This is a genomic window from Bacillus sp. SSR7, from assembly GCF_055902415.1.
Map to the genome: position 1 here is coordinate 1 of NZ_JBVVXV010000008.1, position 57671 is coordinate 57671.

Sequence of the window (57671 nt, forward strand, 5' to 3'; positions counted from 1 at the left end):
TAAAAATTGACGTTTCACGTTGTTTGTTTCGTTCAGTTTTCAAAGAACTACTTAGTCGCTCATTTGCGACTTCCTTATGTTAACATCTTCGTTTTTCGATGTCAACTAAGTTTTTTAATTTATTTTTTGTCGTTTTCTGCGTTTCCGCATCAGCGACGGTTATTAATATATCATGCAGTACATACATGGTCAATACTTTTCACAAAAAAATTTCACATCCCGTTAAAACTTTAAAAACACGTTTCAAAAATCCATATAGTTTCTCTTCATTCTTTACCCTAATCCACATTTCATATCTTATCACTTTATCACGCTTCTTAACGAATGAAAATTCTAAATTTTATGTTATTATTGTTATTATAGGAGAGTGGTGAGAATGAGCATTAAGTATTCAAACAAAATTAATAAAATCCGGACCTTTGCATTAAGTTTAGTATTTATCGGCCTCTTCATTGCATACTTAGGAGTCTTTTTCCGTGAAAACATTATTATTATGACAACATTTATGATGGTTGGCTTCTTAGCCGTAATCGCTAGTACTGTCGTTTACTTTTGGATTGGTATGTTATCTACTAAAACTGTACAAATTATTTGTCCAAGCTGCGATAAACCTACAAAAATGCTCGGTCGTGTCGACGCATGTATGCATTGCAACCAACCTTTAACAATGGATCGAAATCTAGAAGGAAAAGAATTTGATGAAAAATATAATAAGAAGAGCTATAAGTCATAAGTATATACGGAGACAATACATCCTTACAAAACTAAACATGAAAAGGTGATTTCTTAACCAAGAAATCACCTTTTGTATTTATCTTTAATTAAATTAGGTTGTGTACTGAACATTTTAAACCCTTCTGAACCTAATGTAATTACCCTATATAATAAAGAAAGAGGCTGACGTAAAGCCGTCAGCCTCTTTCTTTATTATATATTACGCCTTATGACACTCTGGACAAACGCCATAAATTTCTAAGCGATGACTATTAATAACGAAGCCTGTCGTTTTCGCAGCTTCCTCTTCAAGCTGTTCCAAGCCTCCATAAGGAAAATCAACAATCTTACCACATTTTTCGCAAATCACATGATAATGTTGACTTGTAACATAATCAAATCTACTTGAAGCGTCTCCATAAGTTAATTCCTTTACAAGTCCAACCTCTTTAAATACACGTAGGTTATTATAAACAGTTGCAACACTCATATTTGGAAACTTACCTTCTAATGCTTTATAAATGTCATCCGCTGTTGGGTGCGTCATAGATTCCACAAGGTACTCTAAAATAGCATGACGCTGTGGAGTAATGCGTACACCCGTATTTTTCAGCATTTCTAGCGCTTCTTTTAATTCTTCTTTGACCACCGTCATGCACCCCGATTCTATACGGATTATTATTTTATAATTCTTATAAAGAGTTTACTCCTTTTCTTATAAATCGTCAATATTTCTACTATAAGTATGTGTTTTATTTTTGTATATAGCCTTATTCTTATGTATCTTTACCCATTTTTTATACATTTACATAGAAAAAAGTGCGACATAATCGCACTTGGAATACTATCATCTGAGGAGGTATGCCCTACACTTCACTTTATGTAAGACAATAAAATATGTATAGACACTCGCCTTACTTCTATATATTTTATCTCCACAATGGATTTACTTTATATAAGAAAGAACATCTTCAATATGTCCCTTCACTTTCACTTTACGCCACTCTTTTACAAGCTCACCGTCTTTATTAATAAGGAATGTAGAACGCTCAATTCCCATGTACTCTTTCCCAAAGTTCTTTTTCAACTTCCAAACATCATACAATTCCGCTACCTTATGATCTTCATCCACTAAAAGTACAAATGGAAGTTCATGCTTCTCAATGAACTTCAGATGTCTGTTCGCTGAATCAGGGCTTACGCCAAGAATAACTGTATCCTTCTCTTGAAATAATCCATATGCATCTCGAAAATCACATGCTTCAGTTGTACACCCTGGAGTCATATCTTTCGGATAAAAATATAGAACTACATTTTTACCACGAAAATCAGCTAAGCGAACTTGTTCCCCGTTACTTCCCTCTAATGTAAATTCTGGAGCCATTTCTCCTACTGTGATCATTGTTATCACTCCTACTCTTTTTTTTTACTATAACAAATGCTTCCTTATTTTTCATTGTCTATTACGGACCTCATTACAAAAGCAAACGGTAATGTATATCCAATTAGCGCTTCTCCAATCGCAATCCATCGCCCAATTCCAATCGGAGATATGTCACCATATCCAACAGACAATAAAGTAACTGCGCTAAAATATAAACAAATTTCAACCAGTTGAAAAGAGTGAGCATTTAAACTTTCTCCATCCTCTTTCAAAACTGCAAAACCCATTTCCTCTAATACAACGTAACTTAATCCAAATGCAATCAATACTGTTGTATAAATCAAAAATAATGTAGCTAAATTATACAGCGAAAAAAAACGCGTTGAATCCGAATAGGAACTCCATAATAATTGGACACTCCTCAAAATAGCAATTGCTGCAATTAATAGAATAAATCCCCATAACATGTCCTCCACCTCATTTTATATGTATGAGACAGCCATTAGATTTATCCCTTAGAAACAAACAAGCTTTTATAATTAATTCCCTGCACCACGGTACCTTTTTACCCCTTGATTCCAAAGAGTAATTGCAATCGTAAAACAGATAACACCAACGAACGGTGTTGCAAACGCATAGCTATTCCACTCTGTTTTTCTTAAAAAGTATGCTGCTGGATACACTCCGACAAACGCAAATGGTAATACAAACGTTAAAATGAAACGAATCACACGGTTATAAATATTAACTGGATAGCGACCATAGTTACCTATGTTATACATTAGCGGCATAATTGAACTTTTCGCATCCGACCAAAAACCAAGACTCGCAAGCGTAACAAATATACCTCCGTATACAAGGGCGCCCCCTCCTACCATCAACAAGAACAAGAAGATATCGTACCAGTAAAAAGATAATTGCAACTCCACAGCTGCATACCCCATTACAATCATTCCTGTAATGGCCCCAATTAAAGACTCAAGTTCCATTCTTTCTAATATAATTTGAAACAAGCTATGAATTGGTCTCGTTAATATACGATCCATTTCTCCTTTAATGATGTAACGATCATTAAAGTCCCATATATTAAAGAAAGCTGAGAAAATGGCAAACGGCACTAAAAAGAAACCATAAATAAAGATGACTTCTTCTCTACTCCAGCCTTTTAATGCTTGTGTATGTCCAAACACAACAAGAATAAAAATTAAATTAACAGCCTGTAGTGATAAGTCAGAAAGTAATCCAACGATAAAATCGCCCCGATACTCCAATTTTGTTTTTATATATTGGCTTGCATATTGCAAAAATAGTTTTATATATATCATCTCATCATCCCCCTTGTACAATTAGACGTTTTCTCGCCGTTCTCCACATGAGTACAATTGGAATAATAAGTACAATTGCCCAAATTACTTGGAATAATAATGCCTCATACAATTTACTTCCTTGTATACCTTCTGAAAAAATCATACTCGGAATATAACTAATGGCCTGAAATGGTAAAAACACCATTGCCTTTTGGGCCCATAACGGATAAAAACTAATCGGTAATAATAGACCAGAAAATAAATCAATAACAACACGTTTTGCATACATAATTCCGCTATTATTAAATAAGAAGAATGTGAGCATTCCCGTCATTAAATTAATTTGTGTATTAATAATAAAACTAAATATTAAAGATAAGAAGAAATATAACCACGTTTGAAAGTTCGTTGTAATTTGCAATGAAAATAATAAGGTAACGATGACCATACCCGGAATTGAAAAGAAGGCAAAGCGAAATATTCCTTCACCAAGACCTTGCATCACTTTCATCCCTAAATAGTTATATGGACGTATCAGTTCTACCGCTACACGTCCTTCTTGAATCTCCATCGCAATTTCCCTGTCTATATTATTAAAATAAAAGGCACGTGCCATCCACGCAATTGCGATATACGTAGTCATTTGCGAAATAGATAAACTTTCAATATTCTCTTTTCCGCTATAAATTGCTTGCCATAAAAAATAATATGCGCCGATATTAATTGTATAAATTAAAATCCCGCTATAGTAGTTTGTACGATACGCAAGCATCATTAAAAAGCGAATTCGAATCATTTCAATGTACTTACCCATGTTTCATACCTTCTTCATAAATGTTACGAATAATTTCCTCTGTAGACACTTCGTTAATTTTTAAATCTTTAATTTGAAAGGCCTGTACCACTTTAGAAATAAGCATTGAAATAATAACTTCTTCATTCGGTATTTTGGCAATCCACGCGTTTTCCTCTTTCGCTTTCGACCAAACGACATGACTATCTGGCATAACCATTGATAAAGCCTGATAGGAAACTGGTGCAATAAACTGAAAATGTATTTCCTTCTCTGCTCCCCACTGGGTACGAAGATTATTTAAAGAACCGTCATACATAATATTTCCTTCATCGAGCATGATAACGCGCTCACATAATGCTTCAATATCAGTAATATCATGGGTTGTTAATAAAATTGTTGTTTTATAACGTTCATTCATTTCTTTTAAAAATTCACGTATTTTCAATTTCACAAGTACATCTAGTCCAATTGTTGGTTCATCTAAAAATAATAACGGTGGATTATGAATTAATGCTGCCGCTAATTCACAACGCATTCTTTGACCTAAAGATAGCTTTCGAACTGGCTTATCTAATAAAGGACCAATATCTAACGTTTCGATCACGTGCTCCATATGTTCTTTATACTGAGCGTCTGATACACCGTACACTTTTTTTAATAAACGAAACGATTCTTGTACCGCAATATCCCACCAAAGCTGTGAGCGTTGACCGAAAACAACACCAATCGTTCTTACAAATTCTTCCCTCTGCTTATGCGGGTTCATCCCATTTACTAAAATGTCTCCTGATGTCGGAGTCAAAATCCCCGTAAGCATTTTAATTGTCGTTGATTTACCAGCACCATTCTCACCGATATATCCAACCATTTCACCTTGTTTCACAGTAAAAGATACATCATTTACTGCTGGTACTATTTTATAATTACGATTTAATAAATCGCGAAATGCACCCTTTAAACCTGGACGACTTGAATAGGCTGTAAATTCTTTACGTAACCCTTGTACCTCAATTACCGATTTCATAATCGGACCCCCTTCCTAAATGTCACAACGAATAGTTTACCCAACTGCCTTCCCTATCACAAACAATACGTCTTTTCGAAAAACATGTTAGAATAATACATAGATTTTTGTAAGGAGATGAATGGTAGTGAAATTCACAAAATCAGAAGCATTACATAAAGAAGCTTTAGAACATATCGTTGGCGGTGTTAATAGTCCTTCTCGTTCTTTTAAAGCAGTTGGAGGCGGCGCTCCTGTTGCTATGGAACGTGGAAAAGGTGCTTATTTCTGGGATGTAGACGGAAATAAATATATCGATTATTTAGCAGCATACGGTCCTATTATTACTGGACATGCTCACCCGCACATTACAAAAGCAATTACAACAGCTGCTGAAAATGGTGTACTTTACGGAACTCCAACAGCGCTAGAAGTAAAATTTGCAAAAATGTTAAAAGAAGCAATGCCTGCATTAGATAAAGTCCGCTTCGTAAACTCTGGTACTGAAGCTGTAATGACAACAATTCGTGTCGCTCGCGCTTACACAGGCCGCACAAAAATTATGAAATTCGCTGGTTGTTACCACGGTCATTCTGATTTAGTACTTGTAGCGGCTGGATCTGGTCCTTCTACACTAGGAACTCCTGACTCAGCCGGTGTACCACAAAGTATCGCTCAAGAAGTTATTACCGTTCCATTTAATAATGTAGAAACTTTAAAAGAAGCATTAGATAAATGGGGACATGAAGTAGCAGCTATCCTTGTAGAACCGATTGTTGGAAACTTCGGTATTGTAGAGCCAAAACCTGGATTCCTTGAGAAAGTGAATGAACTTGTTCACGAAGCTGGTGCACTAGTAATTTATGATGAAGTTATTACTGCTTTCCGCTTCATGTACGGTGGTGCTCAAGACTTACTTGGCGTAACACCAGACTTAACGGCGCTTGGTAAAGTTATTGGCGGCGGACTTCCAATCGGTGCTTACGGTGGTAAGAAAGAAATTATGGAACAAGTCGCTCCGCTTGGACCTGCATATCAAGCTGGTACAATGGCAGGAAATCCTGCTTCTATGGCATCTGGTATTGCTTGTCTAGAAGTTCTTCAACAAGAAGGGCTTTATGAAAAATTAGATGAACTTGGTGCAATGCTTGAAAAAGGAATTTTAGAGCAGGCTGAAAAACATAATATCGATATTACATTAAACCGCCTAAAAGGTGCTTTAACTGTATACTTCACAACGAATACAATTGAAGATTACGATGCAGCACAAGATACAGACGGAGAAATGTTCGGTAAATTCTTCAAGCTTATGCTTCAAGAAGGAGTTAACTTAGCACCTTCTAAATATGAGGCATGGTTCTTAACGACAGAACATACAAAAGAAGATATTGAATATACAATTGAAGCTGTAGGTAGAGCATTTGCTGCTTTAGCAAACAATAAATAATCCCGTCATTAAAAGGAAAAAAGAAAGCACACCTTTCTTTTTTCCTTTTTTCTATTTCATAAATTCCTTATCAATAGTATAATTATTCATAATTATCTGTTTAATTTTCTTTTATATCCTTACTATCTTTGTATACAAGGCTGCTCACGCCTTAAATAGTAAGATTATTCAAACTTTCATAAGAGGGGGGATTGACGGATGCTCAATAAAACAAATACATGGACACCGTCTTTATTTCGAGATTACAAAAATGCAGAACATGATGCGTGTGGAATCGTTTCCGTTATGGAGAAACAAAAAATTCCTACAAAAGAAAATATTGACCTTTGCATACAATCGCTCGTCAAAATGAATCATAGAGCTGGTTTCATTAATGGCGAAGGTGATGGAATCGGCATTCACATTGATATACCAAAAGCACTTTGGAATGAAAAATTAAAAAGTAGCGGATATAATCCAACGATCGTGGATCATCCCCACTTTATCGTTGGACATTTTTTTCTAAATAAAAACGAAAATATAGTTAATTTAAAAAATCATATTCGTACACAATTAAACAACGAAAACTTTGCAATTCTTTTCGAAAGTGATGATGTAATAAACTCCGATGCACTCGGTCCACTTGGTAAACAAGAAGAACCTTTATTTTGGCAAGTTGCTCTTATCGCAGAAAATGAAGTTGCAAATATTGAGCAAACATTATTTACAGTAACGATAAAAATAGAAGAAAATGAAGCGATTCATGTTGCTTCCTTAAGTCGTGATCACGTTGTATATAAAGTTCTAGGTGCTGGGGATACACTTGTTGCCTATTACAATGATTTACAACACCCACTTATTGCTTCAACTATGACACTAGGACACAATCGCTATTCTACTAATACATTATCTAACTTCTTTCGTGTACAACCATTTAGTATCCTCGGACATAATGGTGAAATTAACACAATTGCAAAATTACGCGATCAAGCTGAAATGATTCACGTTCCACTTACTGCTGGGGGCAGTGACTCCCAAGATTTAAACCGCACCTTAGAAACTCTACTTGTTCAATACAACTACAGTTTATTTGAAGCAATGGATATACTATTCCCGCCAATTATTAATGAAATTAAACTTTATGAACCACATTTACAAGATTTATATACGTATATACGTGAAGCATGGGGCCATTTTGCACAAGGTCCAGCTGGCATTATTTCACGTTATAAAGATGAAGCTGTTTTCAGCGTGGATTCTCTTGGGCTACGACCAGTATGGAAAGTAGAGACAGAAAGCTCTTATATTTTCTCTTCTGAACCTGGAGTTGTATCACCAACTGAATATGTAGCAGAACCAAAACCACTCGCTCCAGGGGAAAAAGTCGGACTAAAGTGGAATGAACAAGATGAGCTTGTTCTTTATGAATATGACAAATACCAAGCTCAAGTATATGACCGTTTTAAAAAACGAGTGGATACTAAAGATTATCATTTAAACTTATCTACCCCTGAAACGAAAGAAATCCAAGGATTATGTGATTCTATGCAAGTTGAAACGAAACAATACGTTGCTTTCGGATGGGATCGTGAACATATTCAGCTTCTTGAACAGATGGCAACAAAAGGCGTTGAGCCAATTCGCTCACTCGGGCATGACTCACCACTCGCTGCACTCGATACTGATAGACGAAATATCGCTGATTTCATTAAGGAAAGTGTAGCTGTTGTTACAAATCCAGCAATTGATCGCGATCGAGAGGTCGAACACTTCTCCACACGAACGATACTTGGAGAGCGACCAAGTTTATTAAGCGGTGCTAAACAACCATTTGTAGTTGAGATGCTTTCCCCGATTATTTTAGAAGGAAGTGTAGCACAATCTATTGCAGAAGAATTACACACAGTTACGTACGAGCAACTTATACAACTATTCAATACTCATAGCTCTATCGCTACAATCTCTGCTACATTCAGTCAGGCAGAAACTTTACAATGCGCCTTAAGTCGAATTAGTTCCGAAGCGATAACAGCTGTGAACGATGGGGCTTCCCTACTATTAATAGACGATGCCAACGCTCATCTAAATGAACGGTTATGGATTGATCCCCATTTAGTTACTGCGAAAGTACATCAAGTATTAAGCGAAAATAAATTACGCCGAAACTGTTCGCTCGTTATACGTTCGGGTGCCCTTCGCTCCTTACATGATATCGTCACACTGTATGGATTAGGAGCAGATAGTATTAATCCATATTTATTATTTGCAACCGTAAATGATGGGACAAAAACACCAATTACGAATTTATACAATGCTCTTAATAAAGGACTGGAAAAAGTCATTTCAACAATTGGAATTCATGAATTGCGTGGTTACGGTCGCCTCTATTCTTCTATCGGGTTACATGAAGAAATCACAAATATATTGCAAATCACGAATTTCTTAGGTTCAAATGATTTAGCTTTTTCTCTTGAATCACTTGCTGAAGATGCACAAATGCGAGCGAACGATTATAACAATCCTAAAGTTAGAATGCGAAAATCTTTTCATATATTCCCGCGAATTTGGAAAGCAATTGGCGATGTTGCAAAAGGAAACTCTTATGATGATTACCGTGAAAAATTAAGTGAATTAGAAGAAAATAACCCAATCGCAATTAGACATCTTGTTCAAACGAAAGAAACAAAACATGTCATTCCGGCTGAAGAAGTGTCCATCAGTATTCAAAATCATGATTTACCATTTATTATTAGTTCCATGTCATTCGGTTCTCAAAATGAAATTGCCTTTCGTGCATATGCAGAAGCAGCCGACCAGCTAAATATGATTAGTTTGAACGGTGAAGGCGGCGAAATTAAAGATATGATTGGAAAATATCCACATACACGTGGACAACAAATTGCGTCCGGACGATTTGGCGTAAACGCCGAACTACTCAATTCATCAAACTTAATTGAAATAAAAATTGGGCAAGGCGCAAAGCCTGGTGAAGGTGGACATTTGCCAGGTTCAAAAGTAACAGCCAAAATCGCTGAAGCACGTAATGCGACAATTGGATCAGATTTAATTTCACCTTCTAACAACCATGATATTTATTCCATTGAAGATTTAGCTCAAATGATTACAGAAATTAAAACGGCTAATCAACTTGCGAAAGTAGCTGTAAAAGTCCCTGTCGTCCCTAACATTGGAACAATTGCTGTTGGTATCGCAAAAGCTGGTGCTAATTTTATTAACATTAGCGGATTTGATGGTGGTACAGGGGCTGCACGTATCCACGCATTGCAACATGTAGGGCTTCCTGTAGAAATTGGTGTGAAAGCCGCTCACAATGCTTTATTAGAAGCAAATATGAGACATAAAGTAGAAATTTGGGCTGATGGTGGTATTCGAAGTGTGAATGACGCCTTGAAAATTATGCTCCTTGGAGCAAACCGCATTGGATTTGGTACATTATCCATGATTGCAATTGGCTGTACAACTTGCCGCGGATGTCATCTAGATACTTGCCACGTTGGAATCGCAACACAGATTGAATCTGAAGCTCAAGCGAAAGAACACGGATTACGCCGCTTCGTCCCGCGTGAATTAGAAAGCGCCGTGGCTGGATTATTACATTTATTCACTACTTTTGGCGAAGAACTAAAACGATTAACAGGAAATCTCGGCTATACAAATTTACAAGAAATTGTCGGGCGTTCCGATTTATTAGAACAAGTTCGAGGCAAAAATTTATTAAACTTATGTAATTTACTACAAACGATAGAACATCCATCTGGTACAAAAACAGAACACGTACTAGAAAAACAATTTGAAACAATTCATTCTCCTCATTCAAAAGAATTAGTAGGCGTTGGCGTAGAGCAACGCGTTATGGGTGGTCTAGAATCTTGTTATCGCGTTCGTAGTAAATTATATGAAGACACGAAGCTTGAACCACTTACATTAAAGTATACGAATGGCTCGATTCCTGGAAATGGATTAGGTGCTTACAATAGTGAGAACTTATTTATACACGTAAACGGCGGCGCACAAGATGGTATTGGTAAAACCTCCTTTGGTGGTGGTATTTATATAACGAAAGCAAAAGGAAAAGACGGTCTATATTATAACGGTTCTGTCGGAAAAGGTTTTGGATACGGTGCACAAAAAGGGGCGCTATACGTTCAAGGTAACGCTGATGCTCGCGCTGGCATTCGCCTCTCTGGAGCAGACATGATAATTGGCGGACGCATGACAAAGCCACTCCGTGAAAAAGAGCAAGGGAATATAGGAGCATACTCTAATATTAAAGGTTTCGCTTTTGAATATATGACAAATGGGCGCGCTCTTGTTTTAGGGGATCCTGGTCCATGGATTTGCGCTGGTATGACTGGCGGGGTTGTTTATTTACGCCATGATTCAAGCTTAGGTTTAACAGAACAGGCATTAAAAAGAAGAATCGCAAAAGGAGCAAATGTTACATTACAACCAATTAGTAAAAATGGTGTGCAAGATGTGACCGAGTTATTACTAGATTATATCCGTGTATTAAATGAACATGAGCAATACGAGGAAGTTGCTTTATTGACACCGTTATTCGATGATATGCAGCAACAGTTTTTTGAAATCATCCCGAAAAAAGAGCAGGCTGATCCATCTATCTCAACAGAGTGATATGCCTAATTTTCATCTTCAAGAAAAAAATTGACGAAGTACACTTCTCATAGTAATCTATAGTAACAATTTGAAACCTGCTGAAATTCAGCAGGTTTTTTTACTAAAAATTGATGTTTAAAAAGAATTAGGAAAAAGTATAAAATGAATCTTAATTTCTTATTAACGTCACTAAAATATCACTTGCTAACATATTGTAATGAATGTATAGTATCATGTTGTACATTCATTATGACAAGAGAAAGGATCTTATTAAGGGTATGAAACTTGGTGCTCGCATTTTAAAAACGGGTATTGCCATCACATTAGCTTTATTTGCTTGTATTTTACTTAACTTACCGAGTCCAGTATTTGCGGGAATCTCAGCTATCTTCGCTGTTCAACCGTCTGTATACCGTTCGTATTTAACTGCACTTGAACAAATTCAAGCAAACGTCATTGGTGCGGTATTCGCTATCGCATTTGCTACCGCTTTTGGACATAATCCTTTTATTATTGGATTAACATGTATATTAGTAATTGCTCTTACATTGCAATTACGATTAGAAAACACAATATCAATTGCTTTAGTAACAGTTATCGCTATTATGGAGTATCAAGGTGAAGATTTCTTTAGTTTTGCCTTACTTCGATTTGCGACGATTATGGTTGGAATTATTGCGGCTTCACTTGTAAATTTAGTGTTTATGCCGCCAAAATACGAAACAAAGTTATATCATCGCATCGTTGATAATACAGAAGAAATTGTAAAATGGATTCGAATGAATAGCAGGCAAGCTTCTGATTTTACAACATTAAAAACTGATATTGATCGTATGAAAGAAAAAATGATCAAACTAAACCATTACTATTTGCTGTATAAAGAAGAAAGAAGCTATACGAAAAAAGTAAAGTTCGCAAAAATTCGTAAGCTTGTTTTATTCAGACAAATGTTAGCGACGACAAGTCGTGCTTTAAGTACGTTAAAATCATTACATCGTACTGAAAACGAACTGCGCTATATGCCAGAAGAATTCCAGGAATCTATTCAGAACGAACTTGATTCATTAACACATTATCATGAACAAGTTTTATTAAAATTTATTGGTAAAGCAAAAAAACAACAGTCCGTTGAAATGCTTGATGAAGTTGAAACAGGTAAACAGGAATTAATTGATATCTTTATGGAATATCAAAACAAGGATGATGAAGAGGCATATAAAACATGGCTACATCTCTTCCCTCTTATTTCTGCTATTATTAACTATAGTGAAGAAGTAGAGCATTTAGATTTACTTGTGGATAGCTTCTACACATACCATAAACCAGAAGCAGAACTCAAAATCGACGATAAAAAAGAAGACGAATAAAAAACAGCTCCTTTTACGCTAAAGGAGCTGTTTCTGTTATATGTTGAAGTTGATATAAATTGTGGTAATATCCTCTTTTTTTCATTAATTCTTCATGAGATCCTGTTTCTTTAATTTCACCATCTTCAATGTAAATAATCGTATCCACATGCGTAATCGTCGCCAATCGATGTGCAATTATGATCGTCGTTCGATCAGCAGCTAACGTCTGAAGCGCCTCTTGAATATATCTTTCATTTTCTAAATCCAAAGCGGAAGTCGCTTCATCTAATATAAGTAACGATGGATTCTTTAAAAACACGCGTGCAATCGCTACACGTTGCCTTTGCCCACCAGATAACTTCACACCGCGTTCCCCGACGACAGTATCATAACCATCAGGTAACTCAATAATAAAATCATGAATTTGCGCAGCTTTGGCAGCTGCAATTACTTCTTCCTCTGTAGCTTTCGGATTCCCATATAAAATATTTGCCCCGATTGTATCGCTAAATAACAAATTATCTTGCAGTACAATTCCAATATGACTACGTAAATTTCTCATATCATACTTTCTAACATCTATCCCATCTACATAAACTGCGCCTGAAGAGACATCATAGAAACGCGGGATTAAACTAGCAAGAGATGACTTCCCTCCCCCACTCGCTCCTACAAGTGCTACCTTCTCTCCTGGCAATATAGTTAACGAAAGGTTATGTAATACCTCTTTTTCATCCGAGTTGTAACGAAAAGATACATTATCAAATATCACTTCACCATTTAATTTTTTCGTTTGTACCGCACCTGGTACATTCACAATATCGTATTTTTCGTCTAACAGTTCAAACACCCGATCCATCGATGCGAAAGACTGTGTTAATGTCGTAGAGGAATTAACAAGGCGGCGAAGTGGACTATACAAACTATCCATATATCCAACAAAGGCAACCATAGTTCCTAATGTTAACTGCCCCTGAATCACTTCATACGCTGCAAAACCGATCACGAGTAACGGCCCTAAATCTGTTAACGTATTTACTGCCGAAAATGTTCTCGCCGTCCAACTCGTATGCGTTAACGCTTTCGTCAAAAATTCATTATTTCTTTTTTCAAATTGCTTCCCTTCATACTCTTCTAATGCAAAGCTACGTGTCACTTGCATCCCTTGAATACGTTCATGTAAATACCCTTGCATCGTTGCTAACGCTTGTGAACGCTCTTTCGTCAATTTTCGAAGACGCCCGAAAAAATATTTCACTGCCACTACATAAATAGGTAAAATTAATAGCGCAACAAATGTCAATTTTATATTCATAGAAAACATAACAATAATAGCGATAGCAATTGTTGCTGTATCTAACCAAACATTCATCAAACCAGTAATTACAAAATCCTTCGTTTGTTCTACATCATGAATGACACGTGAAATAATCTCCCCTGTTTTTGTATTCGAATAATAACGTAAACTCAACTTTTGTAAATGACCAAAAATATGTTTTCGCAAATCATATAGTATTGTATTTGCGATACGCTGCGCAAAATATTGACGATAATATTCAATCGGCGGTCTTAACACTGCAAAAATAAAAAAAGCAATCCCAATCGCTGTTACTAGTTGGGACGTCTTATCTTGAAGTGACCCTCCGCCCTGAATGACATCATCAATAATATACTTTAATAACCACGGCATAATGAGCGGGATGCCGAATTTAACTAGACCAATCATAATCGTAATAGCAATAAGCCATCGATATGGTTTAACAAATTGCAAATATCTTTTTATACCTTGCACATAATCCCCCCTCTAATAGGACAAACCTGCGGGGAAATCCCCTGCAGGTTTGTTTTAATTTCTGTACATTAAATATCTCTCATACCACATATCTACAAAGTCTGGTGCGAATGGCCCTTTTCTTTGATGAATCCATTGTGTTAATTGTGCTACATTTCGTTTTAAAATCGTATCAATCACAGGTGGATATTGCATAATTTGACTATGTTTTTCATATTCATCTTCATCTAAAAGCGTATATGTCATATCTGGATACACTTTAATATCTAAATCATAATCAATATACTTTAACGCTTCAGAATCATATGCAAAAGGTGAGCTTAAATTACAATAATAATATACGCCCTCTTCCCTTAACATTCCAATCACATTAAACCAGTAGTTTGCATGAAAATAACAAATTGCTGGTTCACGAGTAATCCATGTTCGGCCATCTGATTCTGTCACTACTGTACGATCATTTGCTCCGATCACAAGACTTTGTGTCCCTTTTAAAATCGTTGTCTCTTCCCACATTCTATGAATGGAGCCATTATGTTTATAACTATGTATTTGTACTTTTTCTCCTTCTTTGGGAAATCCCATATATGCTCCCTTCCTTCAACTGCAAATGCCCTTTAAACTGCATTCACTTTTTTTCTATTATAACTTTTTTGTCGAAATTTTAAAACTAAAGCGATAAGACTCTATGTTTCACACTGAATACCATATCCATAGTCTTTCATAGGGGACAGGGCCAAACGAGGAAAGGAGAAGAAAGTGAAACTTTAATCAGTGGGGGCTTTCTTCATCCCCCACCTAACGCCTTTGCTTTCGCTGAATTTTGAGGCGGGGGTCTTACTGCCCATTAAAGTGGGATAAAAAAAGGCCTTCCTCATTTCCATGTACAGAAGGACCTTTCACCTGAAGGCAACAATATATCTTATCCTAAATTTGAAATCATTTTTTCAGTTTCAAAAGATTGAATCACACTATTTGTTTGCTCTTCAAATTTCTCATGTAATAACTTAAGTGCTAATTCTGTTCTATATATTTCTTGGCGAATAAAATGTAATTCCTTTTTATCGCACGTATCCTTTTCGCTCATTTCAATTTGCTGATACTTCTCTAGGTGAGCTTGTAACTTCAACAACTCATCCATCGTTTCCAATTGCTCTCCTACCAACTTATCAAAATCGTTCATTACTTACCCCCTCTTGGATTTATTTATCAGTTATTATTTCCTCATTACATATTTCTAATCTTTAACTTCCTTCTCCTTTGACTACATTTGTTGACTTATTAGAAGTTATGTCGTTCGTTTTATTTTCATTACCATGACCAAGGCACAAAGAAAACACTTCTCCCGAATTAGAGAAGTGTTTTTCTTTCATTACTGATTTGAACTAGAAGATTGTGATTGTTTTGCAGCTGATTGTGCATTTTGTTTTTTCACAGCATGCACGTCTGTTTCAGTTGCAAATTCAGTACCATAACTAGCGTTTGCACTTTGTGCACCAGAAGCTTGTGCTTTCTTTGCTTCTGATTGTGCGTTTGCTTGTTTTACTGCTTGCACATCTGTTTCAGTTGAAAACTCTGTACCATAACTAGCATTTGTACTTTGAATGCTAGCACCAGAAGTTGCTTTGTTATAACCTTGTTGTTTTTTACTCATCTTTCTCACCTCCACAATCAATAATGTAACCAATTCAACTAAAAGCTATCCGTAATTTTCTTTTAAAAAATTACGCATATATCTCTTATCACTCATTCAAACTATAGAAAATGGAGGTGGAAATATGTATATAGGACGCGATATGACTGAATTAACGATGGTTTCAAAAAGTGAATGGAAAGAAGACGAATTAGCTTATTTTCATCATTCATTACAACAAATTCTGCCGTATTTAAACGCAGAAGGTCAAAGTATTTACAAAGAAATTGTAATAGAAATTGAATCAAGAGGTGGCTTACAAGAAGGTGACGCTAGTTGGACTCATGGAACAAGAATTTCTTACGATTAAAAAAAGTGTTCCCAATCTGGGAACACTTTTTTTATTTATTGTATTGTAATTTTCTCAACGCAACTCTCATAAATCGTACGATGCGATTTTGAAAAAGGTAACTGCTCAAATGCTTCTTTCGATACAAATTTCAATGTATCTGTTTCAACAATATCACCAGTTACTTTTCCGTAAAATACGAATATATCCCAAGTGCGATGTGTAAACGTGTGTTGTACATTCATTGCATATTCTTCAATAGAAATCGAAAGCTCAAATTTTTCTTTCATATAATCTGTAAGCTGTTCCTTCTGATTACGAATTCCTTCGCCAAGTTCAATATTCGGAAACTCCCACATATTAGCTAATAAACCGGTACTTGAACGTTTATTAATGACGTAACGACCATCTTCCGTTTGAAGTACTCCTGCAACAATCGGTACCATCGTAGGAGCTTTCGCTTTACTTTTTACTGGTAGTTCCTTTTGAACACCTTCTGCATATCCCCTGCAATGCTCACGTACAGGACAAAGTAAGCACGCTGGATTTTTAGGAATACAAATCAGTGCTCCTAATTCCATCAAACCTTGATTAAAATAAGATGGATTTTCAGCCGAAATAATTTCACGCACAATCTCTTCAAACACTTTTCTCGTTTTTGGTTTTGCAATGTCATCCCATACTGATAAAATGCGAGACAATACACGCATTACATTTCCGTCAACTGCCGGCTCTGGTATACCATAGGCGATACTTAAAATAGCACCTTTTGTATAGGGGCCGACTCCTTTTAATTTTTCAATTTTCTTTACATCACTTGGTACTATCCCGCCATATACTTCTTTTACTTCTTTTACGGCCGCATGTAAATTTCTTGCTCTAGAATAATACCCTAAACCTTCCCATGCTTTTAACACTTCTTCATCATCAGCATTTGCCAAAGCTTCTAGAGTAGGAAACTTCCCCATAAAATTCGCGTAATATGGTTTTACAGCCTCCACTCTAGTTTGCTGCAACATAATTTCCGAAACCCAAACACGGTATGGATCTTTATTTTTACGCCACGGTAAGTCGCGTTGCTCTTTTTCAAACCAACCAATTAAATCATTTTGAAACTGCTCTATGTTAAAATTATTTAATATTTCAAGTGTCAAACTTGATCCCCCTCATTTTTTTGCATATAAGTACTATTATAAAGATTTTAGGAAAAAATTTAAGTAAGATGACATAGGAAATAGAAGGCAAAGGACTTGAGGTATCGAATAAAAAGAGTTACATTAATAAAAAACGGAGGTGGATTTCTATGGACACAGCCACTCACCTTGTTATGGGCGTTACTCTAGGCAGCTTGGCCACGTTAGATCCAGCCATAGCACAAAGTGATATTGGGCCACAAGCAGTTATGCTCGCTACAATTGCTGGTTCCAATATTCCTGATATCGATACAGTTTTAAAATTACGTAATAACGCTAAATATATAAGAAATCATCGCGGGATTACTCATTCCATTCCTGCAGTGATTCTTTGGTCATTCCTTATAAGTGGCATCTCTTTCGCCTTCTTTTCAGACGCTCCATATTTGCATCTACTACTTTGGTCATTTATTGCCGTCTTTCTTCATGTCTTTGTAGATATTTTCAATGCCTACGGTACACAGGCATTACGACCCTTCACAAAAAAATGGGTAGCGCTAGGTATCATTAATACATTCGATACCGTCATTTTCTTCATCCATATACTCGCAATTGCTTGTATGCTCGTAGGTTCTCATAAAGGGTATACTGCCTTAGCAGCGTATATATTGATGATCGTTTACTATATCGGACGGATTATGATGCATAGAAATATAAGAAGCGTTGTACAAAAACGTTTCAAACATGTTGAGAAGATAATTATTTCTCCTTCTTATCGATTTTATCATTATCATTTAGCAATCGTTACAACCAATTATTACTACGTTGCTAGATGGCATCGCGGTAACATCATGGTATATGATAAATTCGACCGGGTACCGTTCCCAGATAATGCTATTATGCGCGCTGCTAAACAAGATGAAAACATCTCAGCATTTTTATCTTTCTCCCCTGTATATCGCTGGGACATTTTCGATTATGATCATTATTATGAAGTTCGATTCATTGATTTGCGATATCGTAGTAAAGACTATTATCCATTCGTTGCAATCGTTCAACTCGATCATAATTTAAATATTATTAGTTCCTATACAGGATGGATCTTTAGTGAAGAAAAACTTCGAAAAAAACTGGAGTTACTTCCACATTAAAAAAAGCGACTTAAGTCGCTTTTTTTAATGTTTCAAATGATCTTCTTGATTGATTAAATGGCTATATTTCGGATTATTTGTACGCATTTCATGAAGGCGTACTCCATGATTATTAATCCATGATCGCACCACTTGTTCAGTCATTTCTTCTCCTTGATAACGACCTGATTTCGCATAAGTTGTTTGAAAATCTTCCCACAGTAATTCAACCCACGCACGAGCTTGTGCGTAAGAAAGTTTGTCATTTTTGTCTAATAGTTCTTTCGTTAATGCTTCATAAATATCATTCATGTTCTAATCTCCTTTACCTAATTATCCCTTCATTTCTAAAGGATAGTTTCTTCTATTTTGCACATTCTATAATTGATACTTCTTCAAGAGGTATCAACTGATGATGAGGAGGGCGTTCGCAATGGGTAAACAAGCCGAATTTTGGTCTGAGTCAAAAAACAACAGCAAAATCGACGGTCAACCGAAAGCGAAATCACGCTTCGCTTCGAAACGACCTAACGGCACAATTAACACGCACCCACAAGAACGTATGCGTGCTGCAAATCAGCAGGAAGAGTAGTACAAAGTAATTTAACTTCCTACACGAGGTGATAAAGATGAGCTACCGTGATCGCTTAGATAGTCGTTCTGAATTATTTAACCATACGTGGACTCGTCCGAAACATGCAAAAGCGCAAGTTAACGGACAGACGCAACAAACCCAGTCTCTCATTATATTGGCGAATGAATGTAAAAAACGCCAATTTTAGAATCTCCTATCTCCTGTAACGCCTACCAAAGATGAAAACCAGAGAGATATTCGCTCTCTGGTTTTTATTTTTCTTGTAATAAAGAAATCGGGATTCCGATCTCTTCATTATCATTTTGCTTATGTCCCCAAGCAAATACCCCATTGAAATACGTAATTTCAAATAATATACCAGGTTCTTCTACTAATTCATACGTTTCACCAATATGGAATTTGTTTATGTCAGTCATATAAGCGCGAGCCATTGCTATCTTTCGCATTAATACATCGAACTCATTTACAATTCCAAGTTGCTCAGCTTTTATTGCTTGCTCTTTCAAAAGGCCAATTTCTTCCCTTAGCTCATGTGGTGTCATTTCACTATAGCGCTTTGGCATATTCATCTTATTTCCCCTCATCCCTCTTCGCGTTTCATCTGCAAAAATATCTCTATCTCATCAATAGAGAATCCCTTGCGATATAACGCTTGTTTCATCTTATTTTCGAATGTCCATCCATCATACTTCTTATATTTCTCATAATATTTATTCCCATGATAGTGTAACGCTTCTTGTTGCTGTTCGTCATCTTTCTCGTCTTTCAATTCTTCCAAACAAATTTGAATCACATCTCTAGAATATCCTTTACGAACGAGCATTTCGTCTAACTTTAGCTTCATTTGTAAAAAGGAGTGCTTTTGATAAGATTTTTTCTTCTTTTCTATAAGAATTAAAGCATTCTCAATTTGCTTTTCCTTCGGATATTCTTGTAAACTATGCGTAATAATTAGATCCTGAACACCTTTATTTAACAGCTCTCTTTTAATAACCGTTGGACCTTTTCGATTCACATTACTTTGCGTTCTCGTATATAAAATAGCATACTCTTTATCATTAATATATCGGTCATGTAATAATTTCGAAACGACTTCAGAGATGATGGCTTGCCCCACTTCTTTTTTTCGTAAAAAATCTTCTATTTCTAGTTTCGTTCTCATTTGATAGGATAAATAGGAGATTGCTTGTAAATATGCTTTTTGTACCTCTTCATTGTACAAAATATTTCCTAACGCTATTTCATCAATTTCTAAGCCCTTTTGTAATCCATGTTTTATTAAGATTACCTCATTCACACTAAATCCGTATTCTTCACCTTGACCTTTATCGATATAAATATTAAACCGTTCTTTCGATCGTTTTTGCACTTCTATTTTTGTAATGACAGCCATACTCTCACCTCTCTATTATTTTAACGTATTATCCGAAAGAAGTCTCCTTCCTAGGGCGTGTGAAAGACGATAGTCTAGCGGTAGGTGGGGGATGAATTTCGGTTTGGCGTAGCCAAACATTTGGTTTTCTGATTTTTTTTGCCTCTGATATAATCATTCTTATAAGAGGTAAAGTTTGGTATAACAATGAAAGTAGATAATAATGTAATGTTCAGGTTGTGTGATCACCGTCATAGCTTATGGGAAATGAAGCGAAAACTGAGGTGAATGGAAATGCTAAAGCAGAATAAGGCGTACAAATTTCGTCTGTATCCTACAGAAGAACAAGCTCATCTCATACGTAAAACGTTCGGATGTGTACGCTTTGTGTATAATAAAATGCTGGCTGAGCGGAAAGAAATATACGAAACATATAAAGAGAACAAGGAAGAGCTGAAGAAACAAAAATCCCCTACTCCTGCGAAATACAAAGTGGAGTATGAATGGCTTAAAGAGGTCGATTCCTTAGCATTGGCTAACGCGCAATTAAACTTGCAAACTGCGTATAAGAACTTTTTTAGTGGTCAAAGTGATTTTCCTACATTCAAAAGTAGAAAGAGTAGAAAATCTTATACAACGAATCGCGTAAACGGAAATATTATGTTATTTCATGGTTATATCAAATTACCGAAATTGAAAATGGTGAAACTGAAGCAACATAGGGAGATACCGCCAAATCATATCATCAAATCTTGTACGATTTCGATGACACCTACCGGTAAATACTATGTGTCTATCTTGACTGAATATGAAAAAGAGATTGTACAAAAAGAAGTACAAAGTGTAGTTGGATTAGACTTTGCAATGGCTGAATTATATGTGAGTAGCGAAGGCACAACGAGTATTAGCCAGACGTGTGAAAGATTCGGTACGCTGGAATAAACAACGCATTCGTGTAGCGAAGCTGCATGAAAAGGTTGCAAATCAACGTAAGAATTTCCTTCATCACAAGTCTAAAGAATTGGCTACTCATTTTGACGTTGTAGCAATCGAAGATTTACATATGAAAGGAATGTCACGAGCACTTCGCTTTGGTAAGAGTGTAGCTGATAACGGCTGGGGGATGTTCACGATATTTTTAGCATATAAGCTACAAGAACAAGGAAAACAGCTTGTGAAAATAGATAAATGGTTTCCTTCTACAAAGATGTGTAGTCGTTGTGGAAACAAAAAAGAAATGTCACTATCTGAACGTACGTATGCGTGTTCGTGTGGACTAACAATCAGTCGTGACTATAACGCAGCTATCAATATCAAAAAGGAAGCGATGCGGTTATTCGCATTGATATAAACCGTAAAAAATAACCTTTGGAACAAGGGAGTTAGCTCGGCTGTCTTAAGACAAATTCGCTAGCTATCAAAAGTAGCGATGAACCGAGAAGCCCCCACTCGGGGTAAGCTCGTAGGAGATACTAAGTGGTGGGTAGTTCACCATAGTCAAGGAACGTTTTTGCTTTTCAAGAATATATATAATGAGGAGGAAATAATTGTGAAAATCGCAATTTCTGGTGGTACCGGCTTTATCGGTAAATACCTTTCTACTTTTTTTATTCAAAAAGGATATACTGTTTACATTCTCTCACGAAAAAAAACTGCTGAAACTTCCGATCCTAACCTTCAGTATGTACAATGGACACCAGATTTACAAACCTTCCCCCTCTCTTCTATTGATGTAGTTATTAATCTAGCTGGAGAGTCTATTAATAGTAGATGGACAAAGAAACAAAAGAAAGTCATTTTAAACAGTAGAATTCAAACAACAAAAGGACTCATTAAACAATTGCAGGCACTCCCTACAAAACCACACACATTTATTAACGCAAGTGCAATTGGATACTATGGAACGTCTGAAACCGAGTCTTTTACAGAACAGCATGTGACTCCTGGAAATGACTTTTTAGCAAATACAGTATATTCATGGGAACAAGAAGCATCTAAAGCACGTGCTCTCGGAATACGGACAATCTACGCAAGATTCGGAGTCGTATTAGGGCCAGACGGAGGAGCTCTTCCAAAGATGCTACTTCCCTATCAATTTTATATCGGAGGTACAGTCGGGTCTGGAAACCAATGGTTATCATGGATTCATATAGATGATGTCGTTCGCATGATTGATTTCATCATACACAAAGAAGAAATTGATGGACCTCTTAACATTACAGCTCCTGATCCTATAAGAATGAAGGAATTTGGAGAAATCATTGCAACTATAATAAAAAAACCTCATTGGTTACCTGTCCCTTCATTTATGCTTCATGCTTTATTAGGCGAGATGAGCATACTTGTACTAGAAGGGCAACATGTATTACCTAGTAAAGCAATTGAGCATGGGTATCAATACACATTTCCGTCAATAGACCATGCATTACAAAATATACTTTCGCATACAATGTAGTACTTCTAAAACACAGTTTTACAGAGGGCCCTTTCAAAACTTTTATTTTCTAGCATCCGGAGCATTATTACACAAATAATCTTTCAGTTACTTTCCCTTACATTCCATTAACATTATAAAGTAACAGAAATGAGGTACCTATGAAAATATTGCTCAAACAAGCCATTGTCTATCCTATTACATCCCAAAAATTTCAAGGGGATGTACTCGTTATAGGAGAAAAAATTGCTGAGGTCAAGCCTTCCATTCAACCTACTCAAGATATGACAGTTATAGACGCACGTGCTCTTCATCTCTTACCTGGATTTATTGATGTCCATACCCATCTTGGTCTCTATGATGAAGGTACTGGTTGGGCTGGCAATGATGCAAATGAAACATCTGAAGTTTCAACACCACATATCCGTTCTTTGGACGGAATTCACCCTTTTGATATTGCATTTCAAGATGCGGTACAAAATGGAATCACAACTGTTCACGTTATGCCAGGAAGTCAAAACATTATCGGTGGTACTACTTGTGTAATAAAAACAGCTGGAACTTGTATTGATCATATGATTATTCAAGAACCTGCTGGCTTAAAGATTGCCTTTGGAGAAAATCCTAAAAAGGTCCATAGTAATGGCACAAAAGAGTCCATTACGCGTATGGGAATTATGGGATTACTTCGGGAATCATTCTATGAAGCACAACACTACGGGCATGAAGCTGATTTTCGAATGCTTCCTATCTTAAAAGCATTACGCCGTGAAATACCCGTACGTATCCACGCTCACAGAGCAGATGATATTAGTTCTGCTCTACGCTTTGCAACAGAGTTCAATCTTGATTTACGTATTGAACATTGTACAGAAGGACACTTTATTGTTGAAGAACTTTCAAAACACAATTTGAAGGTTTCAGTTGGCCCCACGCTTACACGCCGTTCTAAAATCGAACTAAAAAATAAAACATGGGATACTTACCATATATTATCAAAAAATGGAGTGGAAGTTTCCATCACAACAGATCACCCCTATACACCCATTCAATATTTAAATGTTTGTGCTGCTGTCGCAGTAAGGGAAGGATTAGACGAAAAAACTGCACTAGAAGGAATCACTATATTTCCAGCGCGAAATTTACGTTTAGAGGATAGAATTGGAAGCATTGAGGCTGGAAAAGACGCTGATCTTGTGCTCTGGACCCATCATCCTTTCCATTATTTAGCCAAGCCTGTACTAACTATGATTGATGGAAAAATAATTTACAAAAAAAATAAAAAAAACTAGTTTATTTTTTTGACTAGATAAAGTATTATACGATTATAAACTGAATGAAACCATAATCAATTTGTGTCGTGATTATCATTTTCAAATTGATGAATGGGGAAGGCAAATGGTGCGCCACCAGCGTTAGAAACTGGTTCTAGTGGGTTCGATTCCCACCCCGAAATTTTTTAAAGATTGATATAAAAATTTCGAGGGTGGGGTGTTTTTTCGTCATGCTACCCTCGTGTGAGGAGGATTTAGTATGTTGAAAAAACGCGACTTACACGACAGCCACGTTCTATACGAGTTAATGGTGGATCCAGCTGTCTTCCCTTTTGTGCGTCAAAAGGCTTATTCTTATGAGGAATATTTATTTTTAACGAAACAAACGATTGAAGCTGAAGAGCGTGGGGAATTAATTTCACGCACAATTTTAGACGAATGGGGTAACCCTATCGGAACAATTACTTTATTTGATGTGCAAGAAAAAGCCGGCTTCCTTGGAACATGGCTTGGCAAACCTTATCACGGAAAAGGCTACAATAAATTGGCAAAAGATTCATTTTTTAGCGAACTTTTCTACGAGTTAGATATTGAAACGATCTTTATGCGTATTCGCAAAATAAATATTCGTTCTATTAAAGCTGCAGAAAAATTACAATATGTAAATCTAGCAAACGAAACAAGAAAATCCGTTTATGATGAAATTAACGCGAATGAAGAAGTATATAACTTATATGAAATTCCAAAAGATCAATATACACTTGCTACAATGCGAGATACAACGTTCCAAGATTCTCATCACTTAAAAGAAGCATAATCTAAATTTTCAGAAATAATAATTAACCATTAACATTTTGATATATACGTATATCACCCCATGTCTTTGGAAACGATATATAGTGACTTTAGGACACGAGGTGATTTGTAATGGATAAAAAGAAACGTGACAAAGCAAAAAACGCATTATCTAGTACACAAGAAGTTCTCTACCAACGAGAATTTCGTAAAGCAGATCGCGCAGCGGGTTATCGCTCGAAAAGTATTTAAAGTGAGAATGAATAATTAGAAGTTCTCCCCCCTAATTATTCATTCTCATTACATATTTTTTCTACGTGATAGAGTAGAAAAAAGGTTCCTTATAAATAAGGAACCTTTTTTCTGTGGATAACGTTATCCACATAATTGATAGAATTGTGAATAAATTATAAAAACCCTTCACAAGTTTGTATGTTGTAACGCACATCAAATGTTAGAATTGTGGATATTTTTCTAAAAATTGTGGATAATGTGGATATGGTTGTTAATATTCCGACTTTACTGTTTAATGAAAGCGTAATCTTCATGTGGATAAGTCTTTATCTTGGAAAACAATAAAGAACCCTCTTTAAACATACAAAAGAGGGTTTCATATTAAGTAAATAATTGTGCAAGAGCAGGCGATTTAATAGGTATATGATTCGGTTCTACATGGTTTTCTGCCAAAATTGTATCCACAATATGATCAGCCGGCTCTGGACGATAAATGCTTTTCATCGCTTCTTTCATTTGAAGAAGCTTCATATCATCTTGTAATAACGCCTCTGTTTTTGCAAAAACCTCACTATCATCACGAATGACAACTGCAGCCCCTTTTCTTTCAAAGTACATCGCATTTTCATTTTCTTGTCCTGGAACAGGCTTATATAAAATGACAGGTACTTGCAATGCTGCTGCTTCACTTAACGTAATACCGCCTGGCTTTGTAATCATACAAGAAGTAACACGGAATAGTTCATCAATATTTTCTACATAACCAAATACTTTTAATGCATCAGGATTTTTTTCCTGTAACCCCAATAAATCCTGTTTTAACGCTTCATTTTTCCCACAAACGACAACTACTTGTAAATCAGGTACTGACATAAATGATTGGCATAGTTCTTTTACACTTCCTAATACCCCATGAGCACCTGCTACAATTAGTAAAATCTTTTTATTCTTACATAACTGATATTTATTATATATAATGTCTGGATTGATCTTTAACTCAAAACTACTACGAATCGGAATTCCAGTTTCAACAATTTGCTCCGCAGGTACACCAATATCAACCATAACTTTTTTTACGTGATCAGTTGCTACAAAATAACGATCTACTTCCCGATGAATCCATATTTTGTGCACACAAAAATCCGTTAATACGTTATACACAGGAATTGAAATACCTGTTTGCTTTTTTAACTCTGGTACAGCTATGATCGGAAAAGTATTAATAACAATATCCGGTTTCTCCGCTTGTAAAAGTAATTTCAAACGTTTTCTTCCAAAGTTCGCATACCAAGATGCTATTTTTTTATCATAAATTTTTTCTACGCCGTAATAAAACAAGCGGTATAATTCTTTTCCTATTGTATAACTTTTTAAATATAAATATTTTGTAATATCGGTTATAACCGGATGTGATTCTCCGAACAAATCGCATACAATTACATCTTTAATTCCTTTTTGGCGAAATGTTTGTTCTAATGTTTTCGCTACTTGCACATGACCGTTTCCGTAATGTGCAGTTAATATTAAAACCTTGGGGTTTTTTATCAAACAAATCCACTCCTAGCTTATTGTTTCTCCATATTGCATATACGACAATAGGAAAAACATTTTCCTTAAAAATTACATAAACAGACTCTAATATTTCTCTTTCAGCTATGTACCTGTCGTGGATATGCAAAGCATATAAGATTGACCCCTTAATCCTATCTGTGCTCATATCTTTACATTATACTTTCCTATAAGAGCTTTCGCAATAACTTACAAATGTTCTCTATTCCATGATACTCACTCTTTTACTTCTTAATTCTTTTTACTATTTTGATTTCCCTTTACAATTATGTAAATTTCTCTACTTATTCCTTACAAAAATATGGATATTCTATTTTCAGTATACTCTTTTCTCCATATATACTCTAGGTTTTATTGTAAAGAAAGCAAAAAGCCTAATCCAACATTTGGATTAGACTGCTTGTAAAATATGTCTTGCTTCTTCTACATTTTTTTCAGTAGGCGGTTCTACATTTGCGAGTGGATACTTATGTCCAAGCGCCTCCCATTTATATACACCAAGCTTATGGTATGGTAGCACTTCAACTTTCTGAACATTAGATAGACTTTGAATAAAGCTAGATAGTTTTTGTAGATCCTCTTCATTATCAGTAATACCAGGAACTAATACGTGTCTTACCCAAATCGGTTTATTTTTATCCGATAAATAACGGGCAAATTGTAAAATATGTTCATTTGGTTTTCCTGTTAATTTACGATGTTTCTTTGAATCAATATGTTTCAAATCCAGTAAAACTAAATCTGTGTAATCCATTAAAATGTCTAGCTTATTTTGGAATTCTGGTTCTTCAGAATAACAACCACCCGAAGAATCAATTGTTGTATGGATTCCAATTTCCTTACATTTCTTAAATAATTCAATTAAGAAATCTAGCTGTAATAATGGTTCCCCACCACTAACTGTTATACCGCCTCCGGAAGCTTCAATAAAAGGAAGGTAACATGTCACATCCTGCATTACTTCTTCGACTGTTATTTCTTTTCCTTTACCGATCTCCCACGTATCAGCATTATGACAATATTGACAACGTAATAAACACCCTTGTGTAAATATGACATAACGAATTCCTGGGCCATCAACAGTACCACAAGACTCTACAGAATGAATTCTTCCTTTTACCATGTTACTTCCTCCTTTATTGAAACAGCCTCCCTCTGCTATTTATAAAATGCAGAGGGACACTTTTTTCATTTACATGCTTTCATGCATTGTACGGTTAATTACATCGATTTGTTGTTCACGAGTTAATTTAATAAAGTTTACAGCGTAACCAGATACGCGAATTGTTAATTGTGGATATTTCTCAGGATGTTCCATTGCATCCATTAATGTTTCACGGTTAAATACGTTAATATTTAAGTGATGGCCTTCTTTTACTGCATAACCATCAAGCATTGATACTAAGTTACGTACTTGTACTTCATCCTCTTTACCAAGTGCTTTTGGAATAATAGAGAATGTATTAGAAATGCCATCTTGTGCATCTTCATATGGTAATTTAGCTACAGATAATAATGAAGCTAACGCACCTTTTGTATCACGTCCATGCATTGGATTCGCACCTGGTGCAAATGGTTCTCCAGTACGTCGACCATCTGGAGTGTTACCAGTTTTCTTACCGTATACAACGTTAGATGTGATTGTTAAGATTGACATTGTATGAACAGAATTTCTATATGTTTTGTGTTTACGAAGTTTATTCATAAATGTTTTCACAAGATTTACAGCAATTTCATCTACACGGTCGTCATTGTTACCGTATTTAGGGAAATCTCCTTCAATTTCAAAGTCAACTGCAATTCCGTTTTCATCGCGAATTGGTTTTACTTTTGCATGTTTAATTGCACTTAAAGAGTCTGCTACTACAGATAGACCCGCGATACCTGTTGCCATTGTACGAAGAACATTTGTATCATGAAGAGCCATTTCAATACGTTCGTAGCTATATTTATCGTGCATGTAGTGAATAACATTTAATGTGTTTAAATATAGACCCGCTAACCATTCCATTGTCATATCAAACTTATGCATAACTTCTTCATAATCTAATACTTCAGAAGTAATTGGTGCGTACTCAGGACCAACTTGTGCTTTAGATTTTTCATCTTTACCACCGTTAATCGCATATAGTAATGCTTTTGCTAAGTTTGCACGTGCACCGAAGAACTGCATTTGTTTACCAATTCTCATTGCAGATACACAACAAGCAATTCCGTAATCATCACCGTAATCAGCACGCATAATGTCATCATTTTCGTATTGAATTGCTGATGTTTTAATAGACATTTTCGCACAGTAGTTTTTAAAGTTCTGTGGTAATTGTTTAGACCAAAGAACTGTTAAGTTTGGTTCTGGAGCTGGTCCTAAATTATCTAATGTATGCAAGAAACGGAATGAGTTCTTTGTTACTAATGGACGACCGTCTAATGCCATACCACCGATAGACTCAGTTACCCAAGTTGGGTCACCAGAGAATAATTCATTATAATCAGGTGTTCTTGCAAATTTCACAAGACGTAATTTCATAATGAAGTGATCCACAATTTCTTGTACGTCTTCTTCTGTTAAAGTACCGTTTGCTAAATCTCTTTCAATATAAATATCTAAGAATGTAGAAGTACGTCCAAGACTCATTGCAGCTCCGTTTTGCTCTTTAATTGCTGCAAGATATGCGAAGTATAACCATTGGAATGCCTCTTGAGCAGTTGTTGCTGGCTTAGAAATATCAAAGCCATGAGAAGCAGCCATTTGTTTTAACTCTTGCAGTGCACGCATTTGCTCAGATAACTCTTCGCGTAAACGCATTGTATCTTCACTCATTACACCGCCAGTTAAATTTAAATCTACTTTCTTCGCTTCAATTAAATGATCTACTCCATATAATGCTACGCGGCGGTAGTCACCGATAATACGTCCACGTCCGTATGCATCTGGAAGACCAGTAATAACACCTGATTTACGAGCAGCTCTCATTTCTGGTGTATAAGCATCAAATACACCTTGGTTATGAGTTTTTCTCCAATCTCTGAAAATACGACTAAGCTCTTTATCCATTTCGTATCCATAAGATTCACAAGCTTGTTCCGCCATACGAATACCACCATATGGTTGTAAAGAACGTTTAAATGGTTTATCAGTTTGGAAACCGACTACTTTTTCAGTCTCTTTATTTAAATATCCTGGTTCATGTGATGTAATAGAAGAAACAATTTTTGTATCCATATCAAGAACGCCACCGTTTTCACGTTCTTTCGTTGTTAAATCCATTACTTGATCCCAAAGTTGTTTCGTTGCTTCAGTTGCTCCCGCTAAGAAAGATTCATCTCCCTCGTAAACGTTTACATTATTTAAAATGAAATCGCGAACATCAATCTCTGCTTTCCATTTTTCACCTTTAAAGTTTTCCCATGCGTTTTTAACATTTTCTAATACTTGAGTCATCCTAATCTCCTCCATTTTTGATTAGTACAGGACTAAGATTTTTTATATAACAGCTTACACACTTAGAATACTACTTTTTTACGAAAGTGAACGAAATAGTTGTGACATGTTTGTGAAATATTGAGCAAACTACTATATACATAGTGTTAACTTCATTTGAAAGTCTTTAAAATTAACCCTTTCCTTAATTGTATTTTTTTGGTATTCTTATATACGAGTCCTATTTTGTAATATAAGAACAATACCCATTGTAGAGCTGTAATACTCTTATCTCCTAATCTGTTATAGTTTTTATAGCAGAACAAAAAAGTGTACATATGTTGTACACTTTTTTTGTTACTACTCTAAAACATCTCTTTTTCTATTTCCATCATGGAATCCACCACGACTGCCTGTTAATACAATTAATTGTTCTAATCCTTCCATATGATCACCAATAATTCGAAGTACAGCTGGTGGATGACCTATTTTAGCAAAATGTTCACTGGGACGAATACGGTTCATCTTATCGACCTCTACACGACTTACACACGCAATCTCGAATCCTGACAGAATAGCTTTCACTTGGGCTACACAAGGTGAAAGTAAGGATCTATATCCGATTTCTTTCAAACACTTACGACTAAACGCATTCGGTACAGCGATAAGAGAGCCTACTCCTAGATCTTTTCTATCACAAGCTAAATTTAATGCATATTTAAATGCAGTTACAAGATGAAGCGGTACTCTTAAATCTAAATAATGATTTAAATCATTTAAGGCGACATCCATTCCATCTGCAATAGCTTTTGCGAAAGGATATAATTCCCTAGCTGGAATAACAAAATCGCCGTCTATAAATAACACAATTTCTCCTTTTGCAAAATACGTTCCAAGTGAGCGCCCCACATCATTTCCGAGTGCTTCTTTATATACAATTGTCGTTGCTCCTTTTTCTTTTGCAATGGTTGCTGTTTGATCAGACGAACCATTTACAACAACGATAATTTCAAAAGGTTCAATTTTGCGAAGCTCTTCTATAACGTTTCCAATTGTTTTCTCTTCATCTTGTACAGGAATAATGACCGATAATTGCTTTCCCTTATACAAATTAGATGTAACGCCCCATCCTTGATAAAAATCTTCAAAATCTAAAGTATGATAGACACTATCTCTTTCCCTATTTCCATCATAATACCCTCCGCGCTCATCGCTACCTACTATTCGCTCCGCTAAAGCTTCTATATGGTCACCTATCATCCGTTTTTCAGAATGAGAAAGCCCCGTGCCATACGCAGCATGCTCGGTCGGCCGAAATTTATTTGGTGTAATAACGTCAATTGCACAATGTCGACTAATTCTCCATTTGCTTTGAACAAGACGTAAATGAGCGACAATTGGATTAACAAAACATTCATACCCAATACTTTGAACAACTTCCTTCGTCAACGCGTGAGGTACAGATAATAAAGAATCAATCTTTAACTCTTCACGCTCTAGCATTGCATTTAATATTTGGCGCCATACTGTCACTGAGTGCGGTTTTTGTTTCTTTAAAAATAACGCATCCAAATTATTTAAAACGATGTCGGCCTGATCATGTAAAATTGGATTTAGGAATAATTGTAATTTTGAAGTTTGAATAGCAAAATCTCCATCTATAAATAGTAATACGTCACCTATCGCGTGTTTTGCGCCAACTGCACGGCCAACATCATTCCCCAATAGCTCTGTATACTTGATTACTTTACACCCTAAACGATCAGCAACCTCTTCTGTACCATCATTACAACCGTTTGCTACTACAATAATCTCTACTGGATTTAATCCTTTTGCCGATTGAATAACGTCTGAAATCGTATCCACTTCATTACATACAGGTATAATAATGGATAGTGACTTAGCCATTGTTTTCTTCACGAAACCATTTAATAGTTTCTTTCAACCCTTGTTCCCACGTTACTTTCGCTTGAAATTGAACAAGTTCTCTTAATTTCGTTACATCTGGTCTTCTATTTGGAATTTCTTCAAAGCCATGTGGATATACCTCTTCGAAAGGAACTTGAACAATCTTTGAAGAAGATTTCGTTAGCTTTTTGATTACTTCTGCTACTTCTTTTATACTCTTTTCATTCTCAGAACCTATATTAATAATCTCACCATTTACCTTCTCATCCATTGCTCGAATCGTTGCCTCTACCGCATCACTTACATACGTAAAACAACGTGTCTGTTTTCCATCTCCATATACGAGAATGTCTTCTCCTCGCAGTGCTGCGCGGATAAATCGTGGGATTACCCCTGCATACGGACCATCTTTCGCTCTTGGACCATAAATATTAAAATAACGAACAATCGTTACAGGTAAACCTTCTAAAGCGTATCCTAAACATAATGTTTCTTCTAACGTTTTACAAATTGCATAACTCCAACGTATTTTAGAGGTTGCACCGTATAATCGATCTCCTTCTTCAGAAAAGGGCGGCTTTGCCTTACCATATACTTCTGAAGTAGACGCAAAAACTACTTTCTTCTTTCCTTTTAGCGCTGCTTGTAAAATGTTTCTCGTTCCATCAAAATTCGTTTCAATAAGCTCTATACTCTTTTCCATTGTCGTTTTCACACCTAAAATTGCTGCTAAATGAAACACTACATCATGTTGATTCACTAATTCATAAATAGAATTTTGATCTAAAACACTTATTGGAATAACCTGAATTTCTTTCATTAACTCATCATGATATTTATTTTTCCCTTTATAGAAGTTATCAACGATAGTGACATCATAACCTCTTTTCACCAGCTCTTCAGCTAAATGCGATCCAATAAATCCTGCTCCACCCGTAATTAAACATTTCTTACTCATACACTCACCTTCTTTATAATTCCACGTGTATCTACGACTTGCTTTATCCCTTTAAAAACCTTCCAATCGATATTAGAGTGGTCTGTTAAAATTAAAATACAATCCGCTTGTTTAACGACTTGTTCATCCAAAGAAACAGATTGATACACCTTATCTCCAAATTTTGCAGAAGAAATATATGGATCGTGATACTCTATCTCATATCCTTCTTTTATTAACAATTCAATAATTGGTAACGCCGGTGATTCTCTTAAGTCATTTACATCTTTTTTATATGCAATCCCTACAATTAAAACCGTTGCAGGTGATTGCACCACACCTTTTACTTTCCGGACCATTTTTTCTGGCATTTCCTCATTAATTACATGTGCCGCCTCAATTAATTGACTCATTGCTCCATTCTTTTTTATTCTCCACTGGAAATATAAAGGATCTACCGGAATACAGTGTCCCCCTATTCCTGGTCCTGGCCAATATGGGGTAAATCCAAATGGTTTTGTAGATGCCGCTTCAAGTGCCTCATAAAAATCAATTCCTAAACTTTCACATAGTGTATTTAACTCATTTACTAATGAAATATTGACTAAGCGCTGAATATTTTCAAATAGCTTACACATTTCTGCTACTTTTGGGGAGCTAACTGGAACAACTACATCAAATATAGTGCTATACAAAGCCTGTACTTTTTGTTTACACATTTCTGTTTGTCCACTAATGACTTTTGGAATCGTTTGAACGGAATATTGACTATTAGCTGGGTCAATTCTCTCAGGGGAATATCCGATATAGAAATCTTCTCCTACCTTTTTTCCTGTTTGAGAAATAATCGGAATGATAACTTCCTCGAGCGTACCTGGATATGTGGAGCTTTCGAAAATGAAGGTTTGTCCTTTTTGAAGGTGTTGTTGTATATAATGCGAGGCTGAAATGAGGGCACTTAAGTCTGGTTCTCTTTTTTCATTAATTGGAGTCGGAACAGTGACAATAACGTAATTACTATTTTGAAAATCAGCAATACCTTGATCCGGTGTATTTACTATTAATTTTTTTCTAGTCAATAAACTTTGTAACAATTTAGAAGCAACATCTGGAATATAACTTTCTCCTTTTATAATCGATTCTATTTTTCTAGTATCTTTATCTAATCCAATTACTGTATGTCCTCTCTCTGCAAAATGAACTGCCAAAGGAAGGCCAACATATCCTAATCCGATAATAGCAACTGTACTACTAACATTCATCTGTATTCTCTTCTTCCTTTCTCAATTGTTGAATTATATTTCTATCCCGCTCTCCATCTGTAAAACTCCCGCGTTCATCTGTGGATTGCAATAAATATGCAATTGCCTCAAGTTGATCACCGAAAATACGGTCAAATGCTGGAATACGTCCATTTACAAATCCATGTTGCTCTGGTCTTACTCGATTTGTTTTTATAACATCTACAAATTCTACCGCTGTAATAGAGAATCCCTCCAAAATAGCTTTCATTTGAGCGAGTGGCGGAATGATAAGAGAATCATATCCGATTTTCTCTATTACTTTTTTATGCATAGCATGTGGTACTGCCGTTAATGAGTTATTCCATAAATCTGGTCGTTTCGCTACCAAATTCACAAAATATTTCCCCATACTAATTGGGTCTGCTGGATGAAACATATCTAATAGACACTGTAAATCATTTAATGCCACATCATGCCCATCTTCAATCGCATGTAAAAATGGAATTAATTTTTTTCCCGGAATAACAAAATCACCATCGACAAATAAACAAATATCGGCCGTGGCATGCATGGCACCTATCACTCGTGCTACATTATGTCCAAGCGCCTTCGTAAATTCAAGAACAATAACATTCTCTGACTTCGCTTGTTCAATTGTCGCTCCATCGGCTCCATTCGCAACAACTATAATTTCATCTACTCCTGCTTTTTTTACTTCCTGTATAACAGATCTTATAGTCATCTTCTCTTCTGATACAGGGATAATGGCACTATATTTTGCTTTTTTCTTTTGTAATATAACTGGTTTATACTTTCCTATAAACTCTCTATCCCTATTTCCTTCCGAAAAACCACCACGCTTACCATAGGTTTCGATTACGTATTGCAAAGCACGTAAATGATCCCCCATAATGCGGCTAGTCGCTTTCGGATAAGGAGAACCGGTTGATGTACCAGTATGAACAGGACGAACTTTGTTTGTATGAATGACATCGACCGAAGCCATATCGACAATATCTACTCCTCTAGACATCGCCATCGCTTGAAATAGTGCTGGATCGGCTAAATTCCACCAACCAAACTTTTGAATAACTTCTCTACTCATTGCATGTGGAATAGCGATTAAAGAACCAACAACAAGCTCTTTTTTATCCAAATAACGATTCAACATAAACTTTCCAACTGTCGTATAATGCGGTCTCATCTTTAAATAAACAGACCATGTTAAATTATTCACAACAATTTGGTTACCTTGCTGAATGCCTTTTATGAAACGTTGCAATTCTTTATTATCAATGACGATGTCACCATCTAAAAACAAAACAATGTCGCCTTTTGCTTCTCTTGCACCAATTGCCCGTCCAACATCATTACCAAGAGAATATTTATAATAAATGACATGGCAATGATGTTGTAAGGCTATTTCTTTTGTTCCGTCTGTCGATCCATTATCTACTACGATAATTTCATATGGTTTCAATTTCTCCACTTCTACTAGGACTTGTGATAAAGTACTCGCTTCATTATGCGCCGGAATAATAACTGATACCCTCATACTTGTACCACGCTTACCCTTCCAAGCGAATATAAGAAATGATAGGAATACGTACAACTACATCTTCAGGTGGTCCATAAGAAGGAGAAGTACGAACACTTACTGCCCCGTCTGTCACAGATAACAAAATACCCGCAACAATTTCGACCGCTGTCACAACTTGCACTAGCTCACCAACATGGTTACGTAATTCTTCAGTAAATAACATATATAAGTCTCCTTTCTTACGCTTCTTTAATTGATATAATACTTGTAAATGGTAATAAAACTTCTGTTCCTATTCCTTCTTGCAGTGTTAAGAAATCATCACCAACTGCTACAATTACACCTGCTAACTGTCCAACTGTCACAGTAATTTCAACATTTTTACCTAAATACTGCTCTGCAATTTCTTTAAAAGGTGATGTATTACATTCTTTTAAAATGTTACAAATAATAGATTGAAATCTACTTGATTCAATAAATTCTTCTGTAGCTTGCTTGGAGTTTCTTTGAATAAATCTCGCGAAGTTTTGCGAAAACAAAAGTCGCTCCACAGCAGGTAATAACTTATTATCTAAAAAATAATCTAATTGTCTATTAAACAATCTCGATAACTTTTTCCAATACTTACCGAACAAACACATACACTTCTCCTCCTATTATTTTTAAAGTATAAAAATATATCCATACATCTTAATGTATACAAAGCAGACTCTTTTTGTGATAGGTAAGACATACATTTTTCAACGAAACAATATGTTCTAATCACCAAAAAAGATAGATGGTATCCCATCTATCTTTATATATATTTTAATTTTTAATTGTAACTATCGCAGAGACGCTGTAATAAACCGCTCTTGGTAATTCTGCCTGTTCACTTATAGAAGCTGTAACAAGAGAACCACCGCTTACCGAAAAATACTTAACAGCTTCTAATGGAATACCATCTTCTTTCACATCAATATGAGTTCCATCTCGCCAGTCTATTTTCTGCATTGTCGCTGAAAGGTCCCCAGTCACTTTACCAAATTCTTTACCATCCACTCCTAAAAAAATCCATTCCCACTTTGTTAAACTTAGTACTTGTTTCAACTCTCCAATTTTCTTTCCATCTACATCATAAAAAATATAGAAGTTACGTACCGCCATCTTCTTTTGAACACGCAACAATCTTTCTCCCGAATAATTATATAAATAAAATTGTTGCTTACGTAGTCCCTGAAAAAGAAAAGAAAGTACAGCTTGCCATACACGTTGAATAACAGAATTATACTCTTCTCTTAAAAAACCTACTGTATTCCCATCTAATCCAAAGTACGTTATTACTTGAAATACCCCTACCTCTTTGCGAACAACAAATTTTTGTTGCTCAAATAATTCAGAAGTCTCTATATTATTATTTTCCTGTTTAAGCATTTTTGATCTTCGTTTTTCCATAAAGCTATATATTAATAATCCAATTGCCGGTATTACAACACTTATTAATTTCAAATTTTCTTTCTCCGAAGTGAATAGCGTCCCTTTTTTATATTCCATCACTAATCCAATTGCGACGATAATCCATACAATGACAGATACAAAAAAAATGCGTTTCGCATTTCGTGCGTGATGCTTATATATACTAATCCCCTTCCTCCTTTTCCATTTATTTCATTATCTCATTGCCCCTAAACTTCCTCAATAAAAAAAAGACTATCCAAAAGGATAGCCTCTTACACTTCAATATTTCGCAACATCGTATAAATGTCATTATTCACTTTACCAAAGGATTTAATGTTGTTTTGAATGTTAGATAATAAAACAACATACACACTACCATTTTTACTAAATCCATTTAAACAGTTCCAGCCTGGCATTACACCGTGATTCGAATAACTTCCCGGATCTACATACCAACCAAATCCATAATCCTTTTTCACGGCTGTAAACATTTGATTATAACTCTCTTTAGAAATTAACTTTCCAGAGAAGAGCGCTTCATTAAATAAATATAAATCATGGGCACTTGTATATATATCACCACAACCATAAAGTTGTGACATACTTGGAATATTAGGTGTTGTCATATTGTTATTTACTATTTTATAACCTGTCGATGGAAATCTTGTTTGTTCTAGCTCTCTACCAAAACCAGAATGTTTCATACCAGCAGTAGCAAAAATATGTTGTTTAATATACTCTTCCAACGGTTGTCCGCTTACCTTCTCAGCAATATAGGCAAGTATCGAATAGTTCGAATCGGAATACTTCCATTTCTCTCCTGGACTTCCAATACGCTTTTGCTTTCCTATTCGTTTTATCAATTCTTCATGAGAGATATCCTCTGTTCCCTGTTCATACTCTGGAATTCCTGATGTATGTGTTAGTAAATGTTTTAACTGAATACCATTACCTTGAGGGAAATCTGGAATATATTTTGCAACCGTATCCTCTACGTTTAATTTATTTTGATCTTTTAATTGCATAATAGCAGTCGCTACAAACGCCTTTGAAATAGAACCAATATAAAAAGTTGTCTCTGAATTATTCGGTACTTGTTTCTCTTTGTTCGCCATACCGTATCCCTTATTCAAAAGAACTTTTCCGTTCTTCACAATAACAGCTGTTCCGCTAAATCCTGCGTTTTGTAAATATTGGTCTAATTGAGCGTTTTCATTAATTTCTTGAGGTGGTCCCTCAGCAGGTTTTTCCACAGCTTGTACTTGCTTCACTTGTTCTTCCTGCTCTTTTTGTTTTTTTGCTTCTTGCTTCTTTTCTTCTTTCTTTTTTAGCTCTTCTTGTTTCTTCAGTTCTGCCGCTGCTTTTAAAGTTTCTTCTTTCTTATTATGCGCAACAATTTTTGTATACATGAAATATACAAGTGAAAATAGTAAGACGAGAATGATTGTCCTTTTTATGTATACAATCGGCCGACGTGACTTCCCATTCGCATTATTTTTTTCTTGATCCATGATTGCTTTTTTCCCCTTATTTACCGATAATTTAATTCCACTACACAAGATTCATTCCGGATCTTTTTCATAGATTTTCGACATTCCATTCGACGTCATTCCTACTTTATCACGCACTGCACATATTACCAACCTATATGTATAAAAAAGAAAAAGAAAATTTATAAAAGTAAGATTGCTGTTAAATTTTTAACATAAAAAAGAGGATATCCCCTAAAAATTGATGTTATCAATCTTTTTGGATATCCTCTTATCTCATTATTTATACGTGTTTTTTCATGTCATCGGCAACAGATTCAACATTTGTACCTACGATAACTTGGACACTTGTGTTACTTAATTTCATAACACCTTTTGCACCAGCACGTTTTAATGCTGCTTCGTTTACTTGACCAGCATCTTTCACTTGTAAGCGTAGACGTGTTGCACAGTTATCAATAACTGTTAAGTTTTCTTTTCCACCTAAAGCTGCTACGTAAGTTTCACCAATTGAACCTGCAACTGGAGCTTCTTCACCTTCAGCTACTTCCTCTTCATCTTCACGACCAGGAGTTTTTAGGTCGAACTTCTTAATTAAGAAGTAGAATACTACAAAGTAAATTGCTGCGTAAATTAAACCAATTCCTGCTAATAATACTGGTTTTGTTGCAATACCGAAGTTTAAGAAGTAATCGATTGCCCCAGCACTAAATGAGAAACCATCGTGAATGCCAAGTGTTGTTGTAATGAATAGAGACAGACCTGTTAATACAGCATGAATACCATATAATACTGGTGATAAGAACATGAATGAGAATTCAATTGGCTCTGTAATACCAGTTAAGAATGAAGTTAATGCTAGACCACCTAACATACCTGTAACCATTTTACGTTTTTCTGGTTTAGCAGCTGCAATCATTGCGAAACATGCTGCTGGTAAACCGAACATCATGATCGGGAAGAAACCAGTCATAAACATACCTGCTGATGGATCTTTTGCAAAGAAACGTGCAATATCACCATGAACGATATCGCCAGCCGCATTTGTAAAGTCACCAAGTACGAACCAGAAGTATGTGTTCATTACGTGGTGTAAACCGATTGGAATTAATAAACGGTTTAATAATCCGAATAAACCAGCACCAATTGAACCTAAGTTTACGATACCATGTGCTACTGCATCAATACCACTTTGAATTGTTGGCCAAATTTGACCGAATACTAATCCTAAAAGTAACATTACGATTGAAGTAATGATTGGTACGAAACGTTTTCCTGCAAAGAACCCTAACCATTCTGGCAGTTTAATCTTATGGAATTTGTTGTATAGTAATCCCGCAACAACCCCTGCAATAATACCACCGAGTATGGCCATATTGATTTTCGGCGTTAACGCCGCTGCTTTTGAAACCTTTGTCATTGTATCTGCTAATTTAGTTGGATCTACTGAACCGACTAAATCTTGAACACTTTTTAATTTATCATTTAACTCTGCTGCTGAATACGCCTTACTTAGAGCATTCGTTGTATTTTGTAAAACAAGATATCCGATTGCTCCGGCAAGTCCAGCTGCTCCACTACCGTCAACAGACAAACCGATTGCAACACCAATTGCAAAAATAAGTGCTAGATTATCAAAAATTGCTGCACCGGCCTGTGCCATAACAGGAATATTAAATACGTCTTCTTGTCCTAAACGAAGCAATAATCCTGCTGCTGGTAGTACGGCAATTGGAAGCATTAACGCTTTACCAATACGTTGTAGAAACTGCAACATTTTAATTCCCCCTATCAAATTTATGAAATCGTTATCATTATAAGTACGCCTTAGAAAACGCTTTCTATTTACATAACCATAATAACATATAGTTGTATAGATGTGTAGTTTTTATTTTCGAATTTTTTATGGATAAATCTCCTATTTCCAAACTGTTATATAAAAGGAAATTTCTCCTTTTTTACTACAGAATATTCAAAACGAAAGAGCCTCTATAGAACATGCAACTTTCGTTTTATCATTCCACTTTTTCATGTTATTATTTATTTCCGAGCATATCGGGAAAAGTAAACTTAGTTAATTCGAAATAGGAGCGTTGGTACTATGCAGTGCATTGAAACAAACAACTTACAACAGTTGTTAGAACAAGTAAAACCATATACGAAAAAAGGAAAGCTTGCTACTTATATCCCCGAACTAGGAAATGCCAATCCAGATGATTTAGGGATTGCCATTTTCCATAAAGAAACAGAATACATCCATGCTGGCAACTCACAAACACTATTCACTCTTCAAAGTATTTCAAAAGTAATTACACTTGCACTTGCCCTTTTAGATCGTGGTGAAGAATATGTATTTTCTAAAGTTGGAATGGAACCAACTGGTGATCCATTTAATTCTATTATTAAGTTAGAAACGACAAGTCCTTCTAAACCACTTAATCCAATGATTAATGCGGGGGCACTAGCTATTACAAGCATGTTAGCAGGTAAAGATAATGAAGAAAAAATGGAGCGCATTCTTCATTTCGTACGTGAAATAACAGATAATCCTACTATTAATTATTCTTCTAAAGTTGCTAATTCAGAATTAGAGACAGCTTACTTAAATCGCTCACTTTGTTACTATATGAAACAAAACGGAATTATCGATTGTGACATTGAAGAGCTGATGGATTTATACACTCGTCAATGTGCAGTTGAGGTAAACTGTATCGATTTAGCACGTATCGGCTTAATTTTTGCGATGGATGGATATGATCCATATAAGAAAAAACAAATTATCCCTAAGCATATTACAAAGATTTGTAAAACATTTATGGTTACATGCGGTATGTATAACGAGTCTGGTGAATTTGCGATTCGTGTTGGTATCCCCGCAAAAAGCGGTGTAGCTGGTGGCATTTTCGGCTGCGTAAAAGGAGAAATGGGAATTGGTATTTTCGGACCAGCTTTAGATGCAAACGGAAATAGCATCGCTGGTTTTAAAATCCTTGAACTTCTTTCTGCTCAAGAAGGTTGGAGCATTTTCTAATTCAGAACCATCCTGCTATACTAGCAGGATTTTTTTTGCATAAAGCCCTCAACTTTATTAGCTACCGATCCCCTTACAAAAACCGTGCTGAAAGTTTCTCTATATTATGCATATTTGCTCCCCCCTCCTGAATAATATAGTACAACCTAGCGCTATATGTGGAGGTGTGAAAGATGAAACTAATATTTCAAATGGGAAAACAGCCTGTTCTTGAAAAAACAATTCTTCTCTTTATATTGAGTATTGTAGAAAGCTTAAAGTTAAAAGTTGTTTCACTCGATGAAGCTCACCGATACATATTCAATTTAGAAGTACTTGAACTATTAATGGATCGGAACATCGATGATCAAGTACTTGAACTTATTCATTTCGGAATGGGACTTGAAGACATTCATCATGTGCTTCCCGAAGAATTTGAGCATACGATTGAAGAATTAAAGTGGCTTTGTATCCAAGTATTAAGTGAGTACAGTATGCATGAAGAATCGGAACAATTAATTGAAGATATACGTTAAAAAAGCACCTATGTAGGTGCTTTTAATGTTTTTTCAAACTATTTTTATACGTTTCAATATTTACTGGTAGCTCTTCCTCTTCTAAAGTATGTTCATTTACATCTTTATGAATGAATGCTCCTTTAGGTGGTTGATGGTCATGCCCTTTTTTCTTATGATCAAATGCTTTTCCGCGTCCCATACGGATCCCCCTTTCTTTAAAAGAAATCCGTATTAGTATGGAGAAAAGTACGTCGATATATGCAATCCTTTGCCATATTTCCAAGGAAATACTCGAACGTTTTTTTGTTCTCCTTACAACAACTGATCGATCCCAATAAGAATTAATAACACTCCCGCAATAACCGTAGCCCATTTCCCTAAGTATTCTGCTAAGTATCGTTTTCCTACATACGTAAAACCACTTATACAAATAAAACTAAACACACCAGAAATAATCGCTGTAAGCCAAAGGTTTAAATTTGTTACCCCAGCATCAAATCCACCTGCAATATTATTAATTGATAATGCAACGCCCAAAACAATTGCTTCTGAAAAACTAATTGTTTTAGAACCATCAAAATCTGCTTTTTCTGGATCACGTAAAATCCCCATAAGTACACTATCATCTTTAGAGTCTACGCTCTCTTTTTTACTCAAGAAAGGCTGACATAAAATAAACACTCCAATTATTCCCAAAACAATTGCCCCTATCAAATTTGCCGTAAAATCTGAAATAAATAATGCGATCCAACTCCCAAAAAAGCCAGCTAATAAAGTAAATAAAAACCCAAAAAATGCGATGATAAAATTGTTGAACCACGAAATTCTAATTTTACGAATGCCATATGCAATCCCAACACCTGCATTATCTAAATTAGAAGCAATCCCAATTAAAAGAATTGAAAATAGACCTGCCGTACTCATAAACAGCCACCCCTTTTTCTCACTTTTCCATGCATCTTATGAAAATGTTGAGCAACTGTGCCTGTCTGTTTCATATACATGTAATAAATGCTCAACATTTTTTCAACAACAAAAAGGAGTGCCTTCGCTATGCCTAAAGAAAATCCAAATGAGCGGCTTAGTACATTAATAAAAAAACTTTTAAAAGAACGTGCCTTATCTATGCGCCAACTCGGAATGCTTACAAATATTGATCCCGCAACAATCTCAAGAATTATGAATGGTAAACAACCGCCAAAACAAAAACATCTACAAAAATTTGCAGAATGTTTGCAAGTTCCACCCCAATTATTATTTGATGAAATGTATCCTGATTCTCCTCACATTAATAAAGAAAAGACGGATATGTACACATCTCTTGATACCATTCAGCAAACGCTACAATCCTCTAACTTATTCGATTTCGACTACACAACAACCCGTGTGAAACAAGAACTTGAAAACTATGAACGATATGCTCAAACAACAGAAGGAGAAAAACGTATTCATGACAGTTTTGCAAGTAAGCTAGAACAAATTGATAGTGCTGGTCCTTTCATTGAACAATTAACGGATATGTATCAACAATTTTGCAATGAAACGATTCCAAAAGAAGAGCGTGCAGTTCTTGGAGGAGCATTACTGTATTTCATTTTATCGACAGATATTATTCCTGACTATCTCTTTCCAATTGGCTATTTAGATGATGCAATTGCTGTTGAATTAGCAAAAGAGAAATTAATCGAACTAAAACGAAAGACATAGAAAAATAAAGAACTATTTCAGTTGTTTCTATTCAACTCTGAAATAGTTCACTAAAAAATCGTACAAGTATACATACCTGTACGATTTCAACATACTAATCTATTTTTTCGTATGACACCATTCATATATAAATGCTGTTATTACTTTTGTAAATTTGATTAACTGTTCCACTTCAACTTTCTCATTTATTGAATGAGCCTCTTCTAATGTACCTGGTCCGTAAATAACAGCTGGAATATAAAATTCACTAAACCAACCACCATCCGTTACCGTTGCAGACATATCTAAAATTACATTTTTAGATAAAATTGATTCATGTACTGAGCTAAGCGTTTTTACAGCTGCATGTTCACTATCTATTTCTAAAGAAGGGAAAATTTCACCACGATCCACAATCATTGATTCTCCGCCCCACTTAAATTGTGGTGGATTTTCACTTAACCATAGATCGGCAGCTGCTACTTTCCCAATATACTCTTCAATTTCTTTTATTATTTGTTCATGTGTTTCATTCGGATAAAAGTGTACTGTTATCCATAACCGGCACTCATCCGCAATAAACGCTGCATGTCTTCCGCCCTCAATAACAGCTGGATTAATTGTTGTTGTTCCAGATGGATAGCCTTCATATGTTTTCATGACTGCCCAATGACGCTCTAATTCTTGTAAACTTTGCACAATTTTCATCATTTTTTCAATCGCACTCGCTCCGAATAAACGTCCTCCAGCATGGATCATTTGCCTGCGTGTTGCATCATGAAACGTTTGGGGGCTTTTCACAGTAATCCATCCAGTAATTACGCCCCCCTGTCCTTGCATATGTAAATCACTCGTATCCACTACGACTGCAAAATCAGCATCATAACCTCTTTTACAGCATTGAAGTGTTCCTGCCTCTCCAACTTCTTCCCCAATTACGGATTGAAAGATTAAATCTCCAGGTAATTCAATGCCAGCTTCTTGTAAAAGCTGAACAGCAAATAGCGCTCCAGCTAGTCCCCCTTTCATATCAGCCGCACCACGTCCAACTAACCAACCATCTTTTATAAATGGCTCAAACGGATTCGTCTCCCACGCCTCATCTGCTGTCACTTCAGCTACATCCATATGTCCATTAATAATAAGGCTTTTATGTGTGTCACTTTCTATCCCTTTTTTCACCCCAACAACGTTCGGATCATTCGGATATACATCCCATTTATCAACACTAAAATTTCGTTTTCTTAAAAACTCTGCAACAAATTCTTGCGCCTCATTTGTGTTTCTCGCTGGCGGTGCTGGTGTTTCAAAACGGATTAATGTTTTTGTAAGTTCTAGCAATTCCTCTTTCCTTACATCTATTTGTTTTAGCAACTGCGAAACTTCTGGATTCATCACTAAATTCCCCTTTGCATACGTAGTATGTTTCCAGCTTTATTTTCACAAAAAAAGAGACTGTTTACAATTGTACAGTCTCCAAATTACTCAATATTATAATCCTTCTACTTCTGTTGTATTTGTCCTTTCTATACGTTCTACTTTACGTGCCTTATTTCTTGTCGCACGGTAAAACAGTAAGCAAACAATCATAAATGGAATCCCACAATATAACGCCATTCTTTGCTCTGGGATAAAAGCCATAGCTACGATTACCGTTACATTTAATACTAACGCAAGCAATGGTACGAATGGATATAGCGGGGTTTTAAATTTCAAGTCCTTAACATCCCCGCCCTGCTTAATATATGCCCTTCTAGCTAATAAGTTAGATAGAGCAATAGATGCCCAAACTAGTATTGCTCCAAATCCAGCAATAGAAAGCAACCATAAATAAACTGTATCTTCCGCATAAATACCTGATAGTAATGAGAGACAACCTACAATTGTACTTACAATCAATGCATAAATTGGAACACCATTTTTAGATAACTTACTAAAAATCGGACTAATCATTCCTTGATTAGACATAGACCATAGCATACGAGAAGTTGCATATAATCCTGAATTCGCAACGGATAGAACCGCTGTAATAATAACGAAATTGATAATATCGGCTGCATAAGGAATACCAATTTTATCAAACACAACTACGAATGGACTTTCTATTACTCCCGCCTGTTGCCAAGGGAATAATCCTGCAAGAATGAAAATAGATAATACAAAGAACACAAGTATACGCCAAACTGTATTATTAATTGCCTTCGGGATCGTTTTCTCTGGATTTTCACTCTCACCTGCTGCAATGCCGACTAGTTCTGTTCCTTGGAAAGAAAAATTAACTGCAATCATCGTAACTAAAATAGCTGATAAACCATTCGGAAACAGTCCACCGTAATCAGTAAAGCTAGAGAACATCGGTGCTGGTTCATTTCCTTTCATATCTAGAAAACCAAACATTGCTGCCCCGCCCAAAATAATAAATGCTATGATCGTAATTACTTTAATACTTGCAAACCAAAATTCAACTTCTGCAAAACTTCTTGAAGATAACGCGTTGATAGCAAAAAGCAGTACCGCAAACACTACGCACCAAATCCATGAAGGGACATCAGGAAACCATCGTTTCATTAAAATGCTAACTGCAATGAGTTCAATCCCTATCGTAGCTGACCAGTTTAACCACGACATCCATCCGACTACATAACCAGCTGCAGGGGAAATGTGCTTCGTTGCATACGTTTGATAAGATCCTGCGTCAGGCATCGCAACAGCTAACTCTCCAAGACAGAGCATCGTTAAATACATAACAAATCCCCCAACAAGATACGCTACAATTGCTCCTCCAGGGCCAGCCTCATGAATTGTATACCCAGATCCTAAAAAAAGGCCGGTACCAATAACTCCCCCTAGTGCAATCATAAATATGTGCCTGCTTTTCAATTCTCTTTTTAATCCTTGGTTTTGATCCATCATATAAATCCCCCCTCTTCCCTTTGAAAACTCATTTCATGTAAGCGTTTTTAAAATCATTCATAACAAAAATAATTATTGAAAATAGCAAAATACATAGTATTAATCACTACCTGTTATTAAAAGATCATCCCTCATTGTTATTAATAACTTTTGATCAGCGATGGCTTGCCCTTCTACTACTTCTAATGATTCGATATACCCACTGATTCCTACCTTAATTTCTACTTTCTGTTTATCTATCGTTTCAATGAGCGCTAATTTCTCCCATTCGTATACGTAAGAACTTTCCGTAACAAATAACTTCTCTACTTTCCCGTAACAAGGACTATACACGCCTTCTATAACCGTCTTCACTTTATAAATTCCTCCTTCTTATTAGTTGGTACTGAAACGTTGCATATCCCTCCTTTAAAGATTTCAACTATTATTTATGCAAAATGCGTACCAATCTCCAATTCCTACTTAAAATGAAGGTTTCTCACAAAAAAAACTTCATAACCGCAAAATTTTTCTATCATTTAAGAGATTTTAAAAGGAAAATAGCAAAAAAATTTTGCGATTTTATAAGAATTTTAATAAAATTATAAAAAGTCAGTCTTCATAGGGTGAAATGAGGAGAAGATAATCTATGCGTACAGAAGAAATTAATTTAAAACAGATCATGGAAATGAATATGCTATATGAAACTTTACTCAATGAACTCGATATCGGGATTCATATTATTAATGAGGAAAGTAAAACGATTATCTATAACCGCAAAATGATGGAAATTGAATCAATGGAACGCTCAGATGTGTTATATAAAAATCCTTTAGAAGTATTCGCATTTGAAGAAAATAAAAATAGTACTCTTATAGAAGCATTAAAGTTAGGAAAAACAAACAAAAATATAAAACAAACATACTTTAACAATAAAGGGCAAGAAATTACGACGATTAACAATACTTTTCCTATAATAGAAAATGGAAAAATTAAAGGTGCTATTGAAATTTCAACAGAGATTAGCCATTCCAAACAAACAATGAAAACAAACCTTTATCGAAAACCAAATAATAAGTTTACCTTTGACCACATAATCGGTGATTCTAGTGCTATTCAATCCGTCATTACAGAAGCGAAGAGAGTCATTCGTACATCCTCATCCATACTTCTCGTAGGAGAAACAGGGACCGGTAAAGAACTATTTGCACAAAGTATCCATAATGAAAGCCAGCGTTCAGGCAAACCATTTATTTCACAAAACTGTGCCGCTATACCTGATACGCTCATGGAAAGCTTATTATTTGGTACGAACCGAGGTGCATTTACAGGAGCCATCGATAAAGCTGGTTTATTTGAAGAAGCAAACGGAGGAACTTTGTTATTAGATGAGATTAATTCGTTAAGTCCAGCACTTCAAGCGAAGTTACTGCGAGCTATACAAGAAAAAACAATACGAAGAATCGGAGGCACACAAGAAAAAGAAATTGATGTTCGTATTATAGCAACTATTAATGAGGATCCTCTTGAAGCTATTACACACAATCGATTACGGGAAGACTTATATTACCGATTAAGCGTCGTTACTTTATGTCTCCCGCCTTTACGCGAACGAAAAGAAGATATTTCAGCTCTTGTTCAGCACTTTATCGAAAAGTACAACATTCAATTCGGACTCGGCGTGACGGATCTAGATGTACATGTAAGAGAATTCTTGTATGCATATGATTGGCCTGGAAACGTACGAGAGTTGGAACATGTCATTGAAGGTTCAATGAATTTAGTTGAAGATGAAAATATCATTACAGCGTTTCATCTTCCCACTCGCTTTCGCGAACGAATAAAAAAAGAATTCAATATGCCCCCCCTCCTAACTAATAACGATACTGATACGCAAAAAACGTTAAAACACACAATAGCAGAAATGGAAAAGAACTACATCAATCAAATTTTAAAAGAGTATCATGGTAATATTTCACAAGCTGCAAAGTTTTTAGGATTAAGTAGGCAAAACTTACAATATCGAATTAAAAAACTGCATTTACACATATAAAATAAGAATTCAGTCAGTGGAGTTTTTGTCCATCTTCCACTGATTACTAGCCCTCACCGATTAGACTTTTATTGCCTACTCAAACGGGATCACTCTGTTTCCAAGTACAAATAATTTTTTGGTAAAATATGCTATAATTAACATATAACATACTTGAAAGGAATGATATATATGAGTAGTGATACAAAATTAAAGTTATTACAATACTTAGCCTTCTTCCCTACCATTGTATGTATGATGTTGTTCATGGATATGAACAACTTTCCTTATGCAAAGCTATTCGCGACAATTAGCGGATCTTTTGCAGCCATTATGCTTGCTGCTTTTTGGAATTTGAAGATACGTATGAAGAAAGAGAAATCTTCTTAACGCCAGAACATAAAAAATCGAGCCTAAACAGCTCGATTTTTTTACTGACTATTAAAACTCAACATTCTCCAAATACAAACCACTCGCCTCAGCAAGACAATTAATTTGATTACGTTGTTTCTCCTCTAAAATTTGAGGAATCGCCTCGGCATCTAATTGTCCTAACCCAACTTCAATTAATGCTCCAACAATTTTTCGTACCATATTATGAAGGAATCCGTTACCACTTACTCTAATTTGTACAAATCCTGCTTCTTCCATCACTTCAAGTGTATATACTTCTCGCACCATAGACTTTTTCTTTGATTTTGCATTTGAAAAAGCAGTAAAGTCATGTGAACCAACTAAATGTTTCGCAGCTTCTTTCATGCTTTTCACATTTAATTTTTTATTAACATGCATGCTGTATTTACGCATAAATGGATTTGTATGCTCTTCATTCCAAATTTTATACAGATATGTTTTTGCTTTAGAGTTGTAACGAGCATGGAAGCGATCTTGAACTTCTTCTACATTCGTAATGCTAATATCGTTGGGTAAATATTGATTTAAATATTTTTTCACTTTATGTTCCACTAACTTCTCATCACTTTGAAAGTTAGCAACTTGATTCAAAGCATGTACACCAGCGTCTGTTCTACTACAACCGATAATTTCAGTTTCTTTTCCGACCATTTCAGAAATGACACTTTCAATTTTTCCTTGAATCGTATTATCGTTATTACCGAGACGTTGCCATCCTTTAAAACGTGCACCGTCGTACTGAATCGTTAATTTATAATTATGCATAATATTCTCCTTCATAGAAAATATTCCCTCATACCATGAGGGAATATGAATAAACTTTACTTTCTAACAAGCTTCACTACATTTTCTACATGAGCTGTATGCGGGAACATATCAACTGGTTGTACATATTCCACTTCATAGCTCTTCATTAACGCTTGTACATCACGCGCTAATGAAGAAGGGTTACAAGATACGTAAACAACTTGTTTCGGCTTCACTTTTAAAATTGTTTCCAGTAATTTATCATCGCAACCTGTACGTGGTGGATCAACAACAATTACATCTGGACGCCATCCTTCTTTTACCCATTTCGGTAACCATTGTTCAGCTTTACCTGCTTCATATTTCGTATTTGTAAATCCGTGACGCTTCGCATTTTTTCTTGCATCTGCAATTGCTTCTGGAATTACATCCATACCACGTACTTCCGCTGCATCATTTGCAAGCCAAAGTCCAATTGTACCAACACCACAATACGCATCTACAATTTTCTCATTGCCAGTTAAGGCAGCGGCTTTTTTCGCTTCATTATATAAAACAACCGTTTGTTCTGGATTCAACTGGAAGAATGCACGTGCTGATAATTCAAATGATAAATCACCAAGTGTTTCTTGAATTACTTCTTTTCCAGCTAATTTAAATGTTTTATCACCAAAAATAACAGATGTTTTACGCCAGTTTACATTTTGCATAATTGATTTAACAGCTGGCATCTGTTTTTGTACTTCTGCAATAAATTGTTCTTTATTTGGCAACTCTTCTTTTGTTGTAATAAGTGTAACTTGTACTTCCCCTGTTTGAACTGCAGTACGTGTCACAATTGTACGTACTAAACCTTTTTGTTTTTTCTCATTGTAAATGGAAACATTTAATTTTTCTAAAATACGTCTTACAACTTTTGTCGCTTCATTCGTTGCTTTATGTTGAATCATACAATGAGCAATATCAATTAACTGATGTGAATTTTGTTTATACAGCCCTGTAATAACCTTTTCGTCTTTACGCCCCACTTGTAGTTGACTCTTATTACGATAATGCCATGGATTTTCCATGCCAAGCGTCGGACGAATTTTCTCTTCCAAACCGTTGTTCATATACTTCTGGAATGCTTGTACAACGATATCACGCTTTTGATTTAATTGTTCTTTATAGTCTAAATGTTGCAATTGGCAACCGCCGCACTCTTCATATACCGGACATGGCGCTTTCACACGATGTGGTGAAGCTTTACGAACCTTTTTCACTTTCGCTTCAGCGAAGCCACGCTGAATTTTCGTCGTTTCTGCAACAACTTCTTCTCCTGGTAATGCCCCTGGAATGAAAACAACTTGTCTCTTAAAATAACCAACGCCTTCTCCGTTAATCCCAAGACGTTTAATTGTCACAGGAAACGTTTGACCAACTTCCAACTTACTCTCATGTTGCTTTTGTATCATTATTACACCTCTACTCTATACTTTTCCATAAATATAACGCTGCATAACTGCGGTATGGTTCACACTCTTGTTTCACTTTTTCTAAAAATGCATCATCAGGTTTATCATCTAATTGAAATACACCTTGTACTGCACGCTGAATCCCAATGTCTGCTTTCGGAAACATATTTTTCCGTCCAAGTCCAAACATTAAAAAGTTTTGCACTGTCCATGCACCAATCCCCCTAATTGGTAACAATTGTGCTGCAACCTCTTCCTCTGTTTCGTTTTCTATTCTAGTTAAATCTAACTTACCACCTGTAATACACTTTGCTAATCCTACCATATATTCAGCCTTTCGCTGACTAAACTTTTGCTCTCTCAATTCCTCTATTGAAATATTTGCTACTATTTCTGGAGTGGGGAAAAAGAATACACCGTTCTTCTCTGTTCCATATCGTTTCACAAACTGTTCTGTTAACACAGTAGCAAATTTCAAATTTATTTGTTGATGAATGATACAGCGAAGAAGACAAGCAAAATAATCAAATTCTAAAATAATTGGAGTATAAGCATATGTTTCAAATAGTGGACGTAATGATGTGTTTAAAAAATGATTTTGTATATCTTGAAACGGTTCATTCCAATGAAAAATGGTCCTCATTCGTTTCATGACTTTCTCTGAATCTCCTGTCTGACTAGAAATCCAAAACTGTGGATTTTGAACAGTACCAATCCCTTGCAGGCGAACAACAATCTGTTCCTCGTCTATACAAAGCGGGACATAAATAACTTTCTCATCTAATTGAATGACGTTAAGAGGATCAAAAGATAAACGTTTTAATACTTCTTCAAAATGATACGGATACTCTAACGTAACATGTTCGCTCCACATACGTTTCCCCATCCTTTTTACACATCATTATAGCATGAGAAAACCGCAAGCATACATGCTTACGGTTGATTGCTTTTTACTAAGTCATCTAGACTTTTAAAATGATACCCTTTCTCGCGCAAATCATCAATGATTTTTGCAAGTGCTTCTGCATTATCTTTTGATATGGCATGAAGTAATAAAATAGATCCTGGATGAATCATCGTCATAACATTATTATGCGCATATTGCCATCCTCTTTGCTGATCTACTTTCCAATCCAAAAATGCAAGTGACCAAAATACATTATAGTAGCCCATTTCTTTCGTAAGAGCTAACGTTCTTTCACTAAATACGCCGCGTGGGGGACGTACATATTTCACTTCTTTTTGCCCAGTTACTTTTTTTATTTCTTCCGTTACACTCGTTAATTCTTCACGAAGTTTCTCATCGTTTACCGCTGTGAAATCAGGATGACTCCAAGAATGGTTTCCAATAATGTGTCCTTCATTCTTCATTCTTAACAATAAATCTTTTTGTGTTTTAATGTAATGCCCCGTTACAAAGAAAGTTGCTGGTACTTTTTTCTCTTTTAATACGTCTAAGATTTTCCCAGTGTATCCATTTTCATAACCATTATCAAATGTTAAATAAATATCTTTTTTCTTCGTATCCCCTAAATAAAAACCGCCATTTTTTTGTAGTAAATCTGTATATAACTTTCCTGCATCTGGTACTGTTTCATTTTTAGGGCGCGGGATTCCCCAGTTATGTGGAGTATTTGTATAAGCTAATGCCGAAACTGGAACAAGTGCCATCATAATTGAAAAAATGAGACCGATATATAACCATTTATGTTTCATAAATAGTCTCCTTTCCATATATAATCGTACTTGTAGTTTCTGTTGCTACGCATTCTTTCATGCTGAACATGTTTTTCTATATATACCAAAAAAATGCATCTCGAATGATTCGAGATGCATTTTTGTTTACTTAAATACTGGCTCTTTAAAGCTAGCTAATTTTTCAAGTGATGTTTTATCAACATCTGCATGTAAGCTATTACCGTGAGAATCCATTGTTACAACTGCTTTAAATCCATCGATACGTAAATGCCACATTGCCTCTGGAATACCGAATTGTAAGAAATCAACATCTTTCACTTCTTTAATACATTCAGCATAATATTGCGCTGCACCACCGATTGCATTTAAATATACACCGCCGTGTTCTTCTAAAGCTGCTAATGTTTTCGCACCCATACCGCCTTTTCCAATGACAGCTCTAATACCGAATTTCTTCATAATATCACCTTGGTACGGTTCTTCACGAATACTTGTCGTTGGACCTGCCGCTTTAATTTGCCAATTGTCATTTTCATCTTTCACAACAACTGGGCCACAGTGATAAATAACTTGTCCATTTAAATCTACTGGACAATCGTTATCCATTAAATGCTTATGAATTGCGTCACGACCTGTATACATCATGCCATTAATTGTTACAACATCACCAACGCGAAGTTCACGAATTTGCTCTTCTGTAATTGGTGCTTGTAATACGATCTCACGTTGCTCTGTTTTTTCTTGCGCTTCTTGCTGAAGTGTATCCTCACCTTCTTGATATAGCCAATCCATAATTTCTCCTGTTTCAGGATGGATTGTTACGCCAAGGCGGCGATATGCCCAACAATTGTACGCCACAGATACGTAGAAGCTAGCTGGTAGACGGTTATACACGCCAATTTTACAACCAAGTAAAGTTGTTTCTCCGCCAAATCCCATCGTACCAATACCAAGCTTATTTGCATTTTCTAATACGTACTCTTCAAGTTTTTGTAATTCTGGGATTGGATTGACATCATCTAATGTACGGAATAATTGATTTTTTGCTAATTCGTAACCTGATGTACGGTCTCCCCCGATACCAACACCAATTACACCTGCACTACATCCTTGACCTTGTGCTTGATATACTGCATGAAGAAGGCATTTACGAATCCCTTCTAAATCACGGCCAGCTCGTCCAAGTCCTTCTAGTTCACACGGTAAGCTATATTGAATATTTTTATTCTCACAGCCACCACCTTTTAGGATTAAACGTGCATCAATATAATCTTGTTCCCATTGTTCAAACTTAATCACCGGTGTACCTGGTCCTAAATTATTTCCACTATTATCTCCAAAAAGAGAATCAACAGAATTGGGACGAAGTTTACCATCTTTTGTCGCCCGCTCAAGCGCATTATAGATAGCTTCCTTCAACTTTAATTGATTCACACCAACTGGTGTATAAATTTTAAACGTTGGCATCCCTGTATCTTGGCAAATCGGTGAGATGTTATCATCAGCCATTTTAATATTATTTGTAATTGTGCCAAGTGCCATCGCAGAACGAGTCCCTGCATTTTCTCGCTCTTTCGCTTGTTGAATCGCACGACGAACATCTTTCGGTAAGTTCGTTGACGTTTCAACAATTAGTTGATACATGCTTTCTTGAAGCTTTTCCATTGTTACTTCCCCCTCAATTGTGAACGCTACCAAAACGTTATGAGCTGAAAATCCCATCTTTATGCTCTTTAGCTTTTTATTTGTTTCACGCTATTAAAACATAAATGAAATTTTTCACAACTTGATTATACCTCTTTTTCTATCGTCCTTCTATTACCCGAACAGAAAAAGGCTACCAAATTAGAATTGGTAGCCTTTTTAATATATTATTCGTCTTTTTTAAATTGCTCACATTTTAATTCTAATTCATCTAACATTGCAAGAAGACGATCTACATCTTCTAATTCTACTTCTTCAGGTTCAATTGTATCAATTACTTCAATGAACATATTTAAACGTTCTTTTAAATATACTAATTGTGTATCTTTATCTTGAATTGCTTTTCCCATGAAGGCACTCTCCTTTTAATTCGAGTTGCTTTTATTATACCGCAAAAACGATTGCTATGGGCATGAAATTTCATCAATTTTGTCACAGTCATCCACTATAATGTAAGCCCTCTCTCTTTCCATGCTAAAAAGTTTCACTTTATAAAAAGCACATATTCTTCTATTATAGAGAATGGACAAATTGTTATTTCAATAGTCAAAGGAGTATTTCATATGACGATATCACAAAAAATGAAGCCGATTACTCCTTCTTACGATCCATGGGAAGCGTATATGGACCTTGAAGAGTACGGCAAACTACTATTAACAAATGTTGAATTTACAACGACGACGTTATGCAACATGCGCTGTGAGCATTGCGCTGTTGGTTACACGTTACAGCCGAAAGACCCAAATCCGCTTCCGATGGATCTTTTATTAAAACGATTAGATGAGATTCCTCATTTACGTTCTTTAAGTATTACTGGCGGCGAACCTATGCTTTCAAAAAAATCCGTCGACAACTATGTAACACCACTCTTAAAATATGCCCATGAACGAGGCGTTCGCACTCAAATCAACTCTAACTTAACTATAGATTTAGCACGTTACGAACAGATTATTCCTTATTTAGACGTATTGCATATCTCTCATAACTGGGGAACAATTGACGACTTCGTTGAAGGCGGATTTGCAATGATGGAGCGTAAGCCTACTTACGAACAACGTGCAAAATTATTCGAAAGAATGATTACAAATAGTAAGGCTCTATCAGATGCAGGTGTACTTGTATCGGCCGAAACAATGCTAAACAAAAGAACTCTACCACATATTGAACATATTCACCGCCAAATCGTCGAAGAAATGGGCTGTAAACGTCATGAAGTTCACCCCATGTATCCAAGTGACTTCGCGAGTAATCTAGAGATTTTAACAAAAGCTGAAATTCGTGATACGATTGAGCATTTACTAGAAATTCGCGATGAAAATGTATGGATGTTATTTGGAACTTTACCTTTCTATGCTTGTAGCGATGACGAGCGAGACATTGCCACATTTAAAAAGTTACAAGAGAGCAAAAATGTAACTGTTCGTAATGATCCAGATGGCCGTTCTCGTTTAAATGTAAATATTTTCGATGGAAATATTATTGTGACGGACTTTGGTGATGTTCCACTTCTAGGAAACATACAAACAAACACATTACAAGAAGCATATGAAAAATGGAGTGCTTCAAAAACAGCAAAATCATTAAGCTGCCACTGTCCTGCAGTAAAATGTCTTGGACCAAATGTTCTTGTAAAAAACAGCTACTATCCGACAGAAGACTTCTTATCAAAAACAGCAAACATTACATTATAAAAAAACGTCAGCTTATAAGCTGACGTTTTTTCATGTTATTGCGAGTGAGAAGAAGAAATGAATTTAAAGAATAAATGATCATGAATTGGAATAGCCGCTCCAATTCCTTGAGAAGTAATATTTTTTACAACAAGCCTTTTTTGATTTCCCTTTAATACAAGGTATACTTCTCCAAATGTTACTTTCCCTTTTTCATTTACTGCTGGTGTATAAGCATATAAATATCCAAGTTGACTCGGACTAATATTATACACACGCTCATGTCCGGTACCATAACCAATGGTCGTTTTAAATGAAAGCGGCAATTGTACCTTTTCAAGTGCTTTGAGAAGCATCATTTTCTTCACATCTGCAGCATCTTTCATATCTGCTGTTAAATCGCCTTCAACCGTCTTTTGCGTTTCTTGCTTATAGCGTAGCGGATATAGGCGATCTCCTCCTCGATTATCATACACATTGCGATTTACTTGTTTATATTCCCAATTAATCGATGTATCAACCGATTCATAATGCAAAGCCCATTGACCTAAATAAATCTTCGCTCGGTACCCTACCGCAAGCGGTGCATTCGAAATTGTCGTTTCATTAAACATTCGAATTAAGTCTGGGTTTTCAATTTTAATATTTGCTGTTTTCAATAGTTCTTGAGCAAACTTACTCGGCTGCAAACGCGGTAAATCTTGCGCATCATTCGGAAACGTATTGTCTTTAGAAATATTTAAAACAGATGAAGGCATTTTTGTTTCTACCGTTGTCTTTGCAAAACTCATGTTAGGAAATAATAGAATAAACGAGACCATAGTTGAAAGACATATGCTGTATACTCGTTTCACCTGTCTGGCTCCTTCCTATGTAAAGGTATATATACTACTTTGTTTATTGTTTTCTCTGGGCACAATTGTTATGCCTATTTTTCATAAT

At 35.8% G+C, this 57671-nt stretch carries 57 protein-coding genes and 1 pseudogene (1 of these 58 running past the window's edge); 19 read left to right on the top strand and 39 right to left on the bottom strand.

The annotated features are described in order from the left end of the window. Nucleotides 1-376: 376 nt before the first annotated feature. Nucleotides 377-733: a YgzB family protein gene (locus AC0NJG_RS15570; protein WP_000025063.1), complete on the top strand. Its 357-nt coding sequence runs from the start codon at nt 377-379 to the stop codon at nt 731-733. A gap of 201 nt (nt 734-934) precedes the next feature. On the opposite strand, the gene perR is transcribed toward AC0NJG_RS15570, so the two are convergent. The 6 genes from perR to AC0NJG_RS15600 form a co-directional block, all read right to left on the bottom strand. Continuing rightward, complete coding sequence (gene perR / locus AC0NJG_RS15575; RefSeq protein WP_000237831.1) at nt 935-1363, bottom strand: peroxide-responsive transcriptional repressor PerR; 429 nt, start codon at nt 1361-1363, stop codon at nt 935-937. Between the two features lie 297 nt (nt 1364-1660). Next, nucleotides 1661-2116, bottom strand: coding sequence for a thioredoxin-dependent thiol peroxidase (gene bcp / locus AC0NJG_RS15580; RefSeq protein ID WP_000633720.1), 456 nt, complete (start codon nt 2114-2116; stop codon nt 1661-1663). Between the two features lie 44 nt (nt 2117-2160). Then, the gene (locus tag AC0NJG_RS15585; RefSeq protein ID WP_000964350.1) at nt 2161-2565 is read right to left on the bottom strand and encodes a potassium channel family protein; all 405 of its coding nucleotides are present in this window, start codon (nt 2563-2565) and stop codon (nt 2161-2163) included. 72 nt (nt 2566-2637) lie between these two features. Continuing rightward, complete coding sequence (locus tag AC0NJG_RS15590) at nt 2638-3423, bottom strand: ABC transporter permease (protein WP_000639353.1); 786 nt, start codon at nt 3421-3423, stop codon at nt 2638-2640. Between the two features lie 4 nt (nt 3424-3427). Next, nucleotides 3428-4219, bottom strand: coding sequence for an ABC transporter permease (locus tag AC0NJG_RS15595; RefSeq protein WP_000521523.1), 792 nt, complete (start codon nt 4217-4219; stop codon nt 3428-3430). Then, on the bottom strand, nt 4212-5225 hold the full coding sequence (locus AC0NJG_RS15600; RefSeq protein ID WP_087952064.1) for an ABC transporter ATP-binding protein: 1014 nt from the start codon (nt 5223-5225) through the stop codon (nt 4212-4214). Before AC0NJG_RS15600 ends, AC0NJG_RS15595 begins: the two co-directional genes overlap by 8 nt. A gap of 121 nt (nt 5226-5346) precedes the next feature. Here AC0NJG_RS15600 and hemL point away from each other — a divergent pair, with 121 nt between their 5' ends. The 3 genes from hemL to AC0NJG_RS15615 all read left to right on the top strand — a co-directional run bounded on the left by hemL (nt 5347) and on the right by AC0NJG_RS15615 (nt 12635). Continuing rightward, entirely contained in the window at nt 5347-6651 is a 1305-nt protein-coding gene (hemL, locus tag AC0NJG_RS15605; protein WP_001974515.1) for a glutamate-1-semialdehyde-2,1-aminomutase, read from the top strand. A 198-nt stretch (nt 6652-6849) separates the two neighbouring features. Next, nucleotides 6850-11286, top strand: coding sequence for a glutamate synthase-related protein (locus AC0NJG_RS15610; protein WP_474063208.1), 4437 nt, complete (start codon nt 6850-6852; stop codon nt 11284-11286). Nucleotides 11287-11546: 260 nt separating this feature from the next. Beyond that, the gene (locus tag AC0NJG_RS15615; RefSeq protein WP_000765784.1) at nt 11547-12635 is read left to right on the top strand and encodes an aromatic acid exporter family protein; all 1089 of its coding nucleotides are present in this window, start codon (nt 11547-11549) and stop codon (nt 12633-12635) included. Nucleotides 12636-12648: 13 nt separating this feature from the next. Here AC0NJG_RS15615 and AC0NJG_RS15620 read toward each other — a convergent pair whose 3' ends face one another. The 4 genes from AC0NJG_RS15620 to AC0NJG_RS15635 all read right to left on the bottom strand — a co-directional run bounded on the left by AC0NJG_RS15620 (nt 12649) and on the right by AC0NJG_RS15635 (nt 16063). After that, complete coding sequence (locus tag AC0NJG_RS15620) at nt 12649-14409, bottom strand: ABC transporter ATP-binding protein (protein WP_087952062.1); 1761 nt, start codon at nt 14407-14409, stop codon at nt 12649-12651. Nucleotides 14410-14463: 54 nt separating this feature from the next. Beyond that, nucleotides 14464-14994: a nucleoside tri-diphosphate phosphatase gene (gene ntdP / locus AC0NJG_RS15625; protein ID WP_000506628.1), complete on the bottom strand. Its 531-nt coding sequence runs from the start codon at nt 14992-14994 to the stop codon at nt 14464-14466. Nucleotides 14995-15331: 337 nt separating this feature from the next. Continuing rightward, complete coding sequence (locus tag AC0NJG_RS15630) at nt 15332-15592, bottom strand: YgaB family protein (protein ID WP_000997582.1); 261 nt, start codon at nt 15590-15592, stop codon at nt 15332-15334. Nucleotides 15593-15781: 189 nt separating this feature from the next. Continuing rightward, nucleotides 15782-16063: a gamma-type small acid-soluble spore protein gene (locus tag AC0NJG_RS15635; protein WP_000039045.1), complete on the bottom strand. Its 282-nt coding sequence runs from the start codon at nt 16061-16063 to the stop codon at nt 15782-15784. Between the two features lie 124 nt (nt 16064-16187). On the opposite strand from AC0NJG_RS15635, the gene AC0NJG_RS15640 reads away from it, so the two are divergent. Beyond that, complete coding sequence (locus tag AC0NJG_RS15640; RefSeq protein WP_001974931.1) at nt 16188-16412, top strand: hypothetical protein; 225 nt, start codon at nt 16188-16190, stop codon at nt 16410-16412. Between the two features lie 35 nt (nt 16413-16447). On the opposite strand, the gene mutY is transcribed toward AC0NJG_RS15640, so the two are convergent. Next, nucleotides 16448-17545 carry an A/G-specific adenine glycosylase gene (gene mutY, locus AC0NJG_RS15645; protein ID WP_087952061.1) on the bottom strand — a complete coding sequence of 366 codons (1098 nt, stop codon included), beginning with the start codon at nt 17543-17545 and terminating at the stop codon, nt 16448-16450. Between the two features lie 149 nt (nt 17546-17694). Here mutY and AC0NJG_RS15650 point away from each other — a divergent pair, with 149 nt between their 5' ends. Further along, nucleotides 17695-18675, top strand: a complete 981-nt coding sequence (locus AC0NJG_RS15650; RefSeq protein WP_000379127.1) for a metal-dependent hydrolase — start codon at nt 17695-17697, stop codon at nt 18673-18675. A gap of 24 nt (nt 18676-18699) precedes the next feature. Here the strand turns inward: AC0NJG_RS15650 and AC0NJG_RS15655 are convergent, their stop codons facing one another. Then, on the bottom strand, nt 18700-18966 hold the full coding sequence (locus AC0NJG_RS15655; protein WP_000998158.1) for a YfhJ family protein: 267 nt from the start codon (nt 18964-18966) through the stop codon (nt 18700-18702). 121 nt (nt 18967-19087) lie between these two features. Between AC0NJG_RS15655 and AC0NJG_RS15660 the strand changes: the two genes are divergently transcribed. After that, on the top strand, nt 19088-19246 hold the full coding sequence (locus tag AC0NJG_RS15660) for a small, acid-soluble spore protein K (RefSeq protein WP_000517891.1): 159 nt from the start codon (nt 19088-19090) through the stop codon (nt 19244-19246). Nucleotides 19247-19283: 37 nt separating this feature from the next. Continuing rightward, on the top strand, nt 19284-19436 hold the full coding sequence (locus AC0NJG_RS15665; RefSeq protein WP_000122093.1) for a YpzG family protein: 153 nt from the start codon (nt 19284-19286) through the stop codon (nt 19434-19436). A gap of 64 nt (nt 19437-19500) precedes the next feature. Here the strand turns inward: AC0NJG_RS15665 and AC0NJG_RS15670 are convergent, their stop codons facing one another. After that, the gene (locus tag AC0NJG_RS15670; protein ID WP_048527867.1) at nt 19501-19818 is read right to left on the bottom strand and encodes a YfhH family protein; all 318 of its coding nucleotides are present in this window, start codon (nt 19816-19818) and stop codon (nt 19501-19503) included. Nucleotides 19819-19829: 11 nt separating this feature from the next. Continuing rightward, nucleotides 19830-20642 carry a recombination regulator RecX gene (recX, locus tag AC0NJG_RS15675; protein WP_087952059.1) on the bottom strand — a complete coding sequence of 271 codons (813 nt, stop codon included), beginning with the start codon at nt 20640-20642 and terminating at the stop codon, nt 19830-19832. A gap of 273 nt (nt 20643-20915) precedes the next feature. On the opposite strand from recX, the pseudogene AC0NJG_RS15680 reads away from it, so the two are divergent. From AC0NJG_RS15680 to AC0NJG_RS15700, 5 genes and pseudogenes are all read left to right on the top strand, one after another. Next, nucleotides 20916-21972: pseudogene (locus AC0NJG_RS15680) on the top strand (RNA-guided endonuclease TnpB family protein). 198 nt (nt 21973-22170) lie between these two features. Continuing rightward, on the top strand, nt 22171-23076 hold the full coding sequence (locus AC0NJG_RS15685; protein WP_071722311.1) for a TIGR01777 family oxidoreductase: 906 nt from the start codon (nt 22171-22173) through the stop codon (nt 23074-23076). A gap of 140 nt (nt 23077-23216) precedes the next feature. Further along, nucleotides 23217-24347, top strand: coding sequence for an amidohydrolase (locus AC0NJG_RS15690; RefSeq protein WP_000698299.1), 1131 nt, complete (start codon nt 23217-23219; stop codon nt 24345-24347). Nucleotides 24348-24588: 241 nt separating this feature from the next. Beyond that, nucleotides 24589-25146: a GNAT family N-acetyltransferase gene (locus tag AC0NJG_RS15695; RefSeq protein ID WP_000914741.1), complete on the top strand. Its 558-nt coding sequence runs from the start codon at nt 24589-24591 to the stop codon at nt 25144-25146. Nucleotides 25147-25256: 110 nt separating this feature from the next. Continuing rightward, nucleotides 25257-25376: a YfhE family protein gene (locus AC0NJG_RS15700; protein ID WP_000358480.1), complete on the top strand. Its 120-nt coding sequence runs from the start codon at nt 25257-25259 to the stop codon at nt 25374-25376. A 363-nt stretch (nt 25377-25739) separates the two neighbouring features. Here the strand turns inward: AC0NJG_RS15700 and AC0NJG_RS15705 are convergent, their stop codons facing one another. From AC0NJG_RS15705 to nagE, 12 genes are all read right to left on the bottom strand, one after another. After that, entirely contained in the window at nt 25740-26906 is a 1167-nt protein-coding gene (locus AC0NJG_RS15705) for a diglucosyl diacylglycerol synthase (RefSeq protein WP_087952057.1), read from the bottom strand. A 412-nt stretch (nt 26907-27318) separates the two neighbouring features. Beyond that, nucleotides 27319-28050: a pyruvate formate-lyase-activating protein gene (gene pflA / locus AC0NJG_RS15710; protein WP_087952056.1), complete on the bottom strand. Its 732-nt coding sequence runs from the start codon at nt 28048-28050 to the stop codon at nt 27319-27321. 69 nt (nt 28051-28119) lie between these two features. Then, entirely contained in the window at nt 28120-30369 is a 2250-nt protein-coding gene (gene pflB / locus AC0NJG_RS15715; RefSeq protein WP_087952055.1) for a formate C-acetyltransferase, read from the bottom strand. Nucleotides 30370-30708: 339 nt separating this feature from the next. Next, nucleotides 30709-32256, bottom strand: coding sequence for a glycosyltransferase family 2 protein (locus AC0NJG_RS15720; protein WP_140168514.1), 1548 nt, complete (start codon nt 32254-32256; stop codon nt 30709-30711). After that, nucleotides 32249-33214, bottom strand: a complete 966-nt coding sequence (locus tag AC0NJG_RS15725) for an NAD-dependent epimerase/dehydratase family protein (RefSeq protein ID WP_474063209.1) — start codon at nt 33212-33214, stop codon at nt 32249-32251. Before AC0NJG_RS15725 ends, AC0NJG_RS15720 begins: the two co-directional genes overlap by 8 nt. After that, on the bottom strand, nt 33211-34455 hold the full coding sequence (locus AC0NJG_RS15730; protein ID WP_474063210.1) for a nucleotide sugar dehydrogenase: 1245 nt from the start codon (nt 34453-34455) through the stop codon (nt 33211-33213). Before AC0NJG_RS15730 ends, AC0NJG_RS15725 begins: the two co-directional genes overlap by 4 nt. Beyond that, nucleotides 34445-35992, bottom strand: a complete 1548-nt coding sequence (locus AC0NJG_RS15735) for a glycosyltransferase family 2 protein (protein WP_474063211.1) — start codon at nt 35990-35992, stop codon at nt 34445-34447. The genes AC0NJG_RS15730 and AC0NJG_RS15735 overlap by 11 nt, the downstream gene beginning before the upstream one ends. A gap of 13 nt (nt 35993-36005) precedes the next feature. Then, on the bottom strand, nt 36006-36200 hold the full coding sequence (locus tag AC0NJG_RS15740) for an LSm family protein (protein ID WP_087952050.1): 195 nt from the start codon (nt 36198-36200) through the stop codon (nt 36006-36008). Between the two features lie 16 nt (nt 36201-36216). After that, nucleotides 36217-36618: an LSm family protein gene (locus AC0NJG_RS15745; RefSeq protein WP_087952049.1), complete on the bottom strand. Its 402-nt coding sequence runs from the start codon at nt 36616-36618 to the stop codon at nt 36217-36219. Between the two features lie 166 nt (nt 36619-36784). Further along, a complete protein-coding gene (locus tag AC0NJG_RS15750; protein ID WP_474063227.1) occupies nt 36785-37600 on the bottom strand; it encodes a sugar ABC transporter ATP-binding protein in 816 nt (271 codons plus the stop codon). 86 nt (nt 37601-37686) lie between these two features. Further along, the gene (locus AC0NJG_RS15755) at nt 37687-38925 is read right to left on the bottom strand and encodes a serine hydrolase domain-containing protein (RefSeq protein WP_087994749.1); all 1239 of its coding nucleotides are present in this window, start codon (nt 38923-38925) and stop codon (nt 37687-37689) included. Between the two features lie 262 nt (nt 38926-39187). Further along, nucleotides 39188-40681 carry an N-acetylglucosamine-specific PTS transporter subunit IIBC gene (gene nagE, locus AC0NJG_RS15760; protein ID WP_087994750.1) on the bottom strand — a complete coding sequence of 498 codons (1494 nt, stop codon included), beginning with the start codon at nt 40679-40681 and terminating at the stop codon, nt 39188-39190. 324 nt (nt 40682-41005) lie between these two features. Here nagE and glsA point away from each other — a divergent pair, with 324 nt between their 5' ends. After that, nucleotides 41006-41935: a glutaminase A gene (gene glsA, locus AC0NJG_RS15765; RefSeq protein ID WP_001149853.1), complete on the top strand. Its 930-nt coding sequence runs from the start codon at nt 41006-41008 to the stop codon at nt 41933-41935. Between the two features lie 173 nt (nt 41936-42108). Beyond that, nucleotides 42109-42450, top strand: coding sequence for a DUF3969 family protein (locus AC0NJG_RS15770; protein ID WP_087952045.1), 342 nt, complete (start codon nt 42109-42111; stop codon nt 42448-42450). Between the two features lie 22 nt (nt 42451-42472). Here the strand turns inward: AC0NJG_RS15770 and AC0NJG_RS15775 are convergent, their stop codons facing one another. Both AC0NJG_RS15775 and ytaF read right to left on the bottom strand, forming a co-directional pair. Next, nucleotides 42473-42631: a hypothetical protein gene (locus AC0NJG_RS15775; protein ID WP_000532411.1), complete on the bottom strand. Its 159-nt coding sequence runs from the start codon at nt 42629-42631 to the stop codon at nt 42473-42475. A gap of 113 nt (nt 42632-42744) precedes the next feature. Beyond that, the gene (gene ytaF, locus AC0NJG_RS15780; protein ID WP_474063212.1) at nt 42745-43356 is read right to left on the bottom strand and encodes a sporulation membrane protein YtaF; all 612 of its coding nucleotides are present in this window, start codon (nt 43354-43356) and stop codon (nt 42745-42747) included. Between the two features lie 129 nt (nt 43357-43485). On the opposite strand from ytaF, the gene AC0NJG_RS15785 reads away from it, so the two are divergent. Continuing rightward, a complete protein-coding gene (locus tag AC0NJG_RS15785) occupies nt 43486-44139 on the top strand; it encodes a helix-turn-helix domain-containing protein (RefSeq protein WP_001123724.1) in 654 nt (217 codons plus the stop codon). 99 nt (nt 44140-44238) lie between these two features. Here the strand turns inward: AC0NJG_RS15785 and AC0NJG_RS15790 are convergent, their stop codons facing one another. From AC0NJG_RS15790 to AC0NJG_RS15800, 3 genes are all read right to left on the bottom strand, one after another. Next, on the bottom strand, nt 44239-45513 hold the full coding sequence (locus AC0NJG_RS15790) for an acetylornithine deacetylase (RefSeq protein ID WP_173602263.1): 1275 nt from the start codon (nt 45511-45513) through the stop codon (nt 44239-44241). A gap of 96 nt (nt 45514-45609) precedes the next feature. Continuing rightward, entirely contained in the window at nt 45610-47031 is a 1422-nt protein-coding gene (locus AC0NJG_RS15795) for an amino acid permease (protein ID WP_087994752.1), read from the bottom strand. Nucleotides 47032-47130: 99 nt separating this feature from the next. Next, on the bottom strand, nt 47131-47385 hold the full coding sequence (locus AC0NJG_RS15800; protein WP_000859493.1) for a biotin/lipoyl attachment domain-containing protein: 255 nt from the start codon (nt 47383-47385) through the stop codon (nt 47131-47133). A gap of 274 nt (nt 47386-47659) precedes the next feature. Here AC0NJG_RS15800 and AC0NJG_RS15805 point away from each other — a divergent pair, with 274 nt between their 5' ends. Both AC0NJG_RS15805 and AC0NJG_RS15810 read left to right on the top strand, forming a co-directional pair. Then, the gene (locus AC0NJG_RS15805; RefSeq protein WP_061183167.1) at nt 47660-49063 is read left to right on the top strand and encodes a sigma-54 interaction domain-containing protein; all 1404 of its coding nucleotides are present in this window, start codon (nt 47660-47662) and stop codon (nt 49061-49063) included. A 171-nt stretch (nt 49064-49234) separates the two neighbouring features. After that, nucleotides 49235-49432: a hypothetical protein gene (locus AC0NJG_RS15810; RefSeq protein WP_061183168.1), complete on the top strand. Its 198-nt coding sequence runs from the start codon at nt 49235-49237 to the stop codon at nt 49430-49432. A 51-nt stretch (nt 49433-49483) separates the two neighbouring features. On the opposite strand, the gene truA is transcribed toward AC0NJG_RS15810, so the two are convergent. From truA to AC0NJG_RS15840, 6 genes are all read right to left on the bottom strand, one after another. Further along, nucleotides 49484-50221: a tRNA pseudouridine(38-40) synthase TruA gene (gene truA / locus AC0NJG_RS15815; protein WP_061183169.1), complete on the bottom strand. Its 738-nt coding sequence runs from the start codon at nt 50219-50221 to the stop codon at nt 49484-49486. A gap of 56 nt (nt 50222-50277) precedes the next feature. Then, nucleotides 50278-51657 carry a 23S rRNA (uracil(1939)-C(5))-methyltransferase RlmD gene (gene rlmD, locus AC0NJG_RS15820; protein ID WP_000615223.1) on the bottom strand — a complete coding sequence of 460 codons (1380 nt, stop codon included), beginning with the start codon at nt 51655-51657 and terminating at the stop codon, nt 50278-50280. Nucleotides 51658-51667: 10 nt separating this feature from the next. After that, on the bottom strand, nt 51668-52531 hold the full coding sequence (locus AC0NJG_RS15825; RefSeq protein WP_474063213.1) for a DNA-3-methyladenine glycosylase family protein: 864 nt from the start codon (nt 52529-52531) through the stop codon (nt 51668-51670). 59 nt (nt 52532-52590) lie between these two features. After that, nucleotides 52591-53373, bottom strand: a complete 783-nt coding sequence (gene pdaA, locus AC0NJG_RS15830) for a delta-lactam-biosynthetic de-N-acetylase (RefSeq protein WP_000681212.1) — start codon at nt 53371-53373, stop codon at nt 52591-52593. Between the two features lie 126 nt (nt 53374-53499). Beyond that, nucleotides 53500-55020 carry a class I fumarate hydratase gene (gene fumA, locus AC0NJG_RS15835; RefSeq protein WP_087952036.1) on the bottom strand — a complete coding sequence of 507 codons (1521 nt, stop codon included), beginning with the start codon at nt 55018-55020 and terminating at the stop codon, nt 53500-53502. A 206-nt stretch (nt 55021-55226) separates the two neighbouring features. Next, nucleotides 55227-55409, bottom strand: a complete 183-nt coding sequence (locus AC0NJG_RS15840) for an SE1561 family protein (RefSeq protein ID WP_000513558.1) — start codon at nt 55407-55409, stop codon at nt 55227-55229. A gap of 213 nt (nt 55410-55622) precedes the next feature. On the opposite strand from AC0NJG_RS15840, the gene yfkAB reads away from it, so the two are divergent. Further along, entirely contained in the window at nt 55623-56750 is a 1128-nt protein-coding gene (gene yfkAB, locus AC0NJG_RS15845) for a radical SAM/CxCxxxxC motif protein YfkAB (protein ID WP_474063214.1), read from the top strand. Between the two features lie 35 nt (nt 56751-56785). Here yfkAB and AC0NJG_RS15850 read toward each other — a convergent pair whose 3' ends face one another. Together AC0NJG_RS15850 and cax are read right to left on the bottom strand one after the other, a co-directional pair. Beyond that, complete coding sequence (locus tag AC0NJG_RS15850; RefSeq protein ID WP_061685941.1) at nt 56786-57583, bottom strand: YfkD famly protein; 798 nt, start codon at nt 57581-57583, stop codon at nt 56786-56788. An 81-nt stretch (nt 57584-57664) separates the two neighbouring features. After that, nucleotides 57665-57671 carry the final stretch of a calcium/proton exchanger gene (gene cax / locus AC0NJG_RS15855; protein ID WP_000482144.1) on the bottom strand. Its footprint extends 1049 nt past the window's final position, so only the last 7 of its 1056 coding nucleotides appear in the window; its start codon lies beyond the right edge, outside the window — the gene reads right to left on this strand; it ends in the stop codon at nt 57665-57667.

Bases quoted from the DNA above. Each gene is read 5' to 3' on its own strand.
- AC0NJG_RS15840 (WP_000513558.1), bottom strand. From the start codon at position 55,409: ATGGGAAAAGCAATTCAAGATAAAGATACACAATTAGTATATTTAAAA.
- AC0NJG_RS15665 (WP_000122093.1), top strand. From the start codon at position 19,284: ATGAGCTACCGTGATCGCTTAGATAGTCGTTCTGAATTATTTAACCAT.
- AC0NJG_RS15810 (WP_061183168.1), top strand. From the start codon at position 49,235: ATGAGTAGTGATACAAAATTAAAGTTATTACAATACTTAGCCTTCTTC.
- AC0NJG_RS15775 (WP_000532411.1), bottom strand. From the start codon at position 42,631: ATGGGACGCGGAAAAGCATTTGATCATAAGAAAAAAGGGCATGACCAT.
- AC0NJG_RS15600 (WP_087952064.1), bottom strand. From the start codon at position 5,225: ATGAAATCGGTAATTGAGGTACAAGGGTTACGTAAAGAATTTACAGCC.
- AC0NJG_RS15730 (WP_474063210.1), bottom strand. From the start codon at position 34,455: ATGAATGTTAGTAGTACAGTTGCTATTATCGGATTAGGATATGTTGGC.
- AC0NJG_RS15655 (WP_000998158.1), bottom strand. From the start codon at position 18,966: ATGAATGATATTTATGAAGCATTAACGAAAGAACTATTAGACAAAAAT.
- AC0NJG_RS15640 (WP_001974931.1), top strand. From the start codon at position 16,188: ATGTATATAGGACGCGATATGACTGAATTAACGATGGTTTCAAAAAGT.
- AC0NJG_RS15785 (WP_001123724.1), top strand. From the start codon at position 43,486: ATGCCTAAAGAAAATCCAAATGAGCGGCTTAGTACATTAATAAAAAAA.
- AC0NJG_RS15615 (WP_000765784.1), top strand. From the start codon at position 11,547: ATGAAACTTGGTGCTCGCATTTTAAAAACGGGTATTGCCATCACATTA.
- AC0NJG_RS15650 (WP_000379127.1), top strand. From the start codon at position 17,695: ATGGACACAGCCACTCACCTTGTTATGGGCGTTACTCTAGGCAGCTTG.
- AC0NJG_RS15690 (WP_000698299.1), top strand. From the start codon at position 23,217: ATGAAAATATTGCTCAAACAAGCCATTGTCTATCCTATTACATCCCAA.
- AC0NJG_RS15735 (WP_474063211.1), bottom strand. From the start codon at position 35,992: ATGAGGGTATCAGTTATTATTCCGGCGCATAATGAAGCGAGTACTTTA.
- pflB (WP_087952055.1), bottom strand. From the start codon at position 30,369: ATGACTCAAGTATTAGAAAATGTTAAAAACGCATGGGAAAACTTTAAA.
- AC0NJG_RS15740 (WP_087952050.1), bottom strand. From the start codon at position 36,200: ATGTTATTTACTGAAGAATTACGTAACCATGTTGGTGAGCTAGTGCAA.
- AC0NJG_RS15590 (WP_000639353.1), bottom strand. From the start codon at position 3,423: ATGATATATATAAAACTATTTTTGCAATATGCAAGCCAATATATAAAA.
- AC0NJG_RS15630 (WP_000997582.1), bottom strand. From the start codon at position 15,592: ATGAACGATTTTGATAAGTTGGTAGGAGAGCAATTGGAAACGATGGAT.
- AC0NJG_RS15755 (WP_087994749.1), bottom strand. From the start codon at position 38,925: ATGGATCAAGAAAAAAATAATGCGAATGGGAAGTCACGTCGGCCGATT.
- ntdP (WP_000506628.1), bottom strand. From the start codon at position 14,994: ATGGGATTTCCCAAAGAAGGAGAAAAAGTACAAATACATAGTTATAAA.
- AC0NJG_RS15635 (WP_000039045.1), bottom strand. From the start codon at position 16,063: ATGAGTAAAAAACAACAAGGTTATAACAAAGCAACTTCTGGTGCTAGC.
- glsA (WP_001149853.1), top strand. From the start codon at position 41,006: ATGCAGTGCATTGAAACAAACAACTTACAACAGTTGTTAGAACAAGTA.
- hemL (WP_001974515.1), top strand. From the start codon at position 5,347: ATGGTAGTGAAATTCACAAAATCAGAAGCATTACATAAAGAAGCTTTA.
- AC0NJG_RS15770 (WP_087952045.1), top strand. From the start codon at position 42,109: ATGAAACTAATATTTCAAATGGGAAAACAGCCTGTTCTTGAAAAAACA.
- AC0NJG_RS15725 (WP_474063209.1), bottom strand. From the start codon at position 33,214: ATGAGTAAGAAATGTTTAATTACGGGTGGAGCAGGATTTATTGGATCG.
- AC0NJG_RS15825 (WP_474063213.1), bottom strand. From the start codon at position 52,531: ATGTGGAGCGAACATGTTACGTTAGAGTATCCGTATCATTTTGAAGAA.
- AC0NJG_RS15745 (WP_087952049.1), bottom strand. From the start codon at position 36,618: ATGTGTTTGTTCGGTAAGTATTGGAAAAAGTTATCGAGATTGTTTAAT.
- nagE (WP_087994750.1), bottom strand. From the start codon at position 40,681: ATGTTGCAGTTTCTACAACGTATTGGTAAAGCGTTAATGCTTCCAATT.
- pdaA (WP_000681212.1), bottom strand. From the start codon at position 53,373: ATGAAACATAAATGGTTATATATCGGTCTCATTTTTTCAATTATGATG.
- AC0NJG_RS15720 (WP_140168514.1), bottom strand. From the start codon at position 32,256: ATGGCTAAGTCACTATCCATTATTATACCTGTATGTAATGAAGTGGAT.
- AC0NJG_RS15795 (WP_087994752.1), bottom strand. From the start codon at position 47,031: ATGATGGATCAAAACCAAGGATTAAAAAGAGAATTGAAAAGCAGGCAC.
- AC0NJG_RS15570 (WP_000025063.1), top strand. From the start codon at position 377: ATGAGCATTAAGTATTCAAACAAAATTAATAAAATCCGGACCTTTGCA.
- AC0NJG_RS15805 (WP_061183167.1), top strand. From the start codon at position 47,660: ATGCGTACAGAAGAAATTAATTTAAAACAGATCATGGAAATGAATATG.
- rlmD (WP_000615223.1), bottom strand. From the start codon at position 51,657: ATGATACAAAAGCAACATGAGAGTAAGTTGGAAGTTGGTCAAACGTTT.
- AC0NJG_RS15610 (WP_474063208.1), top strand. From the start codon at position 6,850: ATGCTCAATAAAACAAATACATGGACACCGTCTTTATTTCGAGATTAC.
- pflA (WP_087952056.1), bottom strand. From the start codon at position 28,050: ATGGTAAAAGGAAGAATTCATTCTGTAGAGTCTTGTGGTACTGTTGAT.
- recX (WP_087952059.1), bottom strand. From the start codon at position 20,642: ATGGCTGTCATTACAAAAATAGAAGTGCAAAAACGATCGAAAGAACGG.
- AC0NJG_RS15670 (WP_048527867.1), bottom strand. From the start codon at position 19,818: ATGAATATGCCAAAGCGCTATAGTGAAATGACACCACATGAGCTAAGG.
- AC0NJG_RS15695 (WP_000914741.1), top strand. From the start codon at position 24,589: ATGTTGAAAAAACGCGACTTACACGACAGCCACGTTCTATACGAGTTA.
- truA (WP_061183169.1), bottom strand. From the start codon at position 50,221: ATGCATAATTATAAATTAACGATTCAGTACGACGGTGCACGTTTTAAA.
- AC0NJG_RS15585 (WP_000964350.1), bottom strand. From the start codon at position 2,565: ATGTTATGGGGATTTATTCTATTAATTGCAGCAATTGCTATTTTGAGG.
- AC0NJG_RS15660 (WP_000517891.1), top strand. From the start codon at position 19,088: ATGGGTAAACAAGCCGAATTTTGGTCTGAGTCAAAAAACAACAGCAAA.
- ytaF (WP_474063212.1), bottom strand. From the start codon at position 43,356: ATGAGTACGGCAGGTCTATTTTCAATTCTTTTAATTGGGATTGCTTCT.
- AC0NJG_RS15595 (WP_000521523.1), bottom strand. From the start codon at position 4,219: ATGGGTAAGTACATTGAAATGATTCGAATTCGCTTTTTAATGATGCTT.
- AC0NJG_RS15700 (WP_000358480.1), top strand. From the start codon at position 25,257: ATGGATAAAAAGAAACGTGACAAAGCAAAAAACGCATTATCTAGTACA.
- bcp (WP_000633720.1), bottom strand. From the start codon at position 2,116: ATGATCACAGTAGGAGAAATGGCTCCAGAATTTACATTAGAGGGAAGT.
- AC0NJG_RS15790 (WP_173602263.1), bottom strand. From the start codon at position 45,513: ATGAATCCAGAAGTTTCGCAGTTGCTAAAACAAATAGATGTAAGGAAA.
- fumA (WP_087952036.1), bottom strand. From the start codon at position 55,020: ATGGAAAAGCTTCAAGAAAGCATGTATCAACTAATTGTTGAAACGTCA.
- yfkAB (WP_474063214.1), top strand. From the start codon at position 55,623: ATGACGATATCACAAAAAATGAAGCCGATTACTCCTTCTTACGATCCA.